At 45.7% G+C, this 57671-nt stretch carries 55 protein-coding genes, 3 tRNA genes and 1 riboswitch (1 of these 59 running past the window's edge); of the genes, 13 read left to right on the forward strand and 45 right to left on the reverse strand.

The genetic code is table 11. The features are described 5' to 3' along the window. Window positions 1-446: 446 nt before the first annotated feature. The 4 genes from CIK89_RS07420 to rpsF all read right to left on the reverse strand — a co-directional run bounded on the left by CIK89_RS07420 (window position 447) and on the right by rpsF (window position 2188). The gene (locus CIK89_RS07420) at window positions 447-734 is read right to left on the reverse strand and encodes a hypothetical protein (RefSeq protein WP_094390755.1); all 288 of its coding nucleotides are present in this window, start codon (window positions 732-734) and stop codon (window positions 447-449) included. Window positions 735-1019: 285 nt separating this feature from the next. Beyond that, window positions 1020-1553: a 50S ribosomal protein L9 gene (rplI, locus tag CIK89_RS07425; protein ID WP_094390756.1), complete on the reverse strand. Its 534-nt coding sequence runs from the start codon at window positions 1551-1553 to the stop codon at window positions 1020-1022. Window positions 1554-1573: 20 nt separating this feature from the next. Continuing rightward, complete coding sequence (rpsR, locus tag CIK89_RS07430) at window positions 1574-1840, reverse strand: 30S ribosomal protein S18 (RefSeq protein ID WP_094390757.1); 267 nt, start codon at window positions 1838-1840, stop codon at window positions 1574-1576. Window positions 1841-1843: 3 nt separating this feature from the next. Continuing rightward, on the reverse strand, window positions 1844-2188 hold the full coding sequence (gene rpsF, locus CIK89_RS07435) for a 30S ribosomal protein S6 (RefSeq protein ID WP_094390758.1): 345 nt from the start codon (window positions 2186-2188) through the stop codon (window positions 1844-1846). 146 nt (window positions 2189-2334) lie between these two features. Between rpsF and CIK89_RS13540 the strand changes: the two genes are divergently transcribed. Next, window positions 2335-2511, forward strand: coding sequence for a hypothetical protein (locus tag CIK89_RS13540; protein WP_158214996.1), 177 nt, complete (start codon window positions 2335-2337; stop codon window positions 2509-2511). On the opposite strand, the gene CIK89_RS07440 is transcribed toward CIK89_RS13540, so the two are convergent. The 12 genes from CIK89_RS07440 to CIK89_RS07495 all read right to left on the reverse strand — a co-directional run bounded on the left by CIK89_RS07440 (window position 2505) and on the right by CIK89_RS07495 (window position 13482). Continuing rightward, a complete protein-coding gene (locus CIK89_RS07440) occupies window positions 2505-3194 on the reverse strand; it encodes an SGNH/GDSL hydrolase family protein (protein WP_094390759.1) in 690 nt (229 codons plus the stop codon). The genes CIK89_RS13540 and CIK89_RS07440 overlap by 7 nt on opposite strands. 104 nt (window positions 3195-3298) lie before the next feature. Beyond that, window positions 3299-3372, reverse strand: a tRNA-Asp gene (locus tag CIK89_RS07445). A gap of 21 nt (window positions 3373-3393) precedes the next feature. Then, a tRNA-Asp gene (locus tag CIK89_RS07450) sits at window positions 3394-3470 on the reverse strand. A gap of 71 nt (window positions 3471-3541) precedes the next feature. Continuing rightward, complete coding sequence (locus CIK89_RS07455; protein WP_094390760.1) at window positions 3542-4054, reverse strand: GNAT family N-acetyltransferase; 513 nt, start codon at window positions 4052-4054, stop codon at window positions 3542-3544. Next, window positions 4051-4959: a glycosyltransferase family 2 protein gene (locus tag CIK89_RS07460; protein ID WP_094390761.1), complete on the reverse strand. Its 909-nt coding sequence runs from the start codon at window positions 4957-4959 to the stop codon at window positions 4051-4053. The genes CIK89_RS07455 and CIK89_RS07460 overlap by 4 nt, the downstream gene beginning before the upstream one ends. Further along, the gene (locus CIK89_RS07465; RefSeq protein ID WP_094390762.1) at window positions 4956-5390 is read right to left on the reverse strand and encodes a hypothetical protein; all 435 of its coding nucleotides are present in this window, start codon (window positions 5388-5390) and stop codon (window positions 4956-4958) included. Before CIK89_RS07465 ends, CIK89_RS07460 begins: the two co-directional genes overlap by 4 nt. Window positions 5391-5468: 78 nt before the next feature. Continuing rightward, a complete protein-coding gene (gene recR / locus CIK89_RS07470) occupies window positions 5469-6086 on the reverse strand; it encodes a recombination mediator RecR (protein WP_173815116.1) in 618 nt (205 codons plus the stop codon). A gap of 27 nt (window positions 6087-6113) precedes the next feature. Next, window positions 6114-7907: an ABC-F family ATP-binding cassette domain-containing protein gene (locus CIK89_RS07475; protein WP_094390763.1), complete on the reverse strand. Its 1794-nt coding sequence runs from the start codon at window positions 7905-7907 to the stop codon at window positions 6114-6116. A 1-nt stretch (window position 7908) separates the two neighbouring features. Then, on the reverse strand, window positions 7909-8511 hold the full coding sequence (gene yihA, locus CIK89_RS07480) for a ribosome biogenesis GTP-binding protein YihA/YsxC (RefSeq protein ID WP_094390764.1): 603 nt from the start codon (window positions 8509-8511) through the stop codon (window positions 7909-7911). 101 nt (window positions 8512-8612) lie between these two features. After that, on the reverse strand, window positions 8613-9311 hold the full coding sequence (locus tag CIK89_RS07485) for a response regulator transcription factor (protein WP_094390828.1): 699 nt from the start codon (window positions 9309-9311) through the stop codon (window positions 8613-8615). 47 nt (window positions 9312-9358) lie between these two features. Next, a complete protein-coding gene (locus tag CIK89_RS07490; RefSeq protein WP_094390765.1) occupies window positions 9359-10915 on the reverse strand; it encodes a sensor histidine kinase KdpD in 1557 nt (518 codons plus the stop codon). A 176-nt stretch (window positions 10916-11091) separates the two neighbouring features. Continuing rightward, window positions 11092-13482 (reverse strand): TonB-dependent receptor, encoded by a 2391-nt coding sequence (locus tag CIK89_RS07495; RefSeq protein WP_094390766.1) that lies wholly within the window; start codon window positions 13480-13482, stop codon window positions 11092-11094. A 657-nt stretch (window positions 13483-14139) separates the two neighbouring features. Between CIK89_RS07495 and CIK89_RS07500 the strand changes: the two genes are divergently transcribed. Continuing rightward, window positions 14140-14214, forward strand: a tRNA-Arg gene (locus CIK89_RS07500). 480 nt (window positions 14215-14694) lie between these two features. Here CIK89_RS07500 and CIK89_RS07505 read toward each other — a convergent pair. Then, complete coding sequence (locus CIK89_RS07505; RefSeq protein ID WP_094390767.1) at window positions 14695-15414, reverse strand: DUF5715 family protein; 720 nt, start codon at window positions 15412-15414, stop codon at window positions 14695-14697. An 18-nt stretch (window positions 15415-15432) separates the two neighbouring features. Beyond that, entirely contained in the window at window positions 15433-17814 is a 2382-nt protein-coding gene (gene feoB / locus CIK89_RS07510; RefSeq protein WP_094390768.1) for a ferrous iron transport protein B, read from the reverse strand. Between the two features lie 386 nt (window positions 17815-18200). Here feoB and CIK89_RS07515 point away from each other — a divergent pair, with 386 nt between their 5' ends. Next, complete coding sequence (locus CIK89_RS07515) at window positions 18201-19640, forward strand: tagaturonate reductase (RefSeq protein ID WP_094390769.1); 1440 nt, start codon at window positions 18201-18203, stop codon at window positions 19638-19640. A 103-nt stretch (window positions 19641-19743) separates the two neighbouring features. On the opposite strand, the gene CIK89_RS07520 is transcribed toward CIK89_RS07515, so the two are convergent. From CIK89_RS07520 to CIK89_RS07550, 7 genes are all read right to left on the reverse strand, one after another. Continuing rightward, complete coding sequence (locus tag CIK89_RS07520; protein WP_094390770.1) at window positions 19744-20754, reverse strand: iron ABC transporter permease; 1011 nt, start codon at window positions 20752-20754, stop codon at window positions 19744-19746. Beyond that, complete coding sequence (locus CIK89_RS07525; protein WP_094390771.1) at window positions 20751-21887, reverse strand: ABC transporter substrate-binding protein; 1137 nt, start codon at window positions 21885-21887, stop codon at window positions 20751-20753. The genes CIK89_RS07520 and CIK89_RS07525 overlap by 4 nt, the downstream gene beginning before the upstream one ends. A 10-nt stretch (window positions 21888-21897) precedes the next feature. After that, on the reverse strand, window positions 21898-23109 hold the full coding sequence (locus tag CIK89_RS07530) for a YncE family protein (protein WP_158214997.1): 1212 nt from the start codon (window positions 23107-23109) through the stop codon (window positions 21898-21900). Between the two features lie 18 nt (window positions 23110-23127). Next, the gene (locus tag CIK89_RS07535) at window positions 23128-25146 is read right to left on the reverse strand and encodes a TonB-dependent receptor (protein WP_094390829.1); all 2019 of its coding nucleotides are present in this window, start codon (window positions 25144-25146) and stop codon (window positions 23128-23130) included. 42 nt (window positions 25147-25188) lie between these two features. Continuing rightward, window positions 25189-25379, reverse strand: a riboswitch (cobalamin riboswitch). Between the two features lie 69 nt (window positions 25380-25448). Further along, on the reverse strand, window positions 25449-26969 hold the full coding sequence (locus CIK89_RS07540; protein WP_094390773.1) for a cobyric acid synthase: 1521 nt from the start codon (window positions 26967-26969) through the stop codon (window positions 25449-25451). Window positions 26970-27026: 57 nt separating this feature from the next. Then, entirely contained in the window at window positions 27027-27968 is a 942-nt protein-coding gene (cbiB, locus tag CIK89_RS07545; RefSeq protein ID WP_094390774.1) for an adenosylcobinamide-phosphate synthase CbiB, read from the reverse strand. A 15-nt stretch (window positions 27969-27983) separates the two neighbouring features. Further along, window positions 27984-29045: a UDP-N-acetyl glucosamine 2-epimerase gene (locus tag CIK89_RS07550; RefSeq protein ID WP_094390775.1), complete on the reverse strand. Its 1062-nt coding sequence runs from the start codon at window positions 29043-29045 to the stop codon at window positions 27984-27986. 189 nt (window positions 29046-29234) lie between these two features. Here CIK89_RS07550 and CIK89_RS07555 point away from each other — a divergent pair, with 189 nt between their 5' ends. The 4 genes from CIK89_RS07555 to CIK89_RS07570 are packed head-to-tail and all read left to right on the forward strand — an operon-like array spanning window position 29235 to window position 31875. Then, window positions 29235-29858 carry a flavodoxin family protein gene (locus CIK89_RS07555; protein WP_094390776.1) on the forward strand — a complete coding sequence of 208 codons (624 nt, stop codon included), beginning with the start codon at window positions 29235-29237 and terminating at the stop codon, window positions 29856-29858. 4 nt (window positions 29859-29862) lie between these two features. Beyond that, the gene (locus CIK89_RS07560; protein WP_094390777.1) at window positions 29863-30765 is read left to right on the forward strand and encodes an AraC family transcriptional regulator; all 903 of its coding nucleotides are present in this window, start codon (window positions 29863-29865) and stop codon (window positions 30763-30765) included. 53 nt (window positions 30766-30818) lie between these two features. Next, complete coding sequence (locus tag CIK89_RS07565; RefSeq protein ID WP_094390778.1) at window positions 30819-31436, forward strand: formate/nitrite transporter family protein; 618 nt, start codon at window positions 30819-30821, stop codon at window positions 31434-31436. Window positions 31437-31479: 43 nt separating this feature from the next. After that, on the forward strand, window positions 31480-31875 hold the full coding sequence (locus CIK89_RS07570; RefSeq protein ID WP_144007376.1) for a hypothetical protein: 396 nt from the start codon (window positions 31480-31482) through the stop codon (window positions 31873-31875). Window positions 31876-31941: 66 nt separating this feature from the next. Here CIK89_RS07570 and CIK89_RS07575 read toward each other — a convergent pair whose 3' ends face one another. The 11 genes from CIK89_RS07575 to CIK89_RS13935 form a co-directional block, all read right to left on the reverse strand. Next, complete coding sequence (locus tag CIK89_RS07575) at window positions 31942-32400, reverse strand: DUF5675 family protein (RefSeq protein ID WP_094390780.1); 459 nt, start codon at window positions 32398-32400, stop codon at window positions 31942-31944. Between the two features lie 52 nt (window positions 32401-32452). After that, window positions 32453-34921, reverse strand: coding sequence for a hypothetical protein (locus CIK89_RS13840; protein ID WP_254046643.1), 2469 nt, complete (start codon window positions 34919-34921; stop codon window positions 32453-32455). Further along, a complete protein-coding gene (locus tag CIK89_RS07585) occupies window positions 34906-35343 on the reverse strand; it encodes a hypothetical protein (RefSeq protein ID WP_094390781.1) in 438 nt (145 codons plus the stop codon). Before CIK89_RS07585 ends, CIK89_RS13840 begins: the two co-directional genes overlap by 16 nt. An 89-nt stretch (window positions 35344-35432) precedes the next feature. Then, window positions 35433-35714, reverse strand: a complete 282-nt coding sequence (locus tag CIK89_RS07590; RefSeq protein ID WP_094390830.1) for a DUF3127 domain-containing protein — start codon at window positions 35712-35714, stop codon at window positions 35433-35435. 154 nt (window positions 35715-35868) lie between these two features. Then, window positions 35869-36399 (reverse strand): hypothetical protein, encoded by a 531-nt coding sequence (locus CIK89_RS07595; RefSeq protein ID WP_094390782.1) that lies wholly within the window; start codon window positions 36397-36399, stop codon window positions 35869-35871. 5 nt (window positions 36400-36404) lie between these two features. Then, window positions 36405-37166, reverse strand: coding sequence for a hypothetical protein (locus CIK89_RS07600; RefSeq protein WP_144007377.1), 762 nt, complete (start codon window positions 37164-37166; stop codon window positions 36405-36407). Next, window positions 37163-38152, reverse strand: coding sequence for a hypothetical protein (locus CIK89_RS07605; protein ID WP_094390784.1), 990 nt, complete (start codon window positions 38150-38152; stop codon window positions 37163-37165). The genes CIK89_RS07600 and CIK89_RS07605 overlap by 4 nt, the downstream gene beginning before the upstream one ends. Before the next feature lie 122 nt (window positions 38153-38274). Further along, window positions 38275-39471, reverse strand: a complete 1197-nt coding sequence (locus CIK89_RS07610) for a type II restriction endonuclease (RefSeq protein ID WP_094390785.1) — start codon at window positions 39469-39471, stop codon at window positions 38275-38277. After that, window positions 39455-40786: a DNA (cytosine-5-)-methyltransferase gene (dcm, locus tag CIK89_RS07615; protein WP_094390786.1), complete on the reverse strand. Its 1332-nt coding sequence runs from the start codon at window positions 40784-40786 to the stop codon at window positions 39455-39457. The genes CIK89_RS07610 and dcm overlap by 17 nt, the downstream gene beginning before the upstream one ends. Before the next feature lie 40 nt (window positions 40787-40826). Continuing rightward, window positions 40827-41204, reverse strand: coding sequence for a hypothetical protein (locus CIK89_RS07620; RefSeq protein ID WP_094390787.1), 378 nt, complete (start codon window positions 41202-41204; stop codon window positions 40827-40829). A gap of 21 nt (window positions 41205-41225) precedes the next feature. After that, window positions 41226-41348, reverse strand: coding sequence for a hypothetical protein (locus CIK89_RS13935; protein WP_256387822.1), 123 nt, complete (start codon window positions 41346-41348; stop codon window positions 41226-41228). Window positions 41349-41904: 556 nt separating this feature from the next. Between CIK89_RS13935 and CIK89_RS07625 the strand changes: the two genes are divergently transcribed. The 4 genes from CIK89_RS07625 to CIK89_RS07635 all read left to right on the forward strand — a co-directional run bounded on the left by CIK89_RS07625 (window position 41905) and on the right by CIK89_RS07635 (window position 45060). After that, window positions 41905-42411 carry a hypothetical protein gene (locus tag CIK89_RS07625; protein WP_094390788.1) on the forward strand — a complete coding sequence of 169 codons (507 nt, stop codon included), beginning with the start codon at window positions 41905-41907 and terminating at the stop codon, window positions 42409-42411. 57 nt (window positions 42412-42468) lie between these two features. Continuing rightward, window positions 42469-42657 (forward strand): hypothetical protein, encoded by a 189-nt coding sequence (locus CIK89_RS07630; RefSeq protein WP_094390789.1) that lies wholly within the window; start codon window positions 42469-42471, stop codon window positions 42655-42657. Continuing rightward, window positions 42654-42752 carry a smalltalk protein gene (locus tag CIK89_RS13545; protein ID WP_158214619.1) on the forward strand — a complete coding sequence of 33 codons (99 nt, stop codon included), beginning with the start codon at window positions 42654-42656 and terminating at the stop codon, window positions 42750-42752. The genes CIK89_RS07630 and CIK89_RS13545 overlap by 4 nt, the downstream gene beginning before the upstream one ends. 307 nt (window positions 42753-43059) lie before the next feature. Then, window positions 43060-45060: a glycoside hydrolase family 97 protein gene (locus CIK89_RS07635; protein WP_094390790.1), complete on the forward strand. Its 2001-nt coding sequence runs from the start codon at window positions 43060-43062 to the stop codon at window positions 45058-45060. Between the two features lie 94 nt (window positions 45061-45154). Here the strand turns inward: CIK89_RS07635 and CIK89_RS07640 are convergent, their stop codons facing one another. Genes CIK89_RS07640 through CIK89_RS07675 form a run of 8 tightly spaced genes read right to left on the reverse strand, consistent with a single transcriptional unit; the run spans window position 45155 to window position 53705 of the window. Continuing rightward, window positions 45155-45427 (reverse strand): TIGR03905 family TSCPD domain-containing protein, encoded by a 273-nt coding sequence (locus CIK89_RS07640; protein WP_094390791.1) that lies wholly within the window; start codon window positions 45425-45427, stop codon window positions 45155-45157. Between the two features lie 13 nt (window positions 45428-45440). Further along, window positions 45441-46178, reverse strand: coding sequence for a YebC/PmpR family DNA-binding transcriptional regulator (locus CIK89_RS07645; protein WP_094390792.1), 738 nt, complete (start codon window positions 46176-46178; stop codon window positions 45441-45443). A gap of 33 nt (window positions 46179-46211) precedes the next feature. After that, on the reverse strand, window positions 46212-48662 hold the full coding sequence (gene pheT, locus CIK89_RS07650) for a phenylalanine--tRNA ligase subunit beta (RefSeq protein WP_094390793.1): 2451 nt from the start codon (window positions 48660-48662) through the stop codon (window positions 46212-46214). A gap of 46 nt (window positions 48663-48708) precedes the next feature. Next, window positions 48709-50277, reverse strand: coding sequence for an NAD(P)/FAD-dependent oxidoreductase (locus tag CIK89_RS07655; protein ID WP_094390794.1), 1569 nt, complete (start codon window positions 50275-50277; stop codon window positions 48709-48711). Then, complete coding sequence (locus tag CIK89_RS07660; protein WP_173824974.1) at window positions 50274-50666, reverse strand: YkvA family protein; 393 nt, start codon at window positions 50664-50666, stop codon at window positions 50274-50276. Before CIK89_RS07660 ends, CIK89_RS07655 begins: the two co-directional genes overlap by 4 nt. Before the next feature lie 27 nt (window positions 50667-50693). After that, window positions 50694-51539, reverse strand: a complete 846-nt coding sequence (locus CIK89_RS07665) for an N-acetylmuramoyl-L-alanine amidase-like domain-containing protein (RefSeq protein WP_094390796.1) — start codon at window positions 51537-51539, stop codon at window positions 50694-50696. Continuing rightward, window positions 51539-52711: a DUF4421 domain-containing protein gene (locus CIK89_RS07670; RefSeq protein WP_094390797.1), complete on the reverse strand. Its 1173-nt coding sequence runs from the start codon at window positions 52709-52711 to the stop codon at window positions 51539-51541. The genes CIK89_RS07665 and CIK89_RS07670 overlap by 1 nt, the downstream gene beginning before the upstream one ends. A gap of 7 nt (window positions 52712-52718) precedes the next feature. Then, window positions 52719-53705 carry a Gfo/Idh/MocA family protein gene (locus CIK89_RS07675; protein ID WP_094390798.1) on the reverse strand — a complete coding sequence of 329 codons (987 nt, stop codon included), beginning with the start codon at window positions 53703-53705 and terminating at the stop codon, window positions 52719-52721. A 121-nt stretch (window positions 53706-53826) separates the two neighbouring features. On the opposite strand from CIK89_RS07675, the gene CIK89_RS07680 reads away from it, so the two are divergent. Together CIK89_RS07680 and hisB are read left to right on the forward strand one after the other, a co-directional pair. Continuing rightward, window positions 53827-54807 (forward strand): hypothetical protein, encoded by a 981-nt coding sequence (locus CIK89_RS07680; protein WP_094449304.1) that lies wholly within the window; start codon window positions 53827-53829, stop codon window positions 54805-54807. A 195-nt stretch (window positions 54808-55002) separates the two neighbouring features. Continuing rightward, a complete protein-coding gene (gene hisB, locus CIK89_RS07685) occupies window positions 55003-56061 on the forward strand; it encodes a bifunctional histidinol-phosphatase/imidazoleglycerol-phosphate dehydratase HisB (protein ID WP_094390800.1) in 1059 nt (352 codons plus the stop codon). 417 nt (window positions 56062-56478) lie between these two features. Here the strand turns inward: hisB and thrS are convergent, their stop codons facing one another. Next, window positions 56479-57671: the 3' portion of a threonine--tRNA ligase gene (gene thrS, locus CIK89_RS07690; RefSeq protein WP_094390801.1), read on the reverse strand. Its footprint extends 751 nt past the window's final position; the window shows 1193 of its 1944 coding nt (coding positions 752-1944); the start codon falls outside the window, past its right edge; it ends in the stop codon at window positions 56479-56481.

A 57671-nucleotide genomic window follows, 5' to 3' on the forward strand; every position in this document is an offset into this window, starting at 1 on the left:
AAGGAGTCGTCTACAAGGACTTTGACAATATGATTTTGACACCCTGCACTAAAGGGTGACAAGATATACCAGCTGTGCCAAGGCTACTACCTTTGTGGTGGTGACACCCCGTGATTGCAAATTAACCGATGGTACGGCTGGCGATGGAACCCAGTCTGAGTAAAACTCGAAGAGGAAAGTATCTGATTATCACAGACCTGACGAGGGGCTGTGATGAATAGCCATGCCCCACTATTATGAATTCTTGTGGGTTTTATTACCCTTGCGGGGAAATCCCATTAGGTTTTATAGAGGAAAGGTACGACAATTACGCTGATAAACGATAAATTTATTTGTTTTTTAGATTATGATGATTGCTGCTGCGAGAATGATGATTGCTATGGCGATAATTGCGGTTGGTAGTCACCTTCTGAAAATGGAAATCAGAAAAAAATCCGTGTGCCGTGCTACTCTACTTCGGTGGCAAACATACGGTCGAGGTCTTGTTGGGTGAAGGGACAGGGTTCTTGACGCAGTTTCGCCAAACGGAACTGCTGGCAGGCGTTGAGGACTGACTGCACTTCAAAACACTTGAAAAGCATGTCTTTCAGTTCGTCAAGGCGGAGGGCATCTTCCTCGGAGAACCGACCACAGGTCTTGTAACTCATGTGCTGCTCTGGCAGGAGGTCGTGGTAGTAGTACGACCAGACCAGGAATTTCATACACACATCGGGGGTCATGAGAATCTCTTGCATAGCATCGTATTTTATGGAAAGATTAGCAATTTTTGTGAGATAACAATTGTGACGGATTAGAAATCACAATAGAGCCACCAGGCGCAACTGGTATGGCGCGCGGGAGCGTCGTCATCATGATTTTTAGACACGTCGCACGATGCATCAGGGGAGCTGTTTTCACTGTCGCCAACTTCCCCTCCCCCGAATTGCGCACCGAGATGCTGGGCTGTTAGCTGAAAAAAGGGCGCACATACGTATGCGCACCCTCTTATGTTAATAACTTATGTATTGATTTACAGAATATTACTCTTCTGTAGCAGCTGAGGTCTCCTCAACAGCGGGAGCTTCTTCAACAGCGGGAGTAGCCTCTTCAGCCTTTACCTCCTCAACGGGAGCTGCCTCAGAAACAACCTTTACAGGAATCACAACCTCAACCTCCTTGTGGAAGTGGATGGTAGCAACGTAATCACCTACCATCTTAGCATCGCGCATGGTGATGATCTTGCGATCGATGTCGTGACCCTGCTTCTTGAGTTCATCAGCAACGATGTTAGCATTGACAGAACCATAGAGCTGTCCGGTAGCACTCACCTTAGCAGTGATAGTCAACTCAACACCATTGAGAGCTTCAGCTTTCTTCTCTGCCTCAGCCTTGATAGCTGCGAGCTTGTGAGCCTGCTGCTTGAGGTTCTCAGCGAGAATCTTCTTAGCAGAGGGAGAAGCGATAACGCCCTTACCCTGAGGAATCAGATAGTTGCGGCCGTAGCCAGACTTTACATTTACGATATCGTTCTTATAACCCAGACCGATAATATCTTCTTTCAGTATAATTTCCATATTGTCGTCCTCCTCCTTATTTATTTCATCATATCAGTTACGTAAGGAAGCAGTGCAATCTGGCGAGCACGCTTAACAGCCTGAGCCACGCGGCGCTGATACTTCAGTGAGGTACCAGTGATACGACGGGGCAGGATTTTGCCTTGCTCGTTCAGGAACTTCTTCAGGAACTCGGGATCTTTGTAGTCGATGTACTTGATGCCGCTCTTCTTGAAACGGCAATACTTCTTCTTCTTAGTGTCGATAGAAGGAGCTGTCAAATAACGGATTTCTGATTGTTCTGCCATAACTTAAGCCTCCTCTTTTTTACCGGTTTTGTTGCGACGCTTCTCAGCATATTCGATAGCGTGCTTTTCAAGTTTAACTGTCTGGAAACGGATAACTTTCTCGTCACGACGGAAAGCTGTTTCGAGCTTCTTGATCACATTGGGCTCAGCCTTGAACTCTACCAGGTAGTAGAAACCTGTAGATTTCTTCTGAATGGCGTAAGCCATCTTCTTCATACCCCAGGCCTCTTCGTTCACAACCTCTGCGCCGTTGTCGGCAAGGAGTTTGGTGAATTTAGCGACCGTTTCCTTTGTCTGCTCATCAGACAAAACGGGAGTCAAAATGAAAACGGTTTCGTATTGATTCATACTGTTTAAAATAAAAAATTGTGTTACTTTTGCAAAATTGCGGGTGCAAAGGTACTGATTTTTTTGTTATTTCCGTCATTTATCGGCAATTATTTTGTATCTTTGCACTAATTTTTAACGAATTACAACACAGAAATGCCTTTTCTATGAATAAAAAATTTGCCTCCATAGGAATTTTGCTGATTCTATCTGGCGTGATAACTCTTGCCACGGCATATTTCCTGCACCATACCACCAATGGTTTGCTGACCACAGGACTACTGCTGATTGTGGGGGGCGTCGTCCTTTATGTGGGTGGCATCAAGCATGGCGGACGCTATTGACGGCACACCGCTTTTGCCACCTGCGCAGCAATCTGTTTCATGCCTTTCTGTGAGGGGTGTCCCCATTGTTTGTCGATGCATTCCAATTGGATGTATTTCACCTGATAATGGTCGCAGACGGTCTTCATCGACGTGGTGATCTCGTCGGTCAAGCCATCGTTGATGATGACATAGACCGTGGTGCCGGGATAGCGTTTCTGGATGCCGTCAAGAAGATATGCCATGGCGGGGCGGAACTGATAGAGATCCCGGTTGCTCCAACCGCCGTACTGGTAGTTGCCGATAGGCGATTTCGCCCAACTGTCGTTCGTGCCTCCGAAAACGAAGATGAGGTCTGCGGGCAATAGGTTGTTTAGGCGGGTGACATACGACCGGTCGCTATAGTCTGCCTCATCATAGCCTGTATGACAGATGGTTGCTCCTGAAAACGAATTGTTCTGACTGAGGCGGAAACCGTTGTCGCAGATGAACTGATACCACCAGAGCTGGGTGATATCTTGCACATCGTTGTTTTTTACATCAGACTGTGGGTACCAAACGGCATTGGTATCGGGTTGCACATAGCCTTTGAAGGTGCTGTAGGAATCTCCAAGGATGGCAACGGACGGTTTTGCCTGTGCCATCAGCGACGCTGCGCAACAGAGCATCGCGCCAACGAGTATTATCAGTTGTTTTGTTTTCATTATTATTGTTGTTTATGTCAGCATCTACAATAGCGTTACTGCCCGTTTCGGCAGCCGACAAATAAAAAAGCTCACTGAATATTCTTCAATGAGCTTTGTTTCAGCGGTGCGTACGAGACTCGAACTCGTGACCTCCTGCGTGACAGGCAGGCATTCTAACCAACTGAACTAACGCACCTTTGCTATGCGTTGAAAAGAGTGGCGGTGCGTACGAGACTCGAACTCGTGACCTCCTGCGTGACAGGCAGGCATTCTAACCAACTGAACTAACGCACCAGTCTTTTCTTGTTTAGCGGGTGCAAAGGTAGTGAGAATTTTTGAAACCACCAAACCTTTTTAAAGAAAAGTTATAAAATTCTTTGAAAAAAGCTGGCATCATGGTATTTTTCCCCGTCAAATAACCAATCTTTGAGGGTCCTGCCTGCTATAAAACAGTATTTACGGAAGATTTGCAAGGCGGCTTCGTTGCGCTGGTCGATGATGACATAGAGCTGATGGAGATGCAGGATATGACGGGCATAATCGAGGACCTGTACCACGGCAGCTTCGGCATATCCCCGGCGCTGGTATTGGCGAAGTACCACCAGTCCGAGTTCGGCACGGAGGTGCTGTGGGTCGAAATTGGCAAGGTCGGCAAGTCCCACTACCTGGTGTTCGCTGTTTTCTATGACCAGCCGCACCTGCCGATCGACATAGATATCATTACTGGCATGAACGATGTAGTCGCGGAGTGAATAGCGGGAATACGGCACATTGGAGGTTCCCATGTCCCACAGGGAACGATCGTTCTCGATGGTATAGAGCACTTCAAGGTCTTCGGGTTCCATGGCACGGAGGGTGATAACGGGTAATTGTTTCATGTGAGTAAGTCTTGAGGGGTGATAATGGTTTTGACGCGTGTTCTGACCAGTCGTGAGGGCAGGATGCCTATCATGGCCAACAATGCACGAATCCAGATGGCGAGTTCCACGAGTTTTCTGATGCAGAAATTGGTCTGTGCATGATGTTTCCGATAATAGATGATCATGGCTTTATAGAACACACGGACGTAACTGACGGTGGTCTTGTCGCTGCATCCTCCCTTATAGTGTACGATCTTACAGGGCAGATAGCAGTTGTGCCACCCTGCATCGAGGAGGCGACAGGAGAGGTCGATATCTTCGCCGTACATGAAGAAATCTTCGTCGAGCAGTCCCACCTGGTCGAGTGCCTTCCGGCGCAACATGGCGAAGGCTCCGCTGATCACATCGATCTCCGCCGGTTCTGTCCATGACAGCCAACTCATGTAATAGCGTGCGAAGCGGTGGCTGTTGGGAAAGAGGCGTGCCAGTCCACACATCTTATACAGAGCGACAAGGGCTGTGGGGCGTCCTCGCCGTGATTCCGGTGCGCGTGTTCCGTCAGCATTGAGCATCTGGACTCCTGCTGCTCCCACCTGCGGATGCTGTTCCATGAAATCGACGGTCTGACGGAGTGTATTGGCGCCCACCACGGTATCGGGATTGAGGAGCAGCACATAGGGACTGTGGCTCAACCGTATGCCGATGTTGTTGGCTTTTGCGAAACCTATATTTCCCCCACTCTCCACCACCTGCACCTGCGGGAAATGGGCCTTGAGGTCTTCGACGGTGCCGTCGGACGACTGGTTATCGACGACGATGATTTCTCCGTCAATACCTTTCATCGCCTGTTCTACGCTACGGATACAGGGTCCGAGATACTGGCGTGCATTATAGCTTACGATGACGACAGAGAGTTTTTTCATTCCGTTTCGCTTTTGCTTGTCTCTGCCTCACAGCGTTTTTGCGAGGGATAGACGAATACCATTGCCAACAGTGAGATGATGGCGAGATAGAAATAGGATGCCTTATCGAAGAGTCCGTAACATACCGCATCGATGGCAAATACCGACTGGAGCAGCAACTGGCGTGTCCATGCCCAACGGGCATACTTCTCGGGCAACTTGCGGCGTACGGACTGGCAATACATGAGTCGTAAGGCAAGGGGTACGAATGCGATAGTGAGGCATACTGCTACCATATCGACTACATATTCCACGACAGGATTGGAGATCTCCTGCAGAGTTGCGCAGCAATCGGTGGTGCGCAGCAGTACGGTGATTAGCAGGGTAAGTGTCAGGATGGTCCAGAAGGTCATCATCAGCCAGTGTTGCAGATAGGATATTGTCTTAGCCATTTCGTTTGTTGTTTATTCGTTTGCTATATGCTATATAGATTATTACCGTTTCTTATAGATATAAATAATTTGTAGCGGTCATTTGCCCTCAAACGGCGTGCGGTTGACGATAGACCTTCCGAGGGTCACCTCATCGGTATACTCCAGTTCGTTGCCTACAGACACACCCCGTGCGATGATAGAGATGCTGACATCATAGGGAGCGAGTTTGCGGAAGATATAGAAATTGGTGGTGTCACCTTCCATGGTCGGGCTGAGTGCGAGAATTACCTCCCTGACTCCCCCTTCTTCCACCCGCTTGACCAACGAATCGATTTCAAGGTCGGAGGGTCCAATGCCGTCCATGGGCGAGATGACTCCGCCCAACACATGATACAATCCCTGATACTGCTGAGTGTTTTCCACCGCCATGACATCCTGGATGTTCTCCACGACACAGACCGTAGTGGCATCGCGCCTTGGGTCTGCACAGATGGGGCATCGCTCAGCATCTGAGATGTTGTGACAGGTTTTGCAATAGCAGACATCGTGCTTCAGGCGACTGACGGCCTCCACAAAAGCCTGTACGTCCTGATCTTCTTGTCGCAACAGATGAAGCACGAGGCGAAGTGCTGTCTTACGGCCCACGCCAGGGAGTTTGGAAAACTCCTGCACGGCTCTTTCGAGCAACTGCGACGGATATTGCTGACTGATCATTTCTTTGGTATTATTTTCCCGATTCGTTTATTTCCTCGATTCGTCTTTTATCTCTGAAAGTTCAAGCCACCGCATCGACTTCTCATCGAGTTCGCTTTGAAGCACTGGCAGGCGCTTGCTCTTCTCGGTGAGTTCATCGACAGACAGCGTACCGCTGCATAGGGCATCTTCTATCAGGTGCTGTTCCTCTTCGAGTTGTGCGATTTCCTTTTCGAGTTTCTCAAACTCCAACCGCTCTTTGAAAGTCATTCGCCGCCGGTCATCATGCCGGTAGGACTTGGCAGTCTTTCCCCTCGGTTCCTTGTTATCCTTGACCGTTGCCGCTTCTTCCATGGCGAGCCACTGGCGGTACTGGCTGTAGTTGCCGGGGAAGTCTTTCACCTCGCCCTGTCCCTTGAAAACCAGGAGATGATCGACCACCTTATCCATGAAATAGCGGTCGTGGCTGACGACAATCACGCAACCGGGGAAATCCTGTAGATACTCTTCGAGGATCTGCATGGTCACAATATCGAGATCGTTGGTGGGCTCGTCGAGTACCAGGAAGTTGGGATTCTTCATCAGCACGGTACAGAGGTAGAGTTTGCGTCGCTCGCCACCGCTCAACTTATACACGTAGTTGTGCTGCTGTTCGGGTGTAAACAGGAAATACTGCAAGAGCTGGGACGCTGTCAGGCGCTTTCCGCTACCCAGGTCAACATAATCGGCAATGGCAGCGATGACATCGATGACCTTCATCTGTTCGTCAAACTGCAAGCCTTCCTGCGAGAAATAGCCAAAGCGCACCGTTTCGCCGATGACGATACGTCCTTCGTCAGGTTGCACCTGAGACAGTAGCATTTTGATGAAGGTGGATTTTCCCGTGCCGTTGTTGCCCACAATACCCATCTTCTCGAAGCGTGAGAAGTTATAGTAGAAATCCTTGAGGATGACCACATCGTCAAAGCGCTTGGAGATGTACTGACACTCAAAGATCTTACTGCCGATATATACATTGCTCGCCTTGAGGCGGAGCTGGCGCTCTTCCATGCGCTGCTTAGCCACCTTCTCCAACTCATAGAAAGCCTCTTCGCGGTAGCGTGCCTTATGGCCTCGCGCCTGTGGCATTCTGCGCATCCATTCCAGTTCGGTGCGATAGAGATTGTTGGCACGGGCAATTTCTGCGCGTCTCGCATCAATACGCTCCTGTCGCTTTTCGAGGTAATAGGCGTAGTTGCCACGATAGGTATAGACCGTACGGTCGTCGAGTTCGAGGATGACCGAACAGACGCGGTCCAGGAAGAATCGGTCGTGGGTGACCATGAGCAAGGTGCGGTTGCCTCGCGAGAGGTAGCCTTCGAGCCATTCTATCATCTCCAGGTCGAGATGGTTGGTGGGTTCGTCGAGAATCAGCAGATCGGGTTCGGTGAGCAGCACGTTGGCGAGTGCGACACGTTTCTGCTGTCCGCCACTCAACTGCCGCATGGGTTGGTTGAGGTCGCGAATCTTCAACTGCGTCAACACCTGTTTGGCTTTCAACACCTTATCGGGATCGCCCTGGTGGTTGAAGCAGGCATCGAGCACACTCTCGTCAGGGTCGAAACGTGGAGACTGTTCCAGGAATCCAACCCTCAGGTCGCGACGGAAGACGATGTCGCCGCTGTCGCATCCCTCTTTGCCCGCAAGGACAGCGAGAAGTGTGGATTTTCCCGTACCGTTCTTGGCAACGAGTCCCACGCGTTGTCCTTCGGCTATGGAGAAACTGATGTTGTCGAACAGCTGAAGTGCTCCAAACGATTTGGAGAGGTTTTGCACATCAACATACGGATTGTCCTTCGCCATACTATCCCTTCAGTTGTTGATTGATACTATCAATATAATCCAGGAGTTCGTCCCTACCCTGCCGACTTTCGGAGGATGTCAGGAACATCGGCGGGAGTTCCTCCCATGTTTCCTGCAACTTCTTCTTATAATTGGCAATATTCTGACTGGCCTTGCCTCCGCTCAACTTATCGGTTTTGGTAAACACGATGGCGAAAGGCACTCCTGACTGTCCGAGCCAATCAATAAACTCCAGGTCTATCGCCTGCGGTTCGTGTCGCGAATCCACCAATACAAAAACATTGACCATCTGCTCCCGTTGCAGAATATATCCTCTGATCATCTGATCGAGTTTTGCCACCTCTTTCTTGGAGCGCTTCGCATAGCCGTAGCCCGGCAGATCGACGAGATACCACTCTTTGTTGATGATGAAATGGTTGATAAGCAAGGTCTTGCCAGGTGTTGCTGAAGTCTTTGCCAACTTGCGTCGGTTGGTCAGCATATTGATCAGGCTCGACTTGCCCACATTGGACCTGCCGATGAAGGCATATTCTGGTTTTGTGTCGTTGGGACACATGCTTACCATTGGTGCGCTCAAACTAAATTCAGCACTTTTTATATCCATGCAATAAAATCTTGTCGGTATGTTATATTACTGAAACCAGCGGATTACACTTCGTAAGGCAACCCGCCAGTCTATACTGGGTTCACAAAGGTAACAGCGGTTTAGTCTTCTTCTGGAGAAATCAACTTATAACCCTTGCCGTGAATGTTGATGATTTCTATCTGCGGATCGTCTTTCAAGTGTTTACGCAACTTGGTGATATAAACGTCCATAGAGCGTGCATTGAAATAGTTGTCGTCAATCCAGATGGTCTTCAATGCGAAATCACGCTGCAGAATCTCGTTGGCATGGCTGCAAAGCAAGCCCAGAAGATCGTTCTCCTTCGTAGTCAGCTTAGACACCTTGTCGCCGATGGTCAAGGTCTGCTTCTGGGTGTCGAACACAAACTTACCGATGCGATAGACCGAGCTCTCCTTGTTTTTCTTGCCACGTACACGGCGCAGGATGGCCTCGATACGTGAAACGAGTTCCTCCATGGAGAAAGGCTTGGTAATATAATCGTCTGCACCGATTTTGAAACCTTGCAGGATGTCCTCTTTGAGGGTCTTTGCAGTAAGGAAGATGATGGGGATCTCTGCGTTGGCACTACGGATTTCCTGTGCCAAAGTAAAACCGTCTTTCTTCGGCATCATGACATCGAGTACACAAATATCGAATTTGGTCTTAAGGAAAGCTTTGTAGCCTACCTCTCCATCGGGGCAGAGTTCTGCCTGGTAACCTTTAGCTGCCAGATACTCACGCAAAAGCATTCCGAGGTTTTCATCGTCTTCGCAAAGAAGAATTTTCAGTTTGTCGTCCATAATCATGAATGTTTAGATGTTATTATTCTATTTTTGTTTATTCTTGTTTATTGTTCGTGGAGCACGGGGAGGGAGATGGTAAACTTAGTACCCTTGCCCAGTTCGCTCTCACATTTGATTTCGCCTTGATGCAGGTCGATGACCTTCTTGACATACGCCAGTCCCAAACCGAAGCCTTTCACATCGTGTTTGTTGCCCGTATGCACGCGGTAGAACTTCTCAAAAACTTTTTTGATATTCTCGCGCTTGATGCCCTGTCCGTTGTCGCGTATGGAGAGGTACAGACGGTCGTTATCGTTCCATGTGCGGATGAAGATATTGATCGGCTCTTCGGGTTTGCGGTATTTCACGGCATTATCCATCAGGTTGGTAATGGCATTCTGGAAATGCAGTTCATCCACATAGATGGCTGAATCCACCGCTTCTATCTCGGTAAATATCTTTCCTCCTGTATGTTCCACTCGCAATGAGAAGGTAGAGGCGATATTCTCAACCATCTCGTTGAGGTCGAGTTCTTTCTTCTTGAACACGATGCTCTTCTTGTCGAACATTGACATCTGCAATACTTTTTCTACCAAAAAACGCAAGCGTTTCGACTCATCGGCAATCACCCCACCGAGATGTTTGGTCATGGCTTCTGTCTTGGTCACGGTATTGTCGTTCATCATCTGCGCAGCCAGTGAGATGGAAGCAATAGGTGTCTTCAACTCATGGGTCATATTGTTGATGAAATCGTTTTTGATTTCAGTATAGCGTTTCTGTCGGAAGATCACCACCACGGTAAAGATAAAGGTGATGAGCAATACGATGGTAAAGATGATGGACGGGATCATGAAGCGCACCGATGAAAAGATGTAGCTGTTCATCTCAGGGAAGTGGATTCTCACCAGGCCCATCTTCGACTGCGGGTCGTTGCGGAAGAGCAACTGCGAATAGTTGTACTCTTCTCCCTCGTCAGTATAGTCAGGACAGCGATATACCTCACGGCCGTCGGTGGTAGAGACGGTGAAATGATAGGGAATATTCACTCCGTTGTTGAGGAGCTCGGCACGGATGTCCTGGTCGAGCATCTTGAAATTCACACGTTCCTTGAGGGATTTGTCGCTGGCGGTATAAAGGATATTATAGACCACCTCGTCCAACAGTGCTTTCTGATAAACATAGCGCTTGCGCACAATCTCCTGCATGGATTTGGCAGCTTCGGAGATGGAACTCTTGTCTTTGCGGATGATCATGCCTTTGGGTACGCTAGCGGGTTTCATCTCAAACGATTTCATCTGGAAGGAAGAATAGACTGTTCCGTCGTCGGTAGCTACCGAGAACTGATGTGAGTGCTTGATGGTTCCGTCCAGTCCATCGACCATCACCGAATCCTGTCGGAATGCCCGGCGCTCTGTCTCGTTGACATCCTTTTCCAAATACCTCAGCGTCTCGTTCATCTCTAAGTTGCGCGAGGCTTGGTAGAGACTTCGGTTGACACTCTCGTCAAACTGCTCCTTCTTCATCTTGATCATCTCTTCTGCATAAGAGAACTGAAGGAAGAGCAGCACCAGGAACGAGAGTCCCATGATAATGGCTATTGCCCAGATTGTGGATTTCTTCATGTCTGCAAAGTTAGCGATATTACAAACATGGGGGTACTTATTCGTTAATTATCTTCGTTAATTTTAACAATATTAACATAAATACCGATTTTTAGTATCACATTTGCAACTAAGCACAATCAGTCCTTAGGTCATCGGTGTGTTTAATCACCTTTTTCCCTAAGGACCGATTGAGATTAAAAGTTCCAACCGAAATCGATTCCGAGTTGGAAGGGGTTACCGCGCTGTGCAAAATACAGCGATTTTCCCGTCGCTTTGCTTTGGAATGCGAAGGTATTGTAATGGGTATTGGTGAGATTGCGAGCCCACAGATTGACATGACAGCATTCCAGTTGCACGCCGATATGAGCCCCCAGCAGCGCATAGACTTGCTGTTGGTAAGTATTCATTTCATCCCAATAGATGCTGCCGAGTCCGTTGAGGTCGGCTCCGAAGATGATGGCCTTAAAATTGTCGTGATGAAGGTCAACACGATAGTCTGCAAGCAATGAGAAGGAATGTTCGGGAACAAAAGGCACGCGTTTGCCGCAATAGTCAACAGCTTCGCCTGTCGCATTATCATTGGTGGTGTAATCTTTGAACTCGGCATGGGTATAGGCATAAGTGGCAGCCCAAGACAAATGGTCGGACAGCGCCTGACCGCGTACTGCCAGTTCGAGTCCACAACTGTAACTGCGTCCTGCATTGACCATTTTTCGTCCATAGCCATAATCGCTGCTAAACACAGAGAGTTGTTGGTTGCGGATCTGCATGTAGTATGCAGCTAAATCAGCCTGAACGGTGTTACCAAAGAGATTGAGGTGGGCACCTGCCTCGTAGTTCCAACTCTCCTCTGGTTTGAAGCGGATGCCTTCGAGCAACGTGGCATATTCCTCATCAGTATGGCTGATATTGACCTCAATATCCTTGCGTGCCTCCATGGCTTGTTGCAAAGCAACGCGCAGATTGTTCTGCACATCGGTCTGAATAATGTCGCTAAAGAGTTGGATATTAAATCCTCCACTACGATAACCTTTTGTCACAGTGGTATATATATTACTTCCGTTAGACCATCGATAGAGCAGTCCGAACTTAGGCAACAGCTGTTGAAACGAGGAATGTTCCTGATTGACAAATGGAGAAACCATCTTGACTTTCGCTGCCGAACCCATGATACTGAAGTCCATGTTGGCCTGTCCGCTCGTATCATAGGAAATACTGTTGCGGCTGTAATTGTATCGCAAACCGACGGTAGCGGTGAGGTGTTCGGCTATTTCAATATTCGACTCATGGAAAATGCCGATATTGGACTGTGGAGTATGGAAAGAACTCGGCACCCACAATCCCATGTTTACACGGACACCTCCTAATCGCTCAATCATGGCGGCAGCAGCCGTTTCGCCCATGCGGTCAGCCAGCGAACGGAAGATCTGTCCGTAAATCATGTTGCCGATTCTACTGCCCATCTGCTGACTGAATGCCTGTCCGAAGGTGTTGGGGGCTGTGGTCTTCAACCATTCATGGGCAAGAAACATACCATTAGTCCAGTGCCAACGGCTCTTATTGGCGCTCTTTATGGTAAACTCCTGACTGAGCGAATTGCTCAACTGACGCTGATCGACCTTGAAGAAGTCGGAAGGCGAATAGTCGGCATCCATCAGCAGACGGTCGCGCAAGAACTGCCAGGAAGTGGTGCTTTGCATGATGAATCCTGCTCCTGAGTATTGGATATGGAGTCCGTTGGTCAACAGATTGCGCTGATAGCAACTTTGCTCGTTCTGACTAGGATCATCTACGCGGTTGTTGTCCAGATGGAGCACGCCATAAGGGTTGGCGTTCTGGCGAACATACTGGTAGTCACTAATGAAATCAATGTTCCAATGCGCTGACGGACGAAGCATCAGGCGGAAACGACCGCCAGCCTCATCCATCTTATCGGCAGAACGGTCGGTCTGCGTGTTACGATAGAATCCGTTTGTGCCTTGATAGAACCCTGCCAACGAGAAAGCTGCTTTGGAGCTTAACTGTTGGGAGTGTGCCACTTCCACATTACGATAGAAGGCGGTTCCCAATCCCAGTTTCAATGCCGTACCCTGATGGCTAAAAGGTGATTTAGAGTAGATTCTTACCAGTCCGCCTTCTGCATTCATTCCATAGAGCGTACCCTGGGGACCACGCAACACGTCAACGCGGTCGGTCTGGTAAAGATGGGTGTTGAACGCTGTTTTGTTGGACAGAGGGATGTTGTCAACATACACACCCATTGACGGACTGTTGACGCGGGAGCCGATGCCACGCACGTAAATAGAGGATGTAAAACGTGAACCATACGCAGGCATGGCAAGCGAAGGAACAAAAGCAGAGACGTCTCGAATATCTCCCATTCCATGGTCAACAAGTTGGTCGCGACCTATTACCGTTGAAGCCAAAGGCTGCTGGCGCAACCGATAGGTATCTTTGGGCTGCGAAACCACAACGACTTCGTCAAGGTCATAAACGCGCGAAGAGTCGGATGGTATATTCAAAGACTCAGCCTTGCTTACTGCAGGCCATAGCAATAAAATAATAAATAACGATTTGTTTCTCATAACGGCTGCAAAGTTACGTTATTTTCTCTGCCTGTCCTATCCACATTTATATGGAAAATTGCATTTTCCGCTTCTGCATTCACTTTCTACAGTGTCGGGCAGAGGCGTTTCCACTCAGATTTCTATGCTATCAAGCAGTTTGGATGCCAACGACAAAGAACTTCGTTTCTTCGGCCAAGTGACAGCTAAGATTTTCCTCAAAAACAGCACATAATTCAAGAAAAAAACGTAACTTTACGCTCAATAACTTCAAACTGGACCGTATTTTTAGTTTCCAACCTATACAATATTCTTAATAAGTTATTGTTTTAAGTTTATTTCGGTTGATGTAATTATATAGACTTCACATCTCCCGTTCAGGATTTCCGTTGCAAAATTACAACATTTATTCAGAACAACGTTTTTATTTTTTTGACGAATTTTTATAAATTACGAAAGTCATCGGAAATTTCTGTGTTTTTTTCCACACATTCCGCCATCATCATATAACTTTCCACCTGTCATTTGGTTTCCTTTCCCCCCTATTACAAGCGGTTTTATTAGTAAATTCGGCTCGATAATCGGAGTCAGAATCGCTTTCACTCAGAAAACAAGAAGAAATTATCATTTTTCTTTGGTTTTTCACTTACTTCTTTGTACCTTTGCAGCCGAAAAGTTGGTTCCGTAGCTCAGTTGGATTAGAGCAACGCCCTTCTAAGGCGTGGGTCTAGGGTTCGAATCCCTACGGAATCACTTCAAAAAAGAGAATCAGCAATGGTTCTCTTTTTTGTATTTAATAGGTAGTAAAAAACATACAAATACAGTACACCTTCTAAGCTGTCAATAAAATCAAACTAAAATTAGAATCATTAAGACGCCACGTAGGCACGTATTGAACATTTACTCAGACAACAATGCTTATGCCAACCTGTTCAAGACAGACTTTGGTTAAAGGCCATGCTTTTCTGGTTAAACCGGCGTATTACCTCAAGTCGCTTTATGGGGTAAGGGGATTTTGTGTTTAAAAAGTTTCTATTATGCAAGGAATATGTACAATAAAAGAATTTTTGTCGTTTTACAAGCAAAATCACACTAAACCCTATTGGTTGCGGATTTGAGAAAGAATATACGGAAAGACTTTCTCTGCTAATTTAAGGAATATTGTTTTTATATATGTATAACAGATGTTTTTGTGCCAATAGCAATATCATTGTCTTCTTTTTATGATCTGTATTAACGGACTGTCATGTGAAAACAACCCTGTTTCACTTCGTATTTGATGTAACACCGGTCTTGTTCACGTATATCGCGAAGCACTTGTGTTAAGACCCATTTCAAAGTATCGTTGCGAACAGGACGCATCACGGGATGATAACGGTTGTAACAAACATCGAACGTAGTGCCGAAAAGATGGCAGCTGCGCTCGGTGGCATTGCCATTACGGCGACGCAATTTATCAACATCTTCCTCACTACGCAATACGCTGGTTACAATCAGTTGATTGATGGGTATTCCCTTGACATAAAGACTATCATAGAAAGCCTGACCTATGTCTTGCAGCAATACTGCCGCACGAGGCACAAGATAAGGCAGGGAACTCCGGAGATGATCTACATGATAATAAGGACTTGAGGCAATATAAACCAACTCCTTTTTACGTGCTTCCGCATCAGCACGATTGGCAACAGGACGAACACCCAGGCGCTCAGCAGCGGCAAGTTGCACTTGCTGGCTATCGGGAAAGGTCGTCTTGTAAGGAGGCACATAACCAATCTTGTGAGGTTTTTCTCCTATCTCCGCCACGACAGCCGGAACATTCTGAACAGTATCTGTCACGACAGCCTCGTTGGTTTCAGTAGAATCACAACAGCCCAACAAAGGCTCTTTAATCACGGCCAATGCCACTACAACGGCATAGAAGACGGTGACATATTTTCTTTTTGATATTTTCATTTTTATGAGTTACCGTTTCTAAAACAAACTCCCAATTTGATAGACTAACATGCTGACAATCCATGCTATTGCCGTGGTGTAGAAGGCAGAGAAAGCAGCCCAAGACCACGATCCTGTTTCGTTGCGTATGGCAATGACCGTAGCTATACAGGGGAAATACAATAATACAAACAGCAGATAGCTGAAGGCAGCAAGCGGTGTGATGCCATCGGCAAGCATCTGATAGCGCAAGCGGCTATATTTGGCAGTATCGTCGCTGAACGAGTCATCATCGCCAAACGAGTCGTCGCCACTGTAAATAACACCTATTGTAGAAGCCACGATTTCCTTTGCACCCACACCGGCAATGAGGCTGACATCGAGTTTCCAGTTGAAACCTTGCAGCTCGAAAACCGGTTCTACGGCCTTACCTATACTGCCAATATAGGATTGCTCCTTTTGTTGGACAGGTGATAATGATTCATCGTGGGGGAAATAACCTAACGCCCAGACGACGATGGAAGCCACGAGAATGATACCACCCATCTTCTTGAGATACTCTTTACCTTTCTCCCACGTATGTCTGCCAATGGCTTTGGGAGTTGGCCAGCGGTAAGGAGGCAATTCCATCACAAAAGGAGTATCTTCGCCCTTGACAACAAATGACGAGAACACCTTGCTGACTATGATTGCCACAATCACACCAATGACATACAGCATGATCATCACCCATGAACGGTATTGGGCAGCAAAAAACGTTCCTATGATCATAATATAAATAGGTAGGCGCGCCGAGCACGACATGAAAGGCAAGATAAGCATCGTGATAAGACGAGAGCGCCGACTCTCTATGGTGCGCGTAGCCATGATGGCAGGAACATTACAACCAAATCCCATGATAAGAGGGATGAACGATTTACCATGCAGCCCCATCTTATGCATCAACTTATCCATAATAAAAGCTGCACGTGCCATATAGCCGCTATCTTCCATCAGCGAGATGAAAAAATAGAGAATCAATATCTGAGGCAAGAAAACAATAACTGCTCCTACTCCACCAATCACGCCATCAACAAGCATGGAACGCAAGGGACCTTCGGGCATCAGCGCAGAAGCCTGTTCGCCCAACCATGAAACGGCAGACTCTATCCAGTCCATCGGATACTGGCCCAACGAGAAAGTGGTCTGGAACATCACATAGAGAATCAAAAAGAAGATGGGAAAGCCCAGATATTTATTGGAAAGCACATCATCTATAAAATGCGTCATGCGGTAAGTATCTTCCTTGGTGCCTTGCCGAAAGCCCGCTTCTGTCAGAGCGCCATGAATAAAGCCATACTTCGCATCCATAATGGCAGTTTCAGAGTCAGTCTTTTTCTCCTCTTTCACACGAAGTTCTGCTGCGTCACGCGCTGCCATAATCTCTTTGGCATTCTCCATCTTCGCCACATAAGCCTCTGCCCGGTCATCATGCTCAAGAAGTTTGATGGCCATATAGCGAGTTGAAAAAAGCGTGCGAACCACCTCGTTGCGCTTCAGGTACTGTTGGATATGGGCAATACCGGACTCTATCTCGTGACCATGGTTGATGTGAATATGGCGAACAGACGCGTTGCAGTCTTCAAATACGCTGATGACCTCACGAAACAGCTCCTGGACTCCCCGACCCGATTTGAATGACGTACAAACAAAAGGCACACCAAAAAGCGTTGACAGCGTTTGAGTGTCTAACGTGTCTCCTCGGCGTTCAAACTCATCATACATATTGAGTGCGCAAACCATTCTGACGTTCATGTCAACAAGTTGAGTGGTCAGATAAAGATTACGCTCGAGATTGGAAGAGTCTATCACGTTGATGACAACATCGGGATGACGTTTCATCAGATGCTCACGCACGTAGAGTTCCTCCGGACTGTAACAGGAGAGCGAATAGGTGCCGGGAAGATCCGTAAGATTAAAGACAAACCCGTCGCACGTCGCACGAGCCTCGCTGGCATCAACCGTCACACCACTGTAATTACCCACATGCCCGTGAGCACCACTGGCGAAATTGAAAAGCGACGTCTTACCACAGTTCGGATTACCTATCAGAGCCACATTGATGGTATTGCCAACATGTGCTGGCAAAGATTGGTCGCAAGTGTCTTGAACTGTATCTGTCATGGTTTCATGATTCACAACGGGTTGCTGATGGGATGGATCAGTATCCACCACAATCATCTCAGCCTCTTGCCTACGCAGACTGATTTCATAGCCCATTACCTTATATTTGACAGGGTCCTGCAATGGTGCATTAAGCAAAACCTCTACATCTTTTCCTCTGACAAATCCCATCTCTACGATGCGTTTTCGGAAGCTGCCATGGCCTTGTACCGTCACTATCGTGGCATGTTGCCCCGTTTTCAGGTCGGATAGTTTCATTTGCTATACTTTAAAAATACGAGTGCAAAATTAGTAAATTATCTGCAAAAAAGGCAAAAACCATACTATAAATCATCAAAAATAGGTATTCCTAAACGAAATGGATTCTAAAGTTTTTACAAGGGAATAGATACCAAACTCATAAATACATGTCGTGGGGATAGTCCACGACAGGAAAAACCTCGAAGTCATCCCGAAGACATCCCGAAGCCGAGAACGAGTCATCAACTCCTATTCTTTTCAACTTATGAATGAGAAACAAGCACTTTTTTCTCCGCAAACCTTTACGCAGAAAAATGGGACATAAATAAATATTTTTTTTGCAGTTTCGCAATTAGTTCGTAACTTTGCCCTACATTTAAAAACAATCTATAAAATATTTAGAAATGAAACCATTAAACAAACATTTCGCACCTAAGAGTGTGATGCCTGAAAAGGTGATTCAGTTTGGTGAAGGAAACTTCCTTCGTGCTTTTGTTGATTGGATTATCTGGAACATGGACCAGAAAACCGATTTCAATGGTAGCGTAGTTGTAGTACAGCCTATAGAAAGAGGTATGGCAGACTGGCTTAACGGACAAGACTGTCTTTACCACGTCAATCTTCAGGGTCGTGAAAACGGAAAGCCCGTCAATACGCTTGAGCGAATCGATGTGATCAGTCGCGCTTTGAATCCTTATTCACAGAACGATGCATTCATGGCATTGGCAGACCAGCCTGAGATGCGTTTCGTCATTAGCAACACCACAGAAGCCGGTATTGCTTTTGACCCTGCTTGCAAGTTGGATGATAAACCTGCATCTTCATATCCTGGCAAACTCGTACAGTTGCTTTATCGCCGTTATCAGACTTTCAACGGAGATCCCACTAAAGGACTTATCATCTTCCCTTGTGAATTGATTTTCCTCAACGGACACGTACTGAAGGATTGCATCTATAAATACATCGAACTGTGGCAGTTGGGTGATGCTTTCAAGAAATGGTTTGAAGAAGCTTGTGGCGTTTATGCCACTCTCGTGGATCGTATCGTTCCAGGATTCCCACGCAAGGAAATTGCTGAGATTCAGGAAAAGATTTCTTACCGCGACAACCTTGTTGTACAGGCAGAGACATTCCACCTCTGGGTGATTGAAGCTCCTAAGGAAGTAGCTAATGAGTTCCCCGCAGACAAAGCTGGTCTCCATGTGCTCTTCGTTCCTTCGGAGGAACCTTACCACAAGCGCAAGGTGACATTGCTCAACGGCCCACACACCGTACTCTCTCCTGTGGCATACCTCAGCGGCGTTAATATTGTACGCGATGCTTGCAACCATGAGGTCATCGGTAAATACATCCACAAAGTGCAGTTTGACGAACTGATGCAAACACTCGATTTGCCTATTGAAGAGCTTGAGAAGTTTGCAAGCGATGTTTTGGAGCGTTTCGACAATCCATACGTTGACCATCAGGTGACCAGCATCATGCTCAACTCATTCCCCAAATTCTGTGCACGCGATCTGCCCGGAGTAAAGACCTATCTCGAGCGCAAGGGCGAACTGCCTAAGGGATTGGTATTCGGTTTGGCTGCCATCATCACCTACTACAAAGGTGGCAAGCGTGCTGACGGTGCAGAAATCGTTCCTAACGACGACCAGAAGATTATGGATTTGCTCAAGGATCTGTGGGCAACTGGTGACACCCAGAAGGTTGCAGACGGAGTACTCGGTGCCGAGTTCATCTGGGGAGAAGACCTCAACAAGATCAGCAATCTCAACGGAATGGTTAAACTCTTCCTTGACCTGATTCAAGACAAGGGTATGCTCGAGGCTGTTAAAACTATTCTTTAAGACATAAGGAATTCTCAAAGGAAAAAAGATATGTTTTCATAACTAAAAGGCTACACCTGTTTGGGTGTAGCCTTTTCTTATTCGGAAAATTTTTATAGCACGCTTATCGCCTTGAAAGAATAACGTAGATGACAACAGGTGCTCCTATCAAGGGCGTAATGGCATTAAGAGGTATTATCCCACCCTCACCAGGTAATACCGTCAATATATTGCAAAGCAAAGCCACAGCACTTCCTGTCAGTATTGTAGCAGGAAGAAGGACCCGATGATTGTCTGTTCCCAACACCAATCTCGCAATATGCGGTACTGCCAAACCGATAAATGCCACGGGACCGCAAAAAGCCGTGATTACAGCAGTAAGGACACCTGTTACCAGCAACAGCCAGTTGCGTACACGTATAATGTTTACGCCAAGGTTTTCAGCATAGCGATCTCCCAAGACCAAGGCATTGAGAGGCTTGACAAGAGCTAAAGAAACAGCCAAGGTTATCAAAGTTATCACACTAAAAGTAGGAAGCATTTTCAGCGAAACACCTCCAAAAGATCCCATTCCCCATACCATATACGATTTCACCCCTTCATCTGTTGCAAAAAAATTGAGCAAGGAAATGGCAGAACCAGCCATATATCCTATCATTATGCCAACAATCAGCAACATCACATGACTTCGCACCAATGTAGAAAAGAAAAAGATCAACGCCATGACACCCATAGCTCCTGCAAATGCAGCAAGAAGAACAGCCATGAAACCGCCAATGCTGACAGTTCCAGCCGAAACGCTTCCACCGAAAAACAACATCACCAAGGCTACACCAAGGCCTGCACCACTATTAACACCAAAAATGCTGGGACCTGCCAACGGATTACGAAACGCCGTTTGCAAGATAAGTCCGCAAACAGCTAAAGAAGCACCACAAAGCATGGCAGTAACAGCCTGAGGAAGGCGCGATTCAATCACGATATACTGCCAACTGGGCTTGACGGACTCTTCTCCAATCAGAATGCGAAATGTTTCGCTCACAGGAATCGAGACAGAACCAATCAATAGGCTCACCACAAAAAACAAGAGCACCATGATGCCAAGCATGATGCATGAAATGTAGCCTTTGTTCATTTTGTATTTTCGAAATAGCGTAAGTGTTTTGATTGGATCAAATTCGGATGAAGTATCTGGATGATGTCAGAAAGCAATAGATCAGGACGAAATGGAGTTTCTTCATAAAAAGATGTCTTCTCTACATTACATCCATAAACTTCATTCTGACGAAATGCTTTCAGCATCTTATAACCGTCGCGCTCCCCTAAGAGATCTGCCTTCGTATAGGTATGGTCACTACTATAACGGAACAGCCAGACGTCAGCTTCGCCAGCTCGTTCTAAAACATTCTCAAAGGGCAGAGCCAGACTTCCTCCATGGGTATCGTTCTCCCAAGGGTAGTCACCACCCGCATCTTTAACCATCTGCCCAATGGTGCTGCGTCCACCGGGAACATGCCATACAGAACCTGTCATCTTGTCGAAAAGCACAGTACGGCGATGTCCTCCATGACGAGCCTTTGAAGCTTGTTGTTGAAGCATGTGGTAACAGCTATCTACACAAGCGAAAAGGCTGTCTGCCTCCTGTTCACGTCCAAGAAGCAATCCATAGAATCGCATCCATTCTGCACGTGCCAACGGAGAGTTTTCCATATACTCTGCACATTCTACAATAGGAATATTGATTTCCTCAACCTTTCCATAGCCACCGCTGTTTTCAAAAGGAGAAAGCATGATTATATCGGGCTTCACATCCATAATCTTCTCTACCATGGGTTGCATTCCACTACCGCAATCTGCTATTTTACCAGCTTTTACCCCTTGTTGGACAAATGGCAGTTTGATATATTTCAAATCAGCAACAGCCACTATCTTGTCCTGTGCTCCAAGCATACCGAGTAAAGAACAATGAACTGTGGTAAATACAGCAGAATGCTCTACGGGGGTACGGATAATGGTAGCCTGTGCAGGCAGTAATGCTTGATCTGGTAACTGTTCGTCTTTCGGAACCAATACATAGGCATGAAGAGTCTTCCCGGATTTCCAAGGATTACGGATTTGAGCCATCGTATATCCCTCATGACGCACAATAGTCAACAAAGAGGAATATTTTAAATGAAGCGTGTCGCCACCATCCTGCACTTCGGCCATTCGGCCTCCGCAGGATGACAGCAACACGGTCATCATTCCAAACAGGATGAACTGACGCATCTCTGTCTATTTAATATTTGATCACATTAGTGGTAACGTTGAAAGCAAAAGCGCAAGGACCTACACCTGCAGTAGCGCCCCACACTTTAGCATTCTTTGAAGCGGATACAAAAACGCCCTGTTGTGAATATTCAACGTTGAACATGAAGATCTTGCTATTTGCCTTATAATCAGTTTTGCCAGTATCAGCATTCTTCACGTTAGAAGCAATGAACACGGTACCGACAACCGGATCAACACCAATACATGCAGGGATAATCTCGTTATTAGTATCTGTGTAGAAAGTAGATGTTCCCTGGCTTAAAAGATTATAGACCTGATAAGTAGTCTTGACTGGTTTATAAGAAGCGTCGAACTCAGTATAATAACCAAAGATATTGCTACCAATGCAATCCATGTCGTTGGCATCCATCAGACGTGTCACCTCGTTATTTTTGGCAGAAATCTTATATACACCAGACTTCTTATCGCCATAGTTTCCAAAATCAAGTACATACATATCGCCAGCAGCAGTCAAGACAATCTTCTGTGGATTGACAATATTATCATTCTTAATCAGACTTCCAGAACCTGTAGTCAGGTCGATAATAGAAATAGAAGGTTTGGTACATGCTGCATAATCAGAATTGCAGACATACAGTTTTTTATCTGCCACGCTGATGCCCTCTGGGAAAGAACCAGCCTCATAGATACCTTGTCGAGTGAATGTTGTGGTGTCAATTGCAACTACATATCCATTACCTTTAGTTGTAGCGTTCCAATTCTCATCATACGAAGATTCAGACTTGCCGTAGAATGAAATATACACCTTGTCGCCTGAAGCTGTAAGGTGACGAGGTTTGAGACAACCCTCACCAAAAGTCACATTGGTCTTGATCTGTCTGAGAGACTTCAAGGTCTTGGCATCAACCACTTCAAGAGTATTCTCACCAGTTACGGCAATATACATCTTACTACCATAAACCAAAGCATCATTAGGAGTACCACCTAAGGAACGACCATTCTGTGCTTGGAACTGCTTGTTGGCAACCTGATTAGAGGTATAATCGAGGTATGAAACGCTACCGTCGATGTTGCCGCTCATGTTTCCACTACATAGAAGGAATGCACCTTTTGTTACAGGAACAATGTATTCATGCTGTTCATTGTCGTTGTCATCACAGGCGGTAAACATAGCTGCTCCCATGAGCAGTACTGCCATACTTAATAAATGTTTTTTCATTTTGAATAAATAATTTAATTATAATTTGTAATTGATTGATATCATCCAACTTCTGCCGGGCATCGGATAATGAGCCACGATACAGTATTGTTTATTAAAGAGATTTTTAATATCTCCACGAATTTCTACATGATGGTTTCCAAAATGGATTTGTTTATATGCTGTCAAGCCAAAATCAACATAGCCTTCTATCATTGTTGAAGGATAATGCTCGTTGTTAGGCCAACGGCTACTCATACCTGTCGCATGCAGTATTAAGTTTATCCAAGGATTCTCATAAGCAACAGAACCACTTGCTGTATGTTGAGGCATATAGGCAATCTGCTTATTGTAGTTGGGCGACTCAGGATTAGTTCGGTTTTGCACCTTTTGCAAACTATAACTTCCAGAGAGCATCAACCTATGAGCTTTATTGAACTGGTGTTCAACCTGCATTGTTGCGTCGATGCCTATACTGCGCACGTTACCGACATTGATACACGTCCAAACAAACATATTATATGGTACTGCTACTATCATGTCTTTCACCTTATTGATATAACTGTCAAACATAAGCGTTGCAGTAGTGTAACGTGAGAGATGAGGTGAGTATGTCACACCTATATTCCACTGGTCAGTTAATTCGGGATTCAATTCGGTACTGCCATAATGATAGTAGTAACTCTCATTAAAGGTGGGAGAACGAAAAATATTTTTGTAACTGGCACGCAGAAAGAGTTCCTCATCTTCAAGCAGTTTGTATGACAACGACAGCGATGGTGAGAGACGACGCATATTTCGTGCAGAATTTATTTGCACATCGGTACGATCTGTCTGTTCGACGTTCTTCTGCCGGTTGATAAAAAGCGAATGCAACAGTTTTCCCGTCATGACCCAACGACCAGTTTGATATTTTACAGTAACGGACTGAAGAATACTATGGCGAAACGGATGTCCAATAATGGCGCGCCATGAACTGCCATTCAGATTGTTAAAAGAATAATCTGCAGAATAATCCATTGCCCAATGTTTCGTTGGGACAAACAGCAGGGCAGCAGAAGCATAATATTCCCGTTGCCAATAACTTGCATCGTTAACAGCGCCAGGCATTAGTTTGTCGCGATAGATAGATTCGTACCAATTTACTTTGGCAATGGTTTTCAACGCCCACGTATCTCCCCAACGTTTTTGGTACCCCGCCTGTACAAAGAAGTTGCGGTCATGAAGAGTCTCCCCACTTACGTTAGTATAATAATGGACGATACCAGGCAACTGACGTGAATTGTCATAATAGTAAATCTTACCTGTCAATCGATTTGTTGCATGAGGTTGCCATGAAAAGTTTAACTCGCCATGTCCGCTACTCATGAGACTGTTAGTACGACGATCTTTCGTCACAGTCTTTACATTTTTAATCTCATAAGGATAATCATTCTCGGCATAAATATATTCAGCTACAGCAGACACGGCAAAGGCCTTAGAAAAACTCTGTTCATATCGCAAATAGGGACTAACATATCCGAATGACCCCATCTTCAACTGAGAAGTTAAATGCGGTTTTCTTTCATCAGAAGGTAAAGGCAATGTCTGTATGTTGAGAACTGCTGATGATGCCGCCTGACGTGCAGGAATGAAAATATCATCATTATCACCAATTACCAACAATAACTTGGCGACATTATCAAGCGAATAACGAGAAAGGTCTATTTCGCCGCTCTGGCAATCACTAAGCATAACACCGTCATAACTTACACCGGTATGCTTTGCTCCAAAACCACGCACAGCCACGGTCTTCATGCCTCCTGCACCGCCATAGTCGCGTAGCGTAACGCCCGACATTCGATGAAGTGCGTCTGCCATATCTGTTACTCCCATAGTAAGCATGTCTTTTCGGTCCATCATTTGCAAAGGTGCTGTACTTGTGAGCATTCGCTTGCGCTGACTCTTAGTCACAGTCACTTCTTTCAATTGATGAACACGGCTTGTTATGGTGTCTGTCTGCGCCATTGCGCTTACAGAGACAAGCATTGCAATTATCGACAAATTGAATTTCTTCATATTTATAAACATCTCATCGCCTAGCCCAAGAGTACGATGAAAAATTTTGTTTTTGCTTGGAATTGGTATTCTGACTTGTCAACCTGATCGCGAACGCCTTCCCGGTAACAAACCAGTGACTTTGTTGTTCACGTCGATATAGGGTTGTTTACAGCTGCCGGACAGTCGAGGATTTTCACCTCATTCCCTTCTATTCTCAATGCGTTTGCAAAATTACGAATTTGTAAGCGAAAAACAAAGAAGAATTATGTTTTTCTTTCTTTTGCCACAAATGCGACATCTGCTTTATCTGTCAGTTAAAGCTAATCAGACGTAGTAAGAATGTGATAAATGCGTTCCATGTCAACATGTTGTCTAACATGATCTGCCAACAAATCATATTGTTGGTTTTTATAGGTTTCATAGTCAAAGACAGACTGCTCTTGAGCATCTTTCAGATATGGTGACAATAAAACATCAACAATAGGTGCATTATCAAGTATTCCATGAATGTAGGTGCCCATGCAGCGATCATCAACGAAACATCCATCAGTTGTTTGGTTATTAAAAAGATTCATCGACTGAGCATTGTCATCAAGTGTTGTCGTTCCCATGTGAATTTCATAACCGCGAAGCTTGACATTCTCATCTTTTACCAGCGTAGGACATTGGAATGTAACTTGTCGAGTAGTTTTTTCACCACCAATAACTGTCACGACAGGCAAAAGTCCCAACCCTGGCAATCGCTCGATTTCACCCTCGACATGATTCGGGTCTCGTACTTCCTTTCCCAAGATCTGATAGCCGCCACATATGCCTAGCACCGTAACGCCACGTTTTCGTGCTTCTACAACAGCTTTTGCCATTCCATTCTGACGTAACAGACAAAGATCATCTATCGTAGATTTGGATCCAGGAACGATGATGATATTTGCATCTTCAAGATCAGCAGGATTGTTGGTATAATAAAGATGCAGTCGTGAATCTTGTTCTAATGCATCAAAGTCTGTAAAATTGCTCATGTGGCGCAACAATACTACTGCAACATTTACCTTGCCTTTTACAGCCTGTCTCGACTTAACCTGCAGCGAGACACTATCCTCTTCTTCAATATGAATATCATGAAAATAAGGCAGGATACCGAGAACTGGTATTCCACATAGTTGCTCTATCATTTTCGCGCCTGATTCGAAGAGACTGATGTCTCCACGGAATTTATTGATAATAATACCTTTAATGTGACTTCGTTCTTCAGGTGTCATCAACATAATACTGCCATAAATACTAGCAAAAACGCCACCGCGGTCAATATCTGCAACAAGAATTACATTTGCATGGGCATAAAGAGCCATAGGCATATTGACAATATCTACCTCGCGCAAATTGATTTCAGAAACACTTCCTGCCCCTTCCATCACAATAGGATTGAAACGGGATGCCAAACGATTAAATGCTTCATGAGCAACATTACGAAAGCGATCTCGTCCTTCCTTTCGAAAATAGCTTCCAGCAGACTGATTGCTGTCAGGACGTCCCAACAAGACTACTTGCGATGTATGGTCAGACTGCGGTTTCAGCAAGATGGGATTCATATCGGCCTCACAAGGGATTCCTGCCGCTTCAGCTTGTACAGCCTGAGCGCGTCCTAATTCTAATCCATCGGGAGTGGCATACGAGTTGAGCGACATGTTTTGTGCTTTAAATGGAGCTGGGCGATATCCGTCTTGCCGAAATATTCTACAAAACGCAGCAGCTACAACACTCTTTCCAACATCACTTCCTGTTCCCACAAACATTAGTGGATTAAGTTTTTTCCTATGATTCGATTGTGAACTTATAGCCATTTGATAAATATTATAGTTTACATCTCAAAAACAAAGAAATATCAATTTTTTCTGTACTCAAAACAAAATCGATGCACATACAATTACCATCATAACTATCTCGACTCTTTGGTTAACACCAATGGCAATGATCATATCTTTCGTACTTAGTTGGCGATCACAGTCTCCGATATATGGTTTATAAAAACGTTGACCAAAATAATCATGAGGTCCACCAAAACGACAATCAAGAATAGATGCTAATGCAGCTTCTGGATAGCCGCTATTAGGACTTGCATGCATTCTGCCATATTTTGCTACAAAACGTAACCTGCTCCACCAACGATAAAAACTTGAAGTCAATATCATCATCAATGCTGTCAATCGAGCTGGTATGTAGTTGGCTACATCATCAATGCGTGCTGCCCAAGTTCCAAAACGAAGATAGCGTTCATTATGGTAACCTATCATAGAATCGAGAGTATTGACCATTTTATATGCCATCATTCCCGGCACGCCCAGTAGTACCAACCAAAAGAGTGGCGCCACGACACCATCGCTTAGGTTTTCTGACATGGTTTCTAATGCTGCCGAACGTACCTCCTGAGCTGTAAGATTGGCTGTGTCTCGCCCTACTATGCGAGCTACACGCTCACGTCCTTTGTGTAATGAAATATCAAGAGCGTAGAAAACTTGTCTAACTTCACGAATCAGTGTTGTTCCTGCCAAACAGTAGAACACAAGTATGGTTGTCACGGTCATCCATAGATAAACAGACACATCCAACGCTATTTTCAAAAGGTAATCGGTCAAGACAAAAGTCATTATAATAAGCACAACAGCCATTATCGCTCCCTTTGTCCGTTTCCAATGGCCTTTGTTTAATATTGTTTCGCACTTATGTATGATTTTACCAAACAGCACAACAGGATGCGGTAACCACACCGGGTCACCTAATATCTTATCCAACAGCCAAGCTACAAGAATTGGCAAAATGGAAATGGCCAAGATTGAACGCATTTGCTATTCTTAGTATTATAAATCAAGAAGCGTCTGTACAATACGCTCTGCCGAACGTCCATCCCAACGGTCAGGCAAATCACCATGTTTCCAATTGCCAGCCATCAGTAATTTCAAGGCATCATGCAATTTTTGGCAATCCTCACCTACTAACACATTAGTACCTACATTCACCGTTTCAATATGTTCTGTATAACTATTAAGAGTGATACATGGTACATGATTGAATGTGGCTTCTTCTGCCACATTACCAGAATCCGTTATCACACCTTTAGCATGTGCAGCAAGGTAACCAAATTCCAAATACGACAATGTTGGAACAAGGGTTATAGGTAGCGACATTTTTTCCACAGCTTCTCTTGCTACTCCACGTAATGGCGCAATAATTTCACATCCAGTGCACACATCGATTATAGTAGCAAGGAGGTGTTGGAGTTTATCTGTATCTGCCAAGAGTACTTTGCGATTAAGAGTCAAGACAATATACTGACCGTCTGACACATTTTCAAGACATTGAGGTCTCGTCCATCTGTCATGATTAGCACGCAATGAGTCCATCAGGATATTGCCAACCATGTAAATTTTTTGCATATCAGCACCTTCACGAGTAACAATACTATTATTACTAACACCTGCCGTAAACAACAAATCACTCAATCCATCAATGACCAAGCGATTGATTTCCTTCGGCATATTGATATCAAAGGAACGAGTACCAGCAACAAGATGAGCCAATTTTACACCTCGTTTCTTTGTTACTATGGCAGCTGCCATGGTAGAAGCAAGGTCATCAACGACGATAACAATATCTGTAGAATGATGATTAAGATAATTTTCAAACTCAGCCATCACTCTTCCTGTCAGTTCATTAAGATTTTCACAATCAACACCGAGATAAATATCTGGTTTTGGCATCTGAAGATCATCAAACAATGATGCTTCAAGGGTAGGATCATCTTGACGTCCTGCATATACCAACTGATAGGCAATACCTTCTGTCTTAATGATGGCCCTGACAATTGGAGCGACCTTTACAAAGTTCGGTCTTGCTCCTGTAAAAACACATACGTTCTGCATAAGTTTTTTTTCTATTTCGACTGCGAATTTACTATATTTTGCACTAATTACAAAGAGTTTTTCACTTTTTCTTCTATGTTATTCGCACTTTGAATCAAAAGACGTTGCTCAATTCAGTAGAAATTAGTAAATTTGCCTTCAAAATAAACTTAGTGTACGATTTACAACAAGACTCTTCAACAAATTGTTATGAAAGTTCTACTCATTAATGGAAGTCCACGAAAGGAAGGTAATACTTATACTGCCTTAACGGAGATATCAAAACAACTTAGTATCCACGGAATAAAAAGTACCATCCTATGGATTGGTAAGAAACCTGTTCGCGGTTGCATCGCCTGCAATAAATGCAAAGAGAACGGCAACGGACAATGTGTGTTTTCTGATGACATAACAAACTCCGTCATCGAAAGCATGTCTCATTGCGATGGAGTCATCATAGGCTCTCCCGTCTATTACGGTCAACCATCAGGTCAGTTACTTTGCCTTCAACAGCGTATGCTTTATGCAGGAGGGGCATACTTCATTGGAAAGCCAGCAGCTGCCGTAGCAGTTTGTCGTCGTGGCGGTGCTTCTGCAGTATATCAAACATTACTCATGCCTTTCCAAATGATGAACATGCCGATTGTGACTTCCCAATATTGGAATCTGGCTTATGGAAGAGTCGAGGGCGAAGCCGCACAAGATATTGAAGGTATGCAAACCATGCGTACATTGGCCAACAACATGGCATGGATGTTAAAAAAACTAAACAGCAATAATTCTTCAGACCTTCCAGAACGCGAAGCATGGACACCCATGAATTTTATTAGATAATACTATGTCAGAAATAAATCTGAGTCATATTTACCAAACCGTCTGTAATGCACCTGGTGGAAATGGATTTCGAGTAGAGCACATACCCGAACTCTTTGCCACAAGTGACATTGACGATTGTATGGCACATGTCCACTCATTCTATGAAATTCTATGGTTTCAGGATGGTGAAGGAATACACACGGTGGACTTCGTTGATTACAAGGTTGTTCCAGGCACCATATTTTTTCTGTCTCCTGGACAGATTCACCATTTCGATTGTAAAGACAACTATCGGGGTGTTGCTATAAAAATGTGTACTGATTTGATAAAAGTCTCAAATTCTTCCACCAATATCAGTCGTTTATTCCTTGAATACAACGCGTTTCATACCTACGAAGGAACACCATATTATATTATAGACGAGCCAACATCAAAGTTACTTCAACCGTTAATACACGAAATGGAGTTAGAAGCGGAGAGAAATGGTGAATTGGGTAATATAGAAATCTTAAAATCACTACTAACCATCTTTCTTGCAAAAATAGAACGATACGGCAAACATGAGACAGAACTAACTGTTGATTATCGTAAACCTTCCCACCTACTTTTTATCCGTTTCAGACAGTTACTTGAACAGGAATACAAACAACTGCATACTGTTCAAGAATATGCTAATCGTTTAAATGTGTCCGTCCGTTCACTCAGCAATAGCGTCAACGAGTGTTCTGGAAAATCTCCATTGATTTTCATTAATAACCGCATCATATTGGAGGCCAAACGTCTTGTTCTTTATTCTGACTTGATGATTAAAGAAATTGCTTACATGTTAGGGTATGACGATCCTTCATATTTTGTAAAACACTTCAAGCGCCATACTGGTTATCTACCTTCAGAATTCAGAGAGATGGAACGTTATAAGAAATAAGAGAGTCACAGTACATGTCATAGATCATTGAATTCAAATTAAATAATATAAATATGAACCTAAAAGAAACATTCAACACACATTTTCCGTTGGCTATTTTGGCTGGTATCTGCATTGCAATTGGTGGAACAGTCAATCTCAAAGTAGGAGGAATAGCTGGTGCAGTACTCTTCGCTTTTGGCTTAACAACCGTAGTGTATTATGGATTGAAATTATACACAGGAACTGCAGGTTTTATACGCCGACATGGCGACTGGTCGATGCTCGTTATAGTACTCATCGGAAACATTATTGGTTGTCTGTTAACTGCCCTTGCCATCAGATATGCTCATCCTGATTGTATAGACAAAGCAGGAGATATATTGACAGGGCGTATTACCAAAGGTCCATTTGCATGCGGCTTGTTGGCCATCGGATGTGGTTTTATTATGACGACTGCTGTTCAATTTGCACGACAGGGTAAAATGTTAGCACTCTTACTCGGTGTGCCAGTTTTCATTCTCTGTGGATTCACCCATAGTATTGCCGATGCATTTTATTTTCTTGCCGCACCTTGGGATGTGGTTTGTCAACCTATCGTTGCGTTGATTTATGTCTCTGAGGTTATTGGCAACTTTATCGGTTGCAATCTCTATCGATGGATGACACCGGAGCAAGTAAGGGTAAAATAACTATCAAATCAACAAGTGAATAGAAAATAATAAGATAAATAGAATGAAACACATCGGTATATACACGATAATTGCTATTGCAATGTTTTCAGCTTGTCAAGAGACCTTAGAGCAACGTTGCCAGCGCGAAGCCCAAGCATATACAGAGAAAAACTGTCCTGCACTTATTGCCAAAGACGTAACAATAGACAGTCTGACATTCGACAAACAATCCCACACATTGTGTTATGCTTACACCTTAGGTGGTGTACTGGATGACTCTGCAATAGTGAACAAGTCTGAACTAAAACAGCAAATGCTGATGGACTTAAGAAATGCCACATCACTAAAAATTTATAAAGAAGCTGGCTACAACTTTCGCTACGTTTATTATTCACGTAAGCAACAAGGTCAGAAACTTCTTGACGTGGTATATAAGGCAAAAGACTATCAAAAATAAAATAACGCACAAACAATCCCCAAGGCCAACGGCGGCTTTGGGGATTGTCTTGATGACGGCAGAGGGCTATCTGATGGTAAGCCACACGGCTTCGCCCCTGTCCTTGGCCTCCACAATTCGCTTTTTCAACTTGTAGAGCCACTTGCGGCTATCCAGCACCTTGCCCACCTCGCGGTTCTCGCCCACGAGGATGCAGCCCTCGGTGTCCTTGGCTGTGTTGCCAGCGTGGATGCGGATGCCGCTCCACTGCTTCTTGAATGCCTCGTTGCCCAGCAGAATGGGCAGCCATTGCTTGAACTTGGGTGAGAACGAGATAACCACGGCATACCGCCCTTCAGGGATGGCACTCTTGCCCTTGATTTTGTATGCGCCGTTCTTGTAGTCGCGCCATGTCGGCTCTAAGGTATCACACAAGTACTCGTTGGCTGTGCCTGTCAGGTATTCGTCCGCTACCTGTTTGCGGATGCAGAGCCTACCTATCGTGTAGGTCTTGCGCTTTGCTATACGTGTCAATATTAGTTCCATTTGTCAGACAAGAATTTAACTTTGTTGAATTTCTGTCGCTCCTCGGCAAAACTCAGGCAAGCTTGGCTTTGCTCTCGTCGCTTAGAAATTTGAGTTTACGATAATTGTAAGGTGTAAGGCGTAAGACGTACTTGCGATAGACCCATTGGTAGAGCATGTTGGCAGTGCCATCGATCGGCATGCCCTGCGACTGCCGTATGATTTCTGCATCGTGCTGGGTGAACTCGTCTGGCAGCAGCTCCAGCAGGTTGCGGGCACCTGGGCGCACCACTCGCTCACCCTCCTCGTTAGCCTGCTGAATGGCTGCGCCAAAGAACTCCATCTTGCACCACATATCGTACTTCAAGCTCCAGCGCACGAACTCCTCGATTTCCTTCGCCCACTTGTAGTCGTTCATGATGTAGAGCACGCAAGCCTTCAAGTAGGCTATCACGTTGGCGCGGAAAGACAGGTTCTCATACACTCGTGACTGCGAGAGGCGGGCGAACTCGGCATTCTCCTCGCTCATCTTCTTGGCCAGCTTGAATGCCTGTGGGCAGTCAATCGTGCCAGCGGCTCTTGTCAAGCGGTCGATGAATGGTCTCAACTCTTCATCAAAGGCAGCATCGTATGTGCCATACACGGGCATGTCGGCTCCAATCTCACGCTCAGGGATAGTGCAGAAGTTGATGCGGCTGATTGGGCCATCGGTCAGCACTCGGCTGAAATACTTCTGCCCTTTCTGGATGGTCGTGGCCGCGTTCCAGTTGAAGCGAATCGTGACTTTCTCCGTCACCGACTGCGTGCCTACTCGCGTCTGTCCATATCGGTTGTCTGGGTCGAAAGCCAAGCACATTATCTGGAACTGCTGCTGTCCGCGACCACTGCCGCGCAGGGCATCAAACTGGTCAATCTCGTTCATCTTCGTGTAGAGGAAATGATCGTCGGCTTCGGCCATGCGCATCACAAAGGCAGGGTTGGTCATATCGGGGTCAACCTCCTGAATCACCAGACCTTCAGGACGCTGCCGCTTGTCCTTGTTCGCTCCTTTCGAGTTCACCTCTTTCTTCCATTCGGCTTCACGCTTCAGGTTCTCGGCATCGCGAGCGCGAATGTCCTTCATGATGTGGTTGATAGGCTGCGAGACACAGTCCTTACCAGCACCCGTTCCGGCCATCAGCACGTTCATGAACGTGGCCTCGTGCTTCACATTGTCTATGTAAGGGAAACGGACTTTCCAGAGGTGTGCGCCCAATGCAGGGAAGATAGCGTGAGCCACTGCGGGTTTATAGACATCGGGGGTCTTGCTCAACAATAAGGCAACGACCTTCGGCAACTTCGTGGGCATCTTGGGCGGTGTTGTGGGGTACGCAGGCGGCTCGCCTGCAACCTGTGCACTTGCTGCAACCGAAGCCGGTTGTGTACTCTGCAATGCGCTTCCTGCATCCTTTGCCATCTTTAGCCTCTTCGCCAAGGTCTTGCGCTGAAAAGCACTCAACTTCTGATTCGGGTCATAATACTTCGTGTAGAAGTCCTCAACCAACTGCCGACAGTCGTTCTCGTTCACAAAGTCGGCCATGCGCACTCGCAGCACACCCAGCAATTCTTCCTTCGTCAGTAACTGCGTAGCCCCAACAGACAGGATGCTTTTCAGAGCTAGGTGTCGCTTATTACTGCCCTCCACGAGCACATCGGGTGTCAGTTCCGCCTCTTTCATGCAAGCATCAAACACGAACAGCGTACCAGCATCGGCTGGGTGCGCATCACTTCCGCAAGGTGATCCCTTTAGGGACGTCTCGGATGCGGCCTTGGAGTTGGTATCTGTGGCAGCCGCAACCGAGGCCGACTGCGTACCAACTAACTTTCGTCCGTCAACATCCAGCCCTCTTTGCAGATACGCCTCCCTGCGCTCCTCTAACTCTTCCTTAGAAAGAGCCTCCAGCCAATGCTCAGAGCGATACACCTCTTCGTCGATACCCGTCACATAGATGAACCTTTCGGGTGTAATGCAACTGGGGTCATACAGTTCAGGCATACCCAGTTCTTCGCAGAAGCCACGTTGCGCCTCCTCAATCGTCATGCCCTTTGGAATGCGGATGTAGATATGCCCTTTCTTCCGAGCCGAATACTCGATGCGCAGCACCATGTCCTGCCACTCGCTATCCTCATCCTTGTTCACAGCAAGAGCTTTCTCGAAAGCCTCACGCACCTTCGTAGCATCATCCACATCAACGCAAGTCATAAACGTAAAAGCCTCTGGAATAATCGCGCTCTGCGCCCGATGGTTATCCTTGAACTGAGTGTAGTGCGGACAGATATAAGGCAACTGGTCTTTCTTCTTCTCGTCACCCTGACGAATAGCCTCCACCATCTCCTTCAGCCATCCCTCGGAGAGCAGCTTGTCAAGCTGCTCCGAGGTTTGTGTCTCTGCATAGCCGCGCCCTTTCAGTCGCGGCTGTGCATTTGCTGCTATCACCTTCATCGTGTTATCGTTAAGGTTGTCGCTAAGGTTATCGTTAGCGTTGTTTAGTCGTTGTCCCATACCGTCACCTCCTTTCTGCTGTTAAGGTAAGCCATCACCTCCTCGCTCTCCTGATAGAAGAGGCTCTTCATCAGTGCCAGCCCATAACGGCGTGGAAATCTGAACTCCACCTTCAAACATCCTCGCTGTCCGTGGTTCATCTCTCGTGTCCGCTTCACGTCGGCATGAGCCGTCTGAAACAGCGTCTCGTACTTCGGCCCGTTCATGCCGTCTCGGAATCGCTTCACTCTCGTGCGACCATCCTCGTCCACCTCAATGCCGCCACGGTATCGGACAAGGCCTTTGCCGTCAGCCGTCACGGGAGCCTTCGAGTCCTCCCACGAGCATGGATAGATATTGATGTCGCCGTTGGCCATAAAACTTGTCTGTGTGTCCATCTGGACGTTCTGCAAAATGTTCTGCTTAAAATTCTTCTGTGTCATTGTTGTGAGTTGTTTGCGAGAAGAAGGTCAGATTCTTTGCGCATTTACCCGGGAACATCCTCCTCACTTCAACTCAGTGTTAATAATGTTTATCTGTTGACTTTGATTAAGTCCGTCACCACGATGTCTTGAAACATCTGTCCGTTATACTCCCGTGTTGTGAATCGCATCGTGGCTATCACGATGTCGTTCTCATAGAACTGGCACACAGCCAGATTTCCCAAAGCCGCCACAACATACTGGTTCTCGTACTTGCCGCCCACCTCCTGAAGCACCAGGTTGCGCTTGGCCATCTGTCCGTTTTCGGACTTCTCGCTCTTCACCGTGAACTGCTCACCGCACTTCACCACTCTCATAATTTTTGTTTCCATTTGTCTTTTGCTGCCATCCGCTGCCCGAAGCCTCACCATGAGACATCTTCGTCGGATTGACATTGCAAAGATACAGACATAAAAAATCCCGACTCAGAAAAAATCCGAGTCGGGAATTGTTATTGGAATTTTGGAATTGTTATTGGAACTGCCCTCAGCTCTTAATGCCGAGTTTCAGCATCAGGAACTCCGCCACCACATACTGTTGCCTATAGTTATCGCTCTTGTCTTTCTGCGTAACCCAAACCGACGGTGAACAGGTTGCTATGAGCGGAACCTCCTTTGATGCCGCACTCAATGAGTCATAGGTTAGCCGACGTTTATCATCTACACTGCCAAGCTCAAGTTCGGTCATCTTGGTAACAAAGGAGGTCATCTGTGCAGGATAATTGCAGAATTCCTTCAGCACTTTATACACTGCCCACCATTGCTTTTTATTTGAAAACACGAGGCCATCCCCCTCCTTGGCTTTCAGCAATTCCTCAACGGCAGCCTTTATATTCTTGTCCGACTGTGTCTGTGGAGCAGTTTTCGCGCCGTTGTTTATCTGAATGCCGATGCCGCCCTGCTCCACGTTGCCAATCTCGTTCTCAACAACTTTCACGCCTACAACATCGCCTTTGAAATTGCTCAGGTCGAAGCCTTCGACAGCAGCCTTTATCAGTTCCTTCACATCTATGTCCATACTTATTACCTATTTTGATATTCCTTGTTTACGCCAATGCCGCCTCTCTCGACGTTCTGTATTTCGCTCTCCACGTGCTTCACAGCCACATACTCTTTTACGTCCAGAAGTGTGGTGGTCTTGATGCCCAGTTTGTCGAACAGCGCTATCAGCTCCTTGTCGTAGGCATGGCCGTGGTCAATGTTGTAGCGAGCCAAAAAGAGCAGTTGCCCCTTGATGGCATCCTTGTCCATCTGGTCGGAATAGTTCACGAAGTCGGCAAACAGCTGCCTGATTTTCTCTGAGCCGCCACCCATTCGTTCTATTTCCTTCAACTCATAGTTCAGCAAGTCCGTTTTCTTCCCCTCCATCCATCTGGCATCCTCCTTGGCGGTCATCTGCTCAACGAGAGGCCAAAGGAGGGCGTTTCCGTCAAGGCGCTCAAAGATGCGGAAGATGATTCCCCTGATGTCGATGCCAACAGTTTGCTTTGCTCGTGCCTGTAGCTGAGCCGTGGCCACAGCCAATATGATGGCTGCATCATTCTCATCCTGCGCTTCATCCTCCAAATCGTCAATCTCCTCATCCAGTCCCTCTGCTGCATCAGGCAGGGCAAACAATGACTCACAGAAATTCTGGGCGGCGAGGAACACCTCTACTGCCGACAACCCAGTTTCCCCGTCACGTTTCATCTGGCGCAAAGCCTCATGGCTCAGGATGTACACTACATCCGTGAGTAGTTGCCGCCGAGCTAGGCTCTGTTGCTGTCTGTCGAGTGTCACTATCATGCTGCCTGTTCCTCCCCTTCGCCTGTTGCCTCGTGCTTCATCGAGTTCATCAGCTCCACAATCTGCTCTTCAGCCCTTAGGCGGTCTTCAGGCTCTATCTTGCTGCCATCCTTGCGCGTCTGATTGAACAGCATCTCCAGATACGCTTCGTTAAACTCATGACTCACAATCTTGTCCGTGTTTTCATCATCACTGTCAATGAAGCAGCGGAATGTGCCGCCATCGTTTGTCACCAGTTCTATAGGCTCGTCCACAGCCTCGGCAAATGTCAGCAGGTTGCGCATGAAAACACTGCTCTTGTCGACATAGAGTGCAGCTTTCTTCTGCTCAGGCATCACCGTGTAGTGCCCCTTGTACTTCGCTTGCTTTTGGGCATACAGCACCTCCAGCAGCGAGCCCATCAGCGTATCATCGTAGTAGTCGCGCTTCTTGTCCTTTAGAGCCTGCACCTTCCTAAGAATCTCGTCACGCTCCATTTCTGGCACTCCGAAGCGCATCTGCTGGGCGTGCTCCTGCTGACGCTCCCATACCTCGAACAGGTCTTTCGGATAGTAGTCGGGCACAACCTCAAAGCCGTAGCAATGCTCCTTGAACAACTGCTGGTCGATGCAGAAGCTCATGATCTTGGCCACCTTGTGCGTATTGCTGAATGCCCGTTTTCGTTTCTGGATGGCCACGGTGCGCAGATTCTCCCGATTGTCGATGATGACAAAGCATGATGGCTCGTCCTTGGCCATCGCTGGTTCAAAGTCGCGCTCCACGGGTATGTCGATATCGTTGGCAAAGCGCATCACCGTGATGTCATGTGCTGTGGTGAGGTGATACACACGGTGCTTATACACCTTGCGGTCAGTACCTTCACCCAGAAAGAACTCGATGCCCTCATCACGCTCGAAGAGCAATCCGAGATGCTTCTGCCGTTCTTCCCATTCATAGCAGCCGGCATCATGCTTGTACTTGATGTAATATTGTGCGAAGCGAGACATATTTTTACATTTGTTTAATCATACCCTCAACATTTCTTTTCTGAATGGGCCAAACAGGTTGGAGCAACCGCCAGTGAACCATTTCGACGGAATATGTATAGTGGATGTTTTGCTGCATGCCGTCAAAACAATATATAGTGTTTGGGCAGGTGTTCCTGCTTTTGTCTGACAAGACTGATGAATCTCTTGAGGTCGCTGATTTCGCTCTGATATTCCTGCGGGAAACTGGCAATGTACTTGTGGGGAACGACGAGCGTCAGGCGAGAGTCATGCATCTCTTTCAGTTGGTTTTTGGAGATTCCTTGCTGGAGCGTGAAGAGATATTTCACATCCACACGGTCGGCCTCGGTCAATACCTGCCGCCATCGGTCTTTGCAGGTGGTCTTTGCGCCAAGCACTATCAAATCGTCAGCTGGGAATTGCATATTGTGATAGCACTCGCCGTTGGGAAACAGGAAGTCAGGTTTCTTGTTGTCTTCTGTGATGGCTTGCTCCTCAAACACAAGCTCGTTATGTGTAAAAATGTCGGCTAAATGGTGTTCGAGCGACTTTCCTGCACGAGATTTCCGGCGGTTCAGTACTTCGTTGGCAGTCTGCACGAAAGCCTCGATACTGCCGAATGGCTTGCTGATAACGTCGGCATAGACCTTTTCTTCCATGCACTTGAAGAGGCGGTATTCTGTGTCCACCCAATTCAGCAGCACTTCGTCAGGTTTGTTGCGAAGAGCGTTTTCAGCGATGCCATAAGCATTGTTGTAACAATCTCTGGCCCCTTGTGCCATCTGTCGGGTTTCTGGAAAGTTGTTGAACTGTGCGACGAAACTCTGCAAAAGTTGAGCTATCTTCTCGTCGGGTTTTACGCTTCCATCGATGTCTATGAGTTGGTTGGTCTCGTCTGGGGCAAGATTGAAATAGGCAAAGAACTCGTCAATGTCCTCATCGGAACTCAGCACATAGCCAGCATAATCCTCTTCGGTGAACTTAGCGATGATGAGCAGGTCGCCCACGTTTTCATCCTGCAAGAATGGGAAGTTGCGACCAAAGCGTGTGATGCGGTATTCGTTGCGTGTTCGCTGCCCATAATACTTCATGCAGCTTTCAGTCGTGAAATCGTCCTGCCACTTTATCTGCACAGTCTTTTCCTTGTTCTCGCCCTTGCGTCCTGGCTCGTCGAAAAGCAAAGCCGATGCGCACTTGGGAATGTAGAAACCTGCCTGATGGCTCCCTGTAGTGCCAGTGTCATTGCCTGTGATGAATCGACACCAGGCGGCTCGCGACTGCCGCACGCTCTGAATCGCTGCGTTAGATATTTCGCTCATATTCGTTGATAGTTCTTATGATTTGTTCTGAAACTGCGGTGATAAGCGGCACGATGACGGAGTTTCCGCACTGGCGGTATGCCTGAACATCGGAAACTTGGTCGAGCCTATAGTTATCGGGATAGCCCATCAGTCGGGCACATTCCCTTGGGGAGAGTTTGCGAGGATTCACGCCCTCGCCTTGCGGAATAAGGATTTCCGAACCGTCCTTGTAATAGCGTGCGCTGAGCGTGCGGCTGATTCCGTTGAGGTCTACGAGGCCGAAACCGAAGCCATTGCCCTTTGCCTTGTGCTTCTCTGCGTATGTCTGGAGGTACAACCAGAGTTTATCGCTCAAAGTGTATTTCGGATCAATGTTCGGGTCAAGTATCTCTTGTATTGCCCTTGTCGCCTCATGCTGTTCAGGGAACGTGAACTGTTCCTCTCCGTGGAAATGATTGCGGTCGAAGCCGACAATCATGATACGCTCGCGATGCTGTGGTACATAGGTCTGACCATCCATCACCTGATAGTGGACGGAGTAGTTCAATTCCTCCAGCGTCTCACGGATTACGCGGAACGTTTTTCCTTTGTCATGCGAGGTGAGGTTCTTGACGTTCTCCAGAAAGAAAGCCTTGGGGCGATGGCGGTTGATGATGTCGGCCACATCGAAGAACAAAGTTCCTTGTGTCTTATCTTTGAAGCCCGTCTCGCGTCCAAGACTCTTTTTCTTCGATACGCCAGCGATAGAGAATGGCTGACACGGGAAGCCCGCGCATAGAATATCGAATTGCTGAGGGATATAATTCTTTGTTGCCTCTTTAGTGATGTCGCCAAACGGCATCTCGCCAAAGTTGGCAAGATAGGTCTTTTGGGCGTACTTGTTCCACTCAGATGAAAACACGCACTTGCCTCCCTGCGCTTGCATCGCCAAGCGGAAGCCTCCCATGCCAGCGAACAAATCTATGAACGTAAAACGCGGCTGTTCTGGGTCAGGAAATGGTACTTGAAAGAAATCTGCAAACAGGTTGTATTCTGCGGGATTTTCTGCCGCCATCCAAGCCAATTCCTCCGTCGGCTCAAAATCGAGGTTTGGTTGCTGGCTCTTCTTACGCTCCAAGAATTCAAGTATTGCGGCCACGACTTCCTCTCGCTGTTCGCGTGCCTCAATGTCGTTGCCCTCGATGCCTCCGTTATGCAGATAGTGGCTCAGCACCGCCATCTGGTTCTCATAGCTCGTCTCGCCATATATCCGTACGTTCATGCCGTTCTGCTCACCCTCTTCTTCAGGGAAGTCGGCCAATCTTATATCTTGTATTTGCTTCTTCTTTGCCATTGTTGGTTGTCGTTTGATTGTAGTTTTTCTGTATTGTTAACTACGATACGTTCCATTCCCAATTGTTCATTTCGGAGCTACCCAATTTGAATCTTTCAAGAAAATTGTTGTACGCCTTGCGGATGCTTTTTCGCATGTATGCTTGCGGTACACTTGACAGAACCTGCGTAAATCCGTCATCAGATACAATTTCAAAGTTGAAGTTGCTCCAATCATAGAACACGGAGTCAGCATTCATCGTTCCCATTGCGCTGACGATGATTTCGTATTGCTTCTTGTATATATCATGCTCTGCTACATGGAAAACGTTGCCGTCATCGTCAACGTCATCGAACGCATCAATGTCAAGCCATTCTTCCAAGTCGAACAGCTCTTTCCTTGTTCCGTACCATTCATCAAGCAGCACTTCTGTATTCATCGTTTATCAATTCTTTCGTTTCTATATTGTCGCCCTGCCGCTCATAGCCGAGTGTGCCTTTGTAGGCCATGCGCGTCCAATGCCGCCGCCCATCGCCAACAGTTCGTCCTCTTTGATGTCTATGCCGTACATATGTTCAGTCAATATGTCTGCAAAGTTACACATTTTTTCTGATACTTATCACACTTTGCCGACATCTTTAGTAATTATTGGCAATTTGCCTCTGACCGTCTTACGCCTTACATCTTACAGTCTTACAATCTTACAATTGATGAAAATGAGAATGAAAAAGAGATAGTAGTATATATATTATATAATATATATACTACTATAACTATAAGCACACGAAAATTTATAATTGTAAGATTGTAAGGTGTAAGAAATCGGTGCACCTTGCCCGCCATCGACGAGAAGTAAAACACGATGGCCGTATATTGCGGATTTATGCCTCGAAAATTACGGCTCGTCAAAAACGGCGTGAATTGGTGCTGAAAATCGCCCCAATTGGAGGGCTGAAATTTGGAACGAGGCGAGAAATGTAGTACCTTTGCCGATGCATTTGAGATGCATCGAGCGAGCTCAGCTCTGCGTTCGCCTTGCACTTCACTTGCAGAGTCAATCATGAGAGACACGAAAGCGGGAGGCGGCCACCCGATGCAGTTGGCCGCAAAGGATTCTAATACCATGAAAACACACAACTATGGCAAAGATTATCTATGAAGTGAAAGAGAACAAGAACACGAAGTCGGCTGCTTACGGCAAGCACTTCGCGAAGGTGAAGAACCTCGAAACGCTGAACACGCGCCGGCTGGCGCAGCACATCTCGGAGCACGGCTCTATCTACACGCCCGACGTGGTGTACGGCGTGCTGGAGAGGTTTCGCGCGTGCCTCGTTGAGATGCTGCTGGAGTCGAAAAAGGTGAAGATTGACGGCCTCGGCACGTTCTACTGTACGCTGGAGAACCAACCAGGCGGTGCGCAGAAGAAGGAGGACTTTAACGTCGGGAAGCACCTCAAAGCCCTGCACATCCGCTTCCTGCCCGAGCAGGCCACGGAGCTGAACATCTCCAGCCGCGAGTTCCTGAAGAAGGCCGAGTTCATCAACATCGACTCGCTCCTGAAGGGCACTGAGGATGCTAACGGCAGCAGCACCAGCGGTGGAAGCACCAGCGGTGGAAGCGCCAGCGGTGGCGGCCTGGAAGGATGAACCACAGCGTCCCTGCGGAACGTCCGCGGGACGCTTTAACCCCCACACAGTTAGCGTATGAAACGAATACTCTCATTGGCCAGTTTCGTCTGTGCCATCCTCTTTGCTGCAGCTGGCATGATGATGCCTCCGCAAGGTGAGATTTCGGGATCGGTACTCATCCTCGTTGCCCAGCTCTTGATACTATGTGCCACCTTTCTCGGCATTAAAGACTATCGTGACATCATTAACAGAAAACTATCATGACTCAAGATTCTAAAAACAAGTGGAGCGTCATCATCAACATTGCTTTGACCACCATCACTGCCGTTCTCTCGGCTCTTGGTTTCACCATCGGATGACTTGCTCCCTCTGGCAAACCCATGAACCGCACAGTGTGGTTCGTGGGTGTTTTTTTTAGGGTTAAGGGTTATTTTCGGTTAAGGGTTATTTTCGGTTAAGGGTTAAGGGTTCACGGTTAAGGGTTAAGGTTTCATGTTTCATGTTTCATGTTTCTGCGTCAAGAGTGAAACGGGAACCTGTCACCCTGTTTTTTTGTCCTCCTGTTTTTTTTGAATGATTCTTCCACCTCTTTCTTCAAGATTTTGCTTATCTTTGCAAGCATAAAAACAAGCCTTAAAAATAAATCAAACCTAAAAAGGAAATAATATGAAGCAAAAAATGAGTATCGCTGGTATTTTGTTGCTTGCTGCTTTGGGTATGCAGGCTAACAATTATACGGTGAAGTCGCCAGACGGTAAATTGGTGGTGAATGTTGCTTGTGAGGGAGGCAAGGCTTCCTACACGGTAGATTACAATGGCAAGCAGATGCTGGGAACTTCGGCGCTCGGATTGGTTGCCAATTACGGTGATTTCTCAAAGGATCTCACCATGGGCATCCTGAATGGTGGTGAAGTGAAGCCGCTTTCTTACAAGATGAGCCGCATCAAGAAGAGTGATATCAGGAAGGATGTGGTGGATGCTACCATCGGTTTCCTCAACAGTAAGAAGGATTCCATGACCCTCCATCTTCATGTAAGCAACAACGACATCGCCTACAGGTATGAGATGAGCCGTCCTGAGAAGGATAATCCTAAGTCGGTGATTATATATAATGAGGTGAGCGGATTCAATTTCCCGGAGAAGACCACTACCTTCCTCTGTCCTCAGATTACTCCGATGACCGGTTGGGAGCGCACCAAGCCATCTTATGAGGAGGAATATACTCCTGATGCTCCTATGAACGTGAAGTCACAGTTCGGAGTTGGCTATACTTTCCCATGTCTCTTCAAGGTGGGCAGTGACGGATGGGTATTGGTCAGCGAAACCGGTGTGTCGAGTGCTTATCCTGGCTGCCGTCTTTCAGATTACGAGCCGGGCAAGGGTTATACCATCGCCTTTCCTCAGAAGGGTGAGAACAATGGCATTGGTTCTGAATATGCCGGTATCCCATTGCCGGGCGAGACTCCTTGGCGTACCATCACCGTGGGTTCTTCGCTGGCTCCTGTCGTAGAGACCACTATCCCTTACGATGTGGTGGAGCCTTTGTATGAGGCATCCCAGACTTACAAGCCATCACGCTATACCTGGAGCTGGCTCATCTGGCAGGATGGTTCCATCAACTATGATGACCAGGTGAAAATGGTGGATGTGGCTGCAGCCCAGGGCTACGAGGCTGTTCTGGTAGATAACTGGTGGGACAAGCAGATAGGCAGAAAGCGCATCGAAGAGTTGAGTAAGTATGCACAGAGCAAGAAGGTAAGCCTGATGCTCTGGTACAATTCCAACGGTTTCGAGAATGATGCACCCCAGACTCCTCGTCAGATCATGAACAATTCCATCGCCCGCAAGAAGGAGATGGCTTGGATGAAGAAGATTGGTGTAGTAGGCATCAAGGTGGATTTCTTCGGTGGCGACAAGCAGGAGACGATGAAGCTTTACGAGGATATCCTCAGCGATGCCAACGATTATGGCTTGGAGGTTATCTTCCATGGCTGCACCATGCCTCGTGGCTGGGAGCGTATGTATCCTAACTATGTTTCGAGTGAGGCTGCCCTGGCTTCAGAGAATGTATTTTTCACGGATTATCATGCCAAGAAGGAGGCTTTCGAGATGACGATGCATCCGTTTGCAAGAAATGCCGTAGCTAGTTTCGACTGGGGTGGCGTGATGATGAACAAGTATTTCTCCAAGGACAACAAGAGCCGTCATCAGCGTTATACCAGCGATGTGTTTGAGATGGCTACTGCCATTACCAACCAAAGCAGCGTGAACTGCATCTGTCTCTATCCTAACAACTTGCAGGATGTGCCACAGTGGGAGTTGGATTGGCTCAAAAATGTACCTACAGCTTGGGAGGATATCAAGTATATTGCCGGTTATCCAACCAAGTATGCGGTAGTGGCCCGCAAGTCGAGTGTAGAGAATGGTTCGGGTGCAGCGCTTACAGCTGGCAGATGGTTTGTGGGTGGTTTGAATGCAACCGACAAGCCTCTTGTCCTGACCTTGGATTTGCCGATGTTTGCGGGTAAGACCGTTACTTATATCACCGACCAACCAAAGAAGAAGGGCGAGAAGTTCTTCACTTCTGTCAAGAAGACTTTGAAGGTTGGCAAGGATGGTAAGGCAAAGGTTGTGATTCAGCCTAATGGCGGTATCATCATCGAATAATCTTCATGTTTTAGGCATCGATTGCCTACGTGAAAACGTTTTTGGGGTTAAACAATGTTCATGCCGAGCATACGAAGTAAAAACGGTTGATGAATTAATCATCAACCGCTTTTTCTTTAAGTATTTCCAAAGCTCTACAAAGTTGGTCAGGACAACTGGTGTTTTTGGTTCCACAACGGATTCCATTAATTTTGTGGATCACATCATCAATATGCTGTCCTTTCACCAGTTGGCTAATTCCTTGAAGATTACCGTTACAACCTCCAAAAAAATAGACCTGCTGGATAATATTATTTTCATCGCAAGTTACATCAATCATTCTAGAACATGTACCATGCGTTTCGTAACAAATATGCTTTGTTGCCATTGAGACCTACTTATTATTCTTCTACGATTTCAGGTTTCATGTTTGTATAAACAGTCTGAACGTCATCGAAGTCCTCAAGCTTTTCAACCATTTTGTCGATAGTCTCACGCTCTTCTGGAGTAACATCTTTGAGGTCGTTAGGAATACGAGTAAACTCAGCGCCTGTTACTTCAAATCCGTTTTCTTCCAAATGCTTCTGAATTGCGCCAAAAGACTGCGGATCACCATAGATGGTGATGCTGTTTTCTTCCTCATCTTCGTCGAATTCATCTTCTACTCCGTAATCAATGAGGTCAAGAATCATCTCATCCATATCCAATCCATCTTTCTTTTTGAAAGTGAACACGGCCTTATGGTCGAAAAGGAAAGAGAGTGATCCTTGAGTACCCAAGTTTCCGTTGAACTTGTTGAATACCGAGCGTACGTCTCCCACAGTACGGGTGGTATTGTCGGTCAGTGTATCTACGAAGATGGCAATTCCATGAGGACCATATCCTTCATAAGTCACTTCCTTATAATCACTCTGATCTTTACCCATGGCGTTTTTGATAGCACGCTCGATGTTATCCTTCGGCATGTTTTCGCGCTTTGCATTGGCAATAATGGCACGCAAAGCAGGGTTCATGTCAGGGTCTGGTCCACCAGCCTTAACGGCAATTGCTATTTGTTTACCAATTTTTGTGAATGTTTTGGCCATGTGGCCCCATCTTTTCAGCTTTGCAGCTTTACGATATTCAAATGCTCTTCCCATTTTATTGTATTTTTTTATTATTATTTCTTTGAATTAACGAAGTTCGGCACCAAGTTTCTGCTTAAGGTTATTGATGAGCTTCTGCATGATAGCATCAATCTGTTTATCTCCCATCGTTTTCTCAGTATCCTGGAGAATGAAATTTACCGCATAGCTTTTCTTACCTTCTGGAAGGTTCTTTCCTTCATAGACGTCAAAGAGTTCCACTTTCTTCAAGAGTTTCTTTTCTGTCTGACGGGCAACCTCCTCAATCTGAGCAAATTCAACCTGTTGATCAATAAGCAATGCAAGATCACGGCTTACTATAGGATATTTTGCAATCTCGGTGTAAAGAACCTTTTGTTTGCGTACAGCTTTCATCAAAGCTGTCCAATTCAGTTCTGCATAATATACAGGTGTGTCGATACCTGCAGCTTTCTGTTCCTTCTTTGACAGAACGCCCATCTCCAACAAAACCTTACCACCACGATTTTCGTATGTCAGTCCAGCACTAAAAATCTCATTAGTTGATTTTTTGCGCACAACCATACCAGACTGTAATCCGATTCGAGTAAGGATGTTTTCAACGTAAGCGCGCAGTTCTGCAAATGAGAAATCTTCGTCAGGATGCGCCCAAGATCCTGTAATTCGTTTACCAGTGAGCCAAATACCGAGGTGATACTGTTCTGTATAGGCTTGCATTGGATTTTCTTCATTTGTCTTATTCGGATCAAAATAATAAACATTTCCAAATTCGAAGAAACGGCAGTTTCCATTTCTTCTATTGGCATTGTGTTCAATACTTTCCAATCCTCCATAAAGCAATGATTGTCGCATGACGTTCAAGTCAGATGAAAGCGGATTCATGATTTTCACCAACGTATCCTGACGTTCACCATAATAAGCGGCTTTTGTCAGCGAATTATTTAGAATTTCATTGAAGCCCATGCCAACAAGTTGTTCGCTGACGAGATTGGCCATTTTGTGTTTACGGTCTTCCTCACCTTTTATAACGAGTGAACTCTTCAACTGTGTTGGAATTTCCACATTATTGTAACCATAGATGCGTAAAATATCTTCAACCACATCACAAGGACGTTGTACATCTACACGATAGGCTGGAACTTTAAGTGTTAAGCCAAGTTCGTTTTCTTCAATGATTTCCATTTCGAGCGAGAGACAGATTGACTTCAATGTAACCACATCGATGTTTTTTCCAATGAGTGAGTTTACATAGTCAAACTTCAGGTCAACCACTGCATCTTTAATAGGTTTTGGATATACATCACAGATTTCCATAGAAACCTTACCACCTGCCAACTGCTTACAAAGCAATGCTGCATATTTCAAAGCCTCTACTGTACCATTCGGATCTACACCACGCTCAAATCTAAATGAAGCATCGGTTGACAGACCGTGGCGACGTGCAGACTTTCTTATCCAGGTAGGATGGAAATAAGCACTCTCAAGAACCACATTACGAGTGGTTTCATACGTACCACTACCCTTTCCACCGAATACACCTGCAATACACATAGGTGATTCTGCATTACAAATGGCGAGGTCACGTTCTGAAAGTTTATGATCTACTCCATCAAGAGTTTGGAATGGAGTTCCCTCTGGCATGGTTTTCACTACAATCTTTCGTCCTGTTACCATATCTGCGTCAAAGCAATGCAAAGGTTGACCCAGTGCCATCATCACATAGTTGGTAATATCAACGATGTTATTGATTGGTCTCAGACCGATGGTAGAAAGTTTATTTTTCAGCCAATCAGGGGATTCTTTCACTTCACAGTCTGTAACACTAACACATGCATAACGCTTGCAAGCTTCCTGGTTCTCAATAACCACTTCAAAGGGTAAGTCGTGGTTATCTACCTTAAAATCTGCCGTTGAAGGCTTGTGAAGTTGTGTTTTATAACCATTTTGCTTGAGCCAAGCATAAAGGTCGCGAGCCACTCCCCAATGTGAAAGTGCATCAGCACGATTGGCAGTAATATCAACCTCGATGAGCCAATCGCTCTCCAAATGGTAATATTCTGCGGCAGTCATTCCGACCTTTGCATCTTCAGGCAATACGATAATTCCATCATGTGAATTACCAACACCTATCTCGTCTTCTGCACAAATCATACCACAAGATTCTACACCTCGCAGTTTTGATTTCTTAATAACAAACTCCTTATCGCCATCATACAGGACACAGCCCAAATCTGCCACTATGACTTTCTGTCCTTCAGCAACATTTGGCGCTCCACATACGATCTGCGATAGTGACTCACGACCGAGGTCAACAGTTGTCACATGCAGATGATCTGAATTAGGATGCATTTCACAGGTGACTACTTTGCCAACATACAGACCTTTAAGACCACCTTTAATACTCTGAACTTCTTCAAGTGCGTCAACTTCGAGACCAGTAGATGTCAAGGCGTCACACACTTCCTGTGGCGTCAGGTCGAAGTCAACATATTCTTTTAACCATTTATAAGAAATATTCATTGCAATGAATTTATTGTTTCAATTTCCGCGCAAAATTACTAAAAAATCAGCAAACACCCAAATATTTAGCACACATTTCGGCACAACGTTCTCCATCGACGCCTGCTGAAACAATTCCTCCCGCATAGCCTGCGCCCTCACCACAAGGAAAAAGGCCTCTAATGCGAACGTGCATTAAAGTGTCACGGTCGCGTACAATACGTACTGGCGAAGAGGTACGAGTTTCAACGCCTATCATCAATGCTTCGTTGGTTAAAAAGCCATGTGATGACTTTCCAAACTGTAAAAATCCTGCTTTTAACCGATTGCTTACAGCTGGTGGCATCCAAAAGTGAAGTGGTGAAGATATGAGCCCTGGTGCATACGATGACCGCGGTAGGTCGGCACTGAGTCTACCATTTACGAAATCAGCCATACGTTGTGCTGGAGCGGTTTGTTTCCTATTGCCTTGCAACCAACAGTCATACTCCATCTGTTGCTGGAAACGCATCATGCAAAGTGGATCATCTCCTTCCACGTCTTCTGGTCTGATTTCTACTACCATACCGCTATTACTCCATTGTCCACCTCGGTTGCTAGGTGACATTCCGTTAACAACAATCTGTTGCTGATCTGTTGCGGCAGGTATTACGAAACCTCCCGGACACATACAAAACGAATATACACCACGTCCTTCAACCTGTGTCACAAAAGAATATTCTGCGGCAGGAAGATAACGTCCACGTCCCTGTTTAGAATGATACTGAATTTGGTCTATCAGAGCAGAAGGATGCTCCAGGCGCACACCAACAGCAATTCCTTTGGCTTCCAACTCAATATGCGCATCTGCGAGATAACGATAGACATCACGTGCAGAATGTCCTGTTGCGAGAATCACGGGGCCCTTGAAAACTTGCTGTTCTCCTGTGGGTAAATAGACAGCCTCTACACCTACCACCACATCGTCTTTCAACATGAGCCGTGTCATCTTCGTTTGAAAATGCACTTCACCTCCACATTGTAAAATGGTGTGGCGCATATTTTCTATCACACGTGGCAACTTATCGGTACCAATATGAGGATGTGCGTCTGCCAATATAGCGGTTGAAGCACCATGCTGACAGAACACATTGAGTATTTTGGTAGTGTTTCCTCTTTTTTTGCTACGTGTATAGAGTTTTCCATCTGAATAGGCACCTGCCCCACCTTCTCCGTAGCAATAGTTGCTTTCGCCATCAACACGTTGATTTTTGGTTATCAACGAAAGATCACGCTTTCTTTCGCGAACATCCTTACCGCGTTCCAACACGATAGGACGAAGTCCGAGCTCCACAAGGCGTAAAGCGGAAAAAAGTCCGCCAGGCCCCTCGCCTACTACCACAACGGCAGGTTTGTCTGACACATCGCCATAAATTGTCTGTTCGTAGGCCTCGTCTGTGGGCAGTTCGTTGATGTATAATCGCACCTTGAGGTTTACCACCACCCTACGTTGTCTTGCGTCAATACTCCGCCGCAAGACACGTACACTTTTCACCGTACGTCTGTCAAAGCCGTACTCATCTGCCAAAAACGCCACAAGATTCTGTTCGCAGGCAGCCACTTGCGGTATTACTCTAACATCGTATTCTCGGATCATTCTGACTTACCGAAGAGATCGTTTGCTTCTTCTATTTCGTCCTCGTCAAACCATTTGCTTAAGCGTTGTTTTGCTTTTTCCTGTATTTCAGGTGCCACATCGCCCCATACTTTTTTCAGTACATAGAGCAATACTGCAAGGTCATCGGTCAATCCCACAATGGGAATTGCATCAGGAATACCATCCAAGGGACTTATCATATATCCCAGCGCTCCAATAATCAGCGCTTTATTGGCTGTACTTACTTTGTCGCTTTGTAACGTATAGTACAGGATAAGGGCCGCATAGACCAACTTCGCACCGGCACGTTTAGCGATGCGTGAAATCTTTTCAACGAAGTCTGACTGAGAGAACTTGTTGGCATAACTCATGAAATCAGGTAATTCCATATTTTTCAGTTTTAAATTTGTTTTATACTATTTTATTCTAATAACGCGAATTCCAAGAAATGATGGATGCTTCTTCATATACTGAGCAAGTGTCATAGGTTCGAGCACCACTTTTTTATGTATCATAGACGCATTGAGTAAATGCAATCCATCACTTTTCCATTCTGCAAATCCGACATGTGAAATATCGAGCCCTTTCTTATTGGTTACAATAGCTAAAATATCGCCATCATGTATCGTCTGTCGAAGAATCTTGCTATTTGTAATCTGTTTATTGGGAATATAACTGAAGGTCTGTCCTGTAAGTTTCCGTTCTTGTGCAGCTATCACTTTGACATCCTTAGGATTGTTCTTCAAGGCCACATAGGATAGCGGATGAGCACTCATATAGCCTACACGGACGTTTTGTACCGCAGTAAATGGGGTATTGTTGCTTTGAATTTCCTTAACCCATCCGGCTTTTCCATTAGACAGTATCCAGTCTGTAAAATAATGCAATCTGGACGTATATCCATTGATTTTGTGATGATGGTAACGTAATTTTTCCAACATGCTACAATAAGCATCGAACGAGGTTTGCTTGTTTTTTGCACAGATGGTAAGTGCGGTCACCGTTTCCACAAGGGTGGTACAGTCAAGCTGTCGGGTATTAACCACAAGTCGTTCTGTCGGTTGACCTTCAAGTGTATGAGCCACATAAGGCCGTCCTATCAATTGATGGGCAAAGAATAGCGGCGTCTTGTTCTTATGATTATCAACCGCCTTTTGCAGCATAGTCACAATTTTTACACTATCCACCTTTTGATAAACACAACGTTGTGCGTGAATTTGCAGCGAAATGCCCATAATGAGCATCAGAATATATTTTTTCATCACTGTTTTCTGTTTTTATATCTTCCACGTTTACCGAAATTATAACCTACATAGGCATTTACTGTACCATATATATTACTTGCGGAAAAACGAGATTTCTTATAGTTGTTCCAATAGACGATAGCACTCAGTCCTGCAAAAAAACGGGTATTATTGAAGACAAGCCCGAATCGTCCTATTCCATCAATATTAACATTGTTTATATCAAATCCATGTGCTGCAGGTTCTTTCATTTCTCCCTTCGTTTTTTTATAGGCAAGAGCCAACGATGTACTGGCGCAGAACAGAAAATTAGGTGCAAAAACCCAATTATAAGCATAGCCCACGGAAGCATTATAGTTGTAGTATTTCACTTTATTGAACATCAGTGCACTATCGAGTTGTTCACCATGCATTCCTTCGTTTTTATCTATAAGATCTTGTAACCGTTCGTGGTCAAACGACAGACTATTGTGCGAATATCCTATACCAGCCATCCATGAACCACAACTGATTTTCTGACATGTACTTTGTGCAAAAGCAGCAGGATAAGAGAAACGTTGGTGGTTGAAAATATAATAGAGATTGAAACCTGTAGTTCCAACCTTGAGTCCATCAAATGAGTGGCCTTTCAACAGCTGCTCTGAGCTTTTATCAGATAGTCTCACCCTACTTATTTTGTAATCGCTTCCTGTCTTACGATAAAAAATGTCAAGACCGACCTGAGCAGCATAGATACTAAAATCCCAACCTTGTTTGGCTTTTTCTTGGTTGAATCCAAAGTGCTTTACATCGAAAGTATAACCAAGAAAGACCCACCTCCATCCAAAATACGGTCCGATTTTTACGGTCGGATTCGGAGAAAATGTCAAAGACTGCCCATTCTTCTCTGACGTACGTAATTGATAGATGTCGTAACTTTGGGTAGCTTGTAGCATAACTGCCCAGTTATAATGTTGCGGTTCTACATAATTTGTATCAATATAACTGAATCCGCGTATAGTACGCCGCAACCAACTCAATTTGCGCTTGGGAGGTACAGAAACTTCCGTTGGTACTTTTTGTGTATCAGTTTCCGCTTTTACAGGATAGTTAACAGACGGCAGAACTTGAGTAGCATGGCCTTTCATCGTCGTAGCCAATGCCAACACAAGAACAATCAATACCATTCTTAAGTATTCCACCGTCATCATCTTTTTTTTAGAACTTACCAAGAATACGATCGAGCACCCAATTAACTGGAGTTGCCGATATACTTGTACACTCACAAACGCCAATACCTCTCAAATGTTCTATCACATTCTTAATAATGGGATACTGTACGTATGGGGGATTAGGTACGGTAATGTTTTCTTCGCCTTCGCTGGTATGCAGACGAATTGGCTGATAGACAAATACTGAGAAACTCACCGATCCTTGATCACCAATCAGTTCGATACGATCTTCCTGTGCTGACTCATGAGCTACAAAACACCAGGAGCCACTTCCTGGTACTCCGTTTTCAAATTCGAAGCAGGCACTAACAGAATCTTCAACCTCATAGAGACCACCTCTGTTAGCCTTAATTCCACGAGCCTCAATAATGGTGCCAAACATATATTGCAACAAATCCAACTGATGAGGAGCCAAATCGTAGAAATAGCCACCTCCTGCCACATCGGGCTGCAAGCGCCACGGCATTTTATCTGGTCGGTCATAGTCAAGTGCTCGTGGAGGCACAGCAAAACGCACCTGCACATTGACAAGACGACCAATACGACCACTATCCACAATTTCCTTCACCTTAAGGAAATAAGGCAGATAACGACGATAATATGCTACAAAACAGGGCACTCCTGTTTCTTCACTTACTCGATTGATTCGCGCACAATCGTCATATGAGGCAGCCAATGGCTTCTCCACATAAACGGGTTTTCCTGCACGCATGGCCATAATGGCATAAGTAGCATGACTCGACGGAGGCGTGGCAACATAGACGGCATTGACATCAGGGTCATCTATGAGCTCTTGAGCATCTGTGTACCATTTGGGTATTCCATGGCAAACAGCATAGCTTCGTGCACGTTTTTCGGTACGACTCATAACAGCCACTACAGTTGAACCCTCAACCTCAGAAAAGGCAGGTCCACTTTTTTTCTCAGTTACTTCTCCGCAACCGATAAATCCCCATTTTACGGTCTCTAACATGCGTATAGTTTCTTTAATTTCATGCAAAGTTAGAAAAAATCTCTTAATTCTTTGCAGTCTTCACCTATTTTTTAAATATAATTGACTACCTTTGGCTTCGATTTCTAAAATTAAAGATTAAATGAATAGTAAAGAGCAAATCGACGAGCTGATGAAACCGCGCAGCTACAGAGCAGTTGTTTCTTCTGGATTCCGTTTCTATACAGCACATTTTCGCACTGTATTTAAGTCTTCATGGCTGATGGCATTAGCCTACTCACTTATGGTCGGTCTTACAGGATTGGTTGCTGCGGTACAAATGCCCAAGGTCGTTATGAAACTGATAACTTTAACACAACACGGTGCAGACAGTACTGCACTTATTGACTCACAGAAGAGTTATTTTATCACAGGTGGACTTCTCGTGGTCTTTGTGATTGTATGTATGCTATTACTCGCAGTTACCATAGGGTGTGTGTTGACACGTCTTAAAGAGCACAAAGAAAACCATACATTAGTGTTGCCTACAAGTTGGTGGAAGCCCAATTTTCTATTAGCGTGGCGAACCGTTAAAGGCGGTATTTTCACTTCCTTACTAACGATAATACCCATTGCATTATTGGCAGGCGGTACCATCGCATATTCCATAGCCTCACCTCAATCTTTCGCTACTCATTCTACTACCGTGTGTGTGGCAGTAGTTATTCTTTCCCTCTTGATTATTGCCTTCGGACTACCCATCGTTCCTACCCTGATACATTATATATTTAGTGAACGCACTCCTTTCCTACAGGCCTTGCGTGCCAACTACAAAGGGGGACTCCGTTTTTGGGGTGGTCTTTTCGCTATCGTAATCATAGATGTTCTATGGGCCATCATCGTTGATCTCATCATCTGCCTTCCTGCCAAAATCCTATTTATGGCCAACCTCTCGGCACAGACAGGCCAACTTTATGGTGACCCATTGTCCATGCCTGCCTATATGCCAATGCTTACCTTTGTGACATTTACCATCTGTGGATTTTTCCAGTTTTTCGCCACTCTTCCGGCTCTATTCCACAGTTATTATGCTTATGGCGCCATCGTTTCTCGTGAACAAGAGCGTTTTCGGCAAGCCAAATGAGCAGAGGTAAAGCTCGCTTTAAATCTGCCATGGCGAGAAAACGAAGGATGAAATCCAACGTTTTCGGCAAGCCAAATGAGCAGAGGTAAAGCTCGCTTTAAATCTGCCATGGCGAGAAAAGACGTCATGAATGGAACATCAGAATACAATAAAAATCATACACTTGATATATTTTCACAAACCCCATAAATTAACATGAAAAGAATACTCTTCATAGACCGGGACGGAACCATAATCAAAGAACCCGAGGACGAACAAATTGATGCTTTTGAGAAACTGCAATTCGTAGAGGGCGCCATCGGCAACCTTGCTTTTCTCAGACAACACACCGACTATGAGCTTGTCATGGTGAGCAATCAGGACGGATTAGGAACCGATTCATTTCCTGAAGAAACATTTTGGCCTGTTCATAATTTCATACTTCAAACGCTGAAGGGCGAAGGTGTTGAATTTGATGATATACTCATCGACCGCCATTTTCCAAACGACAATGCGCCCACGCGTAAACCCGCTACTGGTCTGGTGGAGAAATACATGAACAACCCCGACTACGACATGGCTCACAGCTATGTGATTGGCGACCGAGATACTGATAGACAATTTGCAGAAAATATTGGTTGCCAATTTGCTCAAATCGGCAACTGGAATGAGGTTACAGAACGCATCTTTGCTGGTGACCGTACTGCCGAGGTTCAACGCACCACCAAAGAAACTGATATTTACGTTCGTTTGAATATTGATGGTACGGGGCAATGTGACATACATACTGGATTAGGGTTCTTCGACCACATGCTTGAACAGATTGGAAAACACGGTATGATGGACTTGACCATCCACACCAAAGGCGACCTTCACGTCGATGAGCACCACACCATAGAGGACACCGCTTTGGCGCTGGGCGCTTGCCTGCATCAGGCTTTAGGATCCAAACGAGGCATTGAGCGTTATGGTTACGCATTGCCCATGGACGATTGTCAATGCTCAGTATGTTTAGATTTCGGTGGACGCCCATGGTTGGTATGGGATGCAGAATTTCATCGTGAACGCATTGGCGAAATGCCAACAGAGATGTTTCTGCATTTCTTCAAGAGTCTGAGTGATGCGGCTGCCATGAACCTCAACATCCGTGCTGAAGGTCAAAACGAGCACCATAAAATTGAAGGCATCTTCAAGGCCCTTGCACGTGCTTTGCGCATGGCCGTCAAACGCGATATCTTCCATTACCAACTACCCAGCACCAAAGGAATGCTCTAAGGCTCTCTTAAGTTGGCACGCTTGGTGAAAGCTATATGGCTAACTCGTATAAAAAACATAGGTTGCTAACTTATCATGAAAGAGGATACTTAGCAACCTATGTTTTTATAATGAATTATTTTTTCCGTTTCATAGAGTCGCTTCATCAAGAAGATTATCTGCGACCTTTAAAGACACTGGTAATGGGTTGTCCACGCCATGCCTGGGGACGTTTTAGATGGAAAATTTCAGCAATAGTGGCAGCCACGTCAAACTGCATCATCACATCTGTAATTTGATATCCCTCCTTAATACCTTTTCCATAGATAATAGTATGACGATTAGAGATTAAAAATCACATATAAAGAAAAACTGCCAACCTCATCCAATTACGGAAAGGTTGGCAGCCTATCTTATGAATAATCAGTGTATTCTATCTTAGAAGTCCTTGGTCATCTCATCCACTTCGGCATTAATGTGAGCAATGAAGTCTTCGATGGTCATCACCTTCTGCTCGCCACCACCTTGTGGGCGTACTGCAACTGTGCGATCTGCTTGTTCCTTTTCGCCTACAATCACCATGTATGGGATACGCTTCAATTCGTTGTCGCGAATCTTTCTACCGAGCTTTTCGTTGCGTAAGTCAATGGTAGGACGTACACCACCATCTTGCATCATCTTAGCAACTTCCTTGGCATAGTCGTTATATTTCTCTGACAGAGGCAAAATAGCCACCTGATCAGGTGTGAGCCAAAGTGGGAAATGTCCACTTGTATGCTCAATAAGTACGGCGGTGAAACGTTCGAGTGAACCGAATGGTGCACGGTGTACCATGACAGGAGTCTTCTTCTGGTTGTCCTCGTCGGTATATTCCAACTTGAAACGCTTAGGCAGGTTGTAGTCCACCTGAATGGTACCCAACTGCCAACGACGACCAATGGCATCCTTAATCATGAAGTCAAGTTTAGGACCATAGAAAGCAGCCTCGCCATATTCTACCTTGGCATGGAGACCTTTCTCCTCACATGCTTCAACAATAGCTTTCTCTGCCAATGCCCAGTCCTCATCGGTTCCCACATACTTCTCATGGTCGTTAGGGTCACGAAGAGAAATCTGTGCTTCAAAATTGAAGCCGAAAGCCTTCAGCACGATTCCGATAATGTCCATTACGTTGAGGAACTCTTGTTTTACCTGATCAGGACGACAGAAGATATGAGCGTCATCTTGCGTGAACGAACGCACACGAGTCAGTCCATGAAGCTCACCGCTCTGTTCGTAACGATAAACTGTTCCGAATTCAGCAATGCGCAAAGGCAGATCGCGATATGAACGAGGTTTCCATGCAAAAATCTCGCAGTGATGCGGACAGTTCATAGGTTTCAACATGTATTCCTCATCCTCCTCTGGAGTATGGATGGGTTGGAATGAATCCTTGCCATAATGTGCATAGTGCCCTGAGGTAACGTAGAGGTTTTTAGAACCAATATGCGGAGTAATAACTTCCTTATATCCAAAGCGCTTTTGTACTTTACGCAAGTGTTCCTGCAAGAGCAAACGAAGTTCTGTACCCTTGGGAAGCCAGATAGGAAGTCCCTTACCAACATTCTCTGAGAACATGAAGAGTTCCATTT

The organism is Prevotella sp. P4-119 (assembly GCF_002251345.1).
GTDB lineage: Bacteria > Bacteroidota > Bacteroidia > Bacteroidales > Bacteroidaceae > Prevotella.

Bases quoted from the DNA above. Each gene is read 5' to 3' on its own strand.
- CIK89_RS07420 (WP_094390755.1), bottom strand. From the start codon at position 734: ATGCAAGAGATTCTCATGACCCCCGATGTGTGTATGAAATTCCTGGTC.
- rplI (WP_094390756.1), bottom strand. From the start codon at position 1,553: ATGGAAATTATACTGAAAGAAGATATTATCGGTCTGGGTTATAAGAAC.
- rpsR (WP_094390757.1), bottom strand. From the start codon at position 1,840: ATGGCAGAACAATCAGAAATCCGTTATTTGACAGCTCCTTCTATCGAC.
- rpsF (WP_094390758.1), bottom strand. From the start codon at position 2,188: ATGAATCAATACGAAACCGTTTTCATTTTGACTCCCGTTTTGTCTGAT.
- CIK89_RS13540 (WP_158214996.1), top strand. From the start codon at position 2,335: ATGAATAAAAAATTTGCCTCCATAGGAATTTTGCTGATTCTATCTGGC.
- CIK89_RS07440 (WP_094390759.1), bottom strand. From the start codon at position 3,194: ATGAAAACAAAACAACTGATAATACTCGTTGGCGCGATGCTCTGTTGC.
- CIK89_RS07455 (WP_094390760.1), bottom strand. From the start codon at position 4,054: ATGAAACAATTACCCGTTATCACCCTCCGTGCCATGGAACCCGAAGAC.
- CIK89_RS07460 (WP_094390761.1), bottom strand. From the start codon at position 4,959: ATGAAAAAACTCTCTGTCGTCATCGTAAGCTATAATGCACGCCAGTAT.
- CIK89_RS07465 (WP_094390762.1), bottom strand. From the start codon at position 5,390: ATGGCTAAGACAATATCCTATCTGCAACACTGGCTGATGATGACCTTC.
- recR (WP_173815116.1), bottom strand. From the start codon at position 6,086: ATGATCAGTCAGCAATATCCGTCGCAGTTGCTCGAAAGAGCCGTGCAG.
- CIK89_RS07475 (WP_094390763.1), bottom strand. From the start codon at position 7,907: ATGGCGAAGGACAATCCGTATGTTGATGTGCAAAACCTCTCCAAATCG.
- yihA (WP_094390764.1), bottom strand. From the start codon at position 8,511: ATGGATATAAAAAGTGCTGAATTTAGTTTGAGCGCACCAATGGTAAGC.
- CIK89_RS07485 (WP_094390828.1), bottom strand. From the start codon at position 9,311: ATGGACGACAAACTGAAAATTCTTCTTTGCGAAGACGATGAAAACCTC.
- CIK89_RS07490 (WP_094390765.1), bottom strand. From the start codon at position 10,915: ATGAAGAAATCCACAATCTGGGCAATAGCCATTATCATGGGACTCTCG.
- CIK89_RS07495 (WP_094390766.1), bottom strand. From the start codon at position 13,482: ATGAGAAACAAATCGTTATTTATTATTTTATTGCTATGGCCTGCAGTA.
- CIK89_RS07505 (WP_094390767.1), bottom strand. From the start codon at position 15,414: ATGAAAATATCAAAAAGAAAATATGTCACCGTCTTCTATGCCGTTGTA.
- feoB (WP_094390768.1), bottom strand. From the start codon at position 17,814: ATGAAACTATCCGACCTGAAAACGGGGCAACATGCCACGATAGTGACG.
- CIK89_RS07515 (WP_094390769.1), top strand. From the start codon at position 18,201: ATGAAACCATTAAACAAACATTTCGCACCTAAGAGTGTGATGCCTGAA.
- CIK89_RS07520 (WP_094390770.1), bottom strand. From the start codon at position 20,754: ATGAACAAAGGCTACATTTCATGCATCATGCTTGGCATCATGGTGCTC.
- CIK89_RS07525 (WP_094390771.1), bottom strand. From the start codon at position 21,887: ATGCGTCAGTTCATCCTGTTTGGAATGATGACCGTGTTGCTGTCATCC.
- CIK89_RS07530 (WP_158214997.1), bottom strand. From the start codon at position 23,109: ATGAAAAAACATTTATTAAGTATGGCAGTACTGCTCATGGGAGCAGCT.
- CIK89_RS07535 (WP_094390829.1), bottom strand. From the start codon at position 25,146: ATGAAGAAATTCAATTTGTCGATAATTGCAATGCTTGTCTCTGTAAGC.
- CIK89_RS07540 (WP_094390773.1), bottom strand. From the start codon at position 26,969: ATGGCTATAAGTTCACAATCGAATCATAGGAAAAAACTTAATCCACTA.
- cbiB (WP_094390774.1), bottom strand. From the start codon at position 27,968: ATGCGTTCAATCTTGGCCATTTCCATTTTGCCAATTCTTGTAGCTTGG.
- CIK89_RS07550 (WP_094390775.1), bottom strand. From the start codon at position 29,045: ATGCAGAACGTATGTGTTTTTACAGGAGCAAGACCGAACTTTGTAAAG.
- CIK89_RS07555 (WP_094390776.1), top strand. From the start codon at position 29,235: ATGAAAGTTCTACTCATTAATGGAAGTCCACGAAAGGAAGGTAATACT.
- CIK89_RS07560 (WP_094390777.1), top strand. From the start codon at position 29,863: ATGTCAGAAATAAATCTGAGTCATATTTACCAAACCGTCTGTAATGCA.
- CIK89_RS07565 (WP_094390778.1), top strand. From the start codon at position 30,819: ATGAACCTAAAAGAAACATTCAACACACATTTTCCGTTGGCTATTTTG.
- CIK89_RS07570 (WP_144007376.1), top strand. From the start codon at position 31,480: ATGAAACACATCGGTATATACACGATAATTGCTATTGCAATGTTTTCA.
- CIK89_RS07575 (WP_094390780.1), bottom strand. From the start codon at position 32,400: ATGGAACTAATATTGACACGTATAGCAAAGCGCAAGACCTACACGATA.
- CIK89_RS13840 (WP_254046643.1), bottom strand. From the start codon at position 34,921: ATGGGACAACGACTAAACAACGCTAACGATAACCTTAGCGACAACCTT.
- CIK89_RS07585 (WP_094390781.1), bottom strand. From the start codon at position 35,343: ATGACACAGAAGAATTTTAAGCAGAACATTTTGCAGAACGTCCAGATG.
- CIK89_RS07590 (WP_094390830.1), bottom strand. From the start codon at position 35,714: ATGGAAACAAAAATTATGAGAGTGGTGAAGTGCGGTGAGCAGTTCACG.
- CIK89_RS07595 (WP_094390782.1), bottom strand. From the start codon at position 36,399: ATGGACATAGATGTGAAGGAACTGATAAAGGCTGCTGTCGAAGGCTTC.
- CIK89_RS07600 (WP_144007377.1), bottom strand. From the start codon at position 37,166: ATGATAGTGACACTCGACAGACAGCAACAGAGCCTAGCTCGGCGGCAA.
- CIK89_RS07605 (WP_094390784.1), bottom strand. From the start codon at position 38,152: ATGTCTCGCTTCGCACAATATTACATCAAGTACAAGCATGATGCCGGC.
- CIK89_RS07610 (WP_094390785.1), bottom strand. From the start codon at position 39,471: ATGAGCGAAATATCTAACGCAGCGATTCAGAGCGTGCGGCAGTCGCGA.
- dcm (WP_094390786.1), bottom strand. From the start codon at position 40,786: ATGGCAAAGAAGAAGCAAATACAAGATATAAGATTGGCCGACTTCCCT.
- CIK89_RS07620 (WP_094390787.1), bottom strand. From the start codon at position 41,204: ATGAATACAGAAGTGCTGCTTGATGAATGGTACGGAACAAGGAAAGAG.
- CIK89_RS07625 (WP_094390788.1), top strand. From the start codon at position 41,905: ATGGCAAAGATTATCTATGAAGTGAAAGAGAACAAGAACACGAAGTCG.
- CIK89_RS07630 (WP_094390789.1), top strand. From the start codon at position 42,469: ATGAAACGAATACTCTCATTGGCCAGTTTCGTCTGTGCCATCCTCTTT.
- CIK89_RS13545 (WP_158214619.1), top strand. From the start codon at position 42,654: ATGACTCAAGATTCTAAAAACAAGTGGAGCGTCATCATCAACATTGCT.
- CIK89_RS07635 (WP_094390790.1), top strand. From the start codon at position 43,060: ATGAAGCAAAAAATGAGTATCGCTGGTATTTTGTTGCTTGCTGCTTTG.
- CIK89_RS07640 (WP_094390791.1), bottom strand. From the start codon at position 45,427: ATGGCAACAAAGCATATTTGTTACGAAACGCATGGTACATGTTCTAGA.
- CIK89_RS07645 (WP_094390792.1), bottom strand. From the start codon at position 46,178: ATGGGAAGAGCATTTGAATATCGTAAAGCTGCAAAGCTGAAAAGATGG.
- pheT (WP_094390793.1), bottom strand. From the start codon at position 48,662: ATGAATATTTCTTATAAATGGTTAAAAGAATATGTTGACTTCGACCTG.
- CIK89_RS07655 (WP_094390794.1), bottom strand. From the start codon at position 50,277: ATGATCCGAGAATACGATGTTAGAGTAATACCGCAAGTGGCTGCCTGC.
- CIK89_RS07660 (WP_173824974.1), bottom strand. From the start codon at position 50,666: ATGGAATTACCTGATTTCATGAGTTATGCCAACAAGTTCTCTCAGTCA.
- CIK89_RS07665 (WP_094390796.1), bottom strand. From the start codon at position 51,539: ATGAAAAAATATATTCTGATGCTCATTATGGGCATTTCGCTGCAAATT.
- CIK89_RS07670 (WP_094390797.1), bottom strand. From the start codon at position 52,711: ATGATGACGGTGGAATACTTAAGAATGGTATTGATTGTTCTTGTGTTG.
- CIK89_RS07675 (WP_094390798.1), bottom strand. From the start codon at position 53,705: ATGTTAGAGACCGTAAAATGGGGATTTATCGGTTGCGGAGAAGTAACT.
- CIK89_RS07680 (WP_094449304.1), top strand. From the start codon at position 53,827: ATGAATAGTAAAGAGCAAATCGACGAGCTGATGAAACCGCGCAGCTAC.
- hisB (WP_094390800.1), top strand. From the start codon at position 55,003: ATGAAAAGAATACTCTTCATAGACCGGGACGGAACCATAATCAAAGAA.